The organism is Pseudomonas benzopyrenica, from assembly GCF_036884265.1.
Classification (GTDB): Bacteria; Pseudomonadota; Gammaproteobacteria; order Pseudomonadales; family Pseudomonadaceae; genus Chryseomonas; species Chryseomonas benzopyrenica.
On sequence record NZ_CP145723.1, the window covers coordinates 3,180,122 to 3,236,564 of the forward strand.

Here is a 56,443-nt window from a genome sequence, read left to right on the forward strand (position 1 = left end):
ATTGAAAGACATCCGGAAGCTCATGGGTCAGGGGGGCAATCAATGATCTCCCTCTTACAAACAACGTCTACTCAAGATGATGCCAGTGGCATCACATGGATCCAGGACGCTCGGGGTGATGCCACTGGCATCACGTGGGCCCTGGACGATCGGAGTGATGCCACTGGCATCACTTGCACACTGGAAGGCCAGAGTGATGCCACTGGCATCACTTGCACACTGGAAGGCCAGAGTGATGCCACTGGCATCACTTGCGCACTGGATGGCCGGGCTGATGCCACTGGCATCACTTGCGCCCTGGATGGCCGGGCTGATGCCACTGGCATCACTTGCGCCCTGGATGGCCGGAGTGATGCCACTGGCATCACTCGCACACTGGATGGCCGGGCTGATGCCACTGGCATCACTTGCGTCCTGGATGCTCTTGGTGATGCCAGTGGCATCAACCTCGCTATTGCCGCCGGCACACAACCTCCTCGCACCCAAATACGGTTTTCCGCTGCCCTCCAGCGCCAGTCTCGGCACCCTGCCCGAGCGTCATCTCACAACCCAAGGAATCCTTCTCATGGCTGATACCTTCCAGCTCAACCTGGGCTCGCTCAGATCGAGCGTCAATCTCACCCTGCATACCCATCACGCTTCCCGCCTCTGGTTCGGTCGGCAGCGCTCCGACAACAAGCCCGGCATGATCGGCTTGTCCGGCTTCTCCAACATCATCAACCGCATCTCCGCCGGCGCCGCCAAGGACGATCCCTACTCCGATCTTTTCCTCATCATCATCGAGGACAAGATTGAGGAGTCGGAGCAGCAGCTGACCGCTATAGATGAGCGACTGGACCAGGTCATGGCCATGCTGCCCAAGCAGCTGGACGTGGGGACCAACCTGTCGATCCAGCCCCTCAAGTTGCCGCTGTACCTGAACTCGCCGCTGGCGTTCAAGGGCGTGTACCTGCTCACCCGCTATGACGAGCTGGTGCGCCGGATCCTCCTGGCCGCGCACATCGGCCTGATCGACAACGGCTCCAAGGAAGGCTGGCTGGACGAAGGCGCCGCCGTGCTGCGCCGCCTGTACGGCGTGGGCCAGCGCTACAAGGGCTACAGCGGTGCGTCGCGCGACGACATCGCTGCCAACAACGCCCGAGCGACCAATGCCAAGGAGATGTACGGCTTCCTGGAAATGCCCCAGGACGTGCTTGAGGGCACCCGTCGTAGCAAGTTCGCCCCGGCCATCCAACGTCCAGGCGATGCTCCGGCCAGCTCCAGCAGCGGCGATGACGGCTTCGATGGCGACTCCGCCGACGAGGATGAGCATTTGGGCGGTATGACCAGCTCCCACGCCGCTACCGAGATGAGTGAGGCCTGATTGCCATGGCACTGCAACAGTCCACTCAGGGTGCGAGAACAGCAGGCCTGCAACAGGCTGCCTTCCAGCCCCTACAACAGGAAGTCTTCGCGAACCTGCAACACGCTCCCTTCTACAAAGGGCTTTTAAAACCCTTTAAAGGTAAGGGGGAGCTGGACCAGTTGGCCGAGCAGTGCCGTTCCCTTGAGGCCAATCTGAACACCCTGGCCCAGGAGCGGATCCTCGCTCAGGCCCAGCGCTTCCCCTTCACGCTCTTGCCGATCCGGATGACCCACCAGCACACCTCGGCTGGCCCAGTCTTTCTGCGCTGGCAGCAGAGTGGGACACGGAAGATGGGCGTGGGGCTCTGGGCGGACCTGTGCCGCCACGACCTGGTCACCGAAACACTGCTCCAGGACCTGCACGCCATGGAGCTGCAGCGCATTGCTTTGAATATGCAAATCAGCCTGGTCCATGCCATCGAGCGGCAGGCCAATGAGTGCGCCGAGAAGATGGCCCAGGCCACGGCCGTTTACACCGAACGGCTGCAACAGATCATCCAATCCCGCGGCGAAGACGCCGCATCCCAACAGGAGGCCTGACATGGGCACAGCAGTAGTATGGGAAGGCAACATTGGCTCCGCACCCGAGTACAAGCGGTTCCAGAAGGACAATCAGGATCCGCGGCACCTGCTCCGGCTGAACGTCTATTTCGATAACAGCATCCGCCTGCAGGACGGCTCCTACGAGGATCGCGGCGGCTTCTGGGCCAACGTCGAGCTCTGGCACCGCGACGCGGAAAGCTATAGCCGGCTGTACCAGAAAGGAATGCGCGTGTTGATCGACGGCCGGGCGGTCTTGGATACCTGGAAGGATGGCAACGGCGTAGAGCAAGCGGCAATGAAGGTCCAGGCCAACCGGATTGCGTTCCTGCCGCAGCGGATCGAATCCATCACCTTGGGCCAGGGCACAGGGCAGAGTCAGGCGCGACCGGTCACGAACGCCTCGGCACCTGCTCGCGCGCCGGCCTCGACCGGTGACGACTTCGACGACGAAATCCCCTATTAGGGCCCCCTCGAAAAATTCGGCGCCCTCAGCGTGAAGCTGCCGGAAGACAGGGCTCACTCAGCGTGGGCCTGTCGCCCGGGACGGGCAGCGGCAGAAAAGTCGCGCCACTACGTGAAGCTGCCGGGAGATCTACCGCACCCCTCGTGTCTCCCAGCCACCAGCTCACCCTCATGGTAGTCAGGACTGCAACACGGCGTGGGACTCCCGTGCTATCAACCGCGACCGCCGTCGTTCAGTGAAAAACGCGAAGCCATGGTAATCCGCGCGTGGGACGAACGCGTTAGAACGTCGGCTCCGTGCTACCAGTCAGTCGCTGACAGATGTGTATGTAGCCTTGCTTGTCAGACCTTTGATCCGTGGTTCAACACTGCACGTCGCTTGAAATTGCAACGTTGATGAAATTTTCACGTTTGCGTTGTCAGGGTGAAGCGAAACGTAAAAACGCTCCACGGTCCGCATTTCCGTCCCCGCTTCGTAGCAGTCCTTTTCCTGCTGCGCTAGCTCGAATACCCATAGCTTGGCCCTTATGGCATGACTTTCGGGTGTCAGAGGCGACTGAATAAAACGTATGACTAAATACGTATTGCGATAATTGACAACTGCCTGCGCCGGCTAACGCCTTGCCTTGCCTGTTGAAGCTCTCTATCCAGGTAGCTCTCATGTCCCTCAGCAATTCCTTTAGCAATATAAGCGTGCGCGCCAAGCTTACCCTCGGCTTCTCTTTGCTCATCGGCATGATTTTGCTGGTCGCCTACACAGGCTGGCAGGCCACCGATACCCTACGCGATCGCAGCGAGCGAATCAGCGATATTTCCGGATTCAGCAAAGTTGCCCGGGACATGCGCATCGAACGTTTGGTGTACCTCCTTAAGGGCGATGATGACCAGGCCGGCAAGTGGCTTGCCGCTCTTGAAAAAACTGAAAAACAGTTACAGACGATCGACCCACACTTCCGCTCGCCGGTTAATAGAGCGTTGCTCAATGAAGCCAATATCACGCTCAAGCGCTACCGAGAATTCCTGAACAGTACAGTTGCTGCCACTCGTGATCGCGAGGCGGCACGCAAGGTGGCTACCACATCCGCTGAGGCGGCTAATGCTCAGTTAGTAGCGCTTTCAGAGGCTGCAAACGCTGAAGCCGAGGGTGGCGAAGATCGTAAGAAGGTCACAGCTCTCTTCATTGGTATCCAAAAGATGCGCCTTGCCTTCCGCGGCTATGCAATGCAGCCGAACAAGGACGCCGCAGATACTGCACAAACAGCAATTGGCAGCGCATTAGCCCTAAGCCAGGGTCTTATGGCTAGCAGCCTACCGCGTGACAACGTCCAGAACTTGATCAACGCGGTCTCTGAATACCAGAAGCGCTTGCAGGATCTGATTGACCTGCAAGCGAGGGTTGATGAAGCCCAAGGGGGTATTACAACCTCGATCACAGCGATTCTTTCCATCACAGATAAGCTGACCGACATCCAAACGGAGCTCCAAGCGTCCGACGTCGCCGATGCGCGTCAGAAATTGGTGATATGGCTCGCCGTTGCGATCGCTCTAGCACTGCTGGGCGCCTGGTTGATCACCCGATCCATCGTGGTCCCGCTGAAGGAGACCGTTGCGTTGGCAGAAACCGTCGCCAGCGGCGACTTCACACCTCAACTAAAGGTGACGCGCAAGGATGAACTGGGTGATCTGCAGAACAGCATGCAACGTATGACGACCAACCTTCGCGGCCTAATTGGCGAGATGAGGGATGGTGTCGTACAGGTCGCTAGCGCTGCCGAGGAACTGTCGGCGGTCACGGAGCAAACCAGTGCTGGCGTGCACTCTCAAAAGATTGAGACCGACCAAATCGCCACTGCCATGCAGGAAATGACGGCAACCACGCACGAAGTTGCGCGCAACGCCGGTGAGGCTGCTAAATCTGCACAAGACGCCAGCCAGCAGGCCATTCAAGGGGATGGAGCGGTCAAAAAAGCGGTCGCACAAATCGAACAGCTTGCTAGCGAAATGGGCGCTACTAAAGCGGCCATGACTGCGCTGCGAGCCAACGCCGAGAGCATCGGCGGTGTCCTGGATGTCATCAAAGCCGTTTCCGACCAGACGAATCTGCTCGCGCTCAACGCTGCTATCGAAGCCGCTCGCGCTGGTGAGGCTGGGCGTGGATTTGCTGTTGTCGCCGATGAAGTGCGCGGACTCGCGCAGCGCACGCGCTCCTCGACTGAAGAGATCGCTCAGCTCATCATCGTGTTGAATCAGAGTACTGACCATATGGCAGTCGTGCTCGAGCAGAACATGCAACTGACTGATAGCAGCGTCGTCCTTTCACGCGAAGCGGGTGAGATGCTCAGACGCATTACGCAATCGGTGAAGAACATCGAATCAATGAACGATCAGATTGCCTGTGCAGCCGAGCAGCAGAGCGCTGCGGGTGAAGAAATCAGCCGAAGCGTCACCAACGTCCGCGACATCTCAGATCAGACCGCAGCGGCCAGCGAGGAAACAGCCTCCTCAAGCATGGAGCTTGCACGCATAGGTGTTCGGCTGCAGGAGATGACCACCCGCTTCAAGGTTTAGGTAGTCCACGACGGAAGAGGCAGCGGAGCGCTGCCCCACTTACTGGGAGCAAAAGACTTCCTGTAACGGTACAGGCTTCCAGGCCTGGCCGGTCTTACATGCCCGTCGCCTTACTTCGAGCGATTGCTCAGCAATAGTGATGAAACCCTCCGTCCTCAGATAAGGGTTTCGACTGGCCGCCCGCGGAGCCTGAGCAAACTATCGGCATATCGCTACTGCCAATAGAGCTCTCATGAGTCAGCCGACGCTCCGTAACGCTCCAGGCACCATCCAATTGCTCCAACGTGCCGTTTTTGACGGCTACGACTTCGGTTTGAAGATGCCCTATCTCGAGGGAGCCAACCGTCTGCTGACGAGCCGCGGCGGCACCTTCATTCGCCGCGGTGAGCATCCCCTTTCCGGGTATTGGCGGCTGCCTCAGCGGCGGCTGCTGGAGGACTTGGACGTGCTCTTTCACCAGCTGGGGGAGCTGGCCGATGGTCGCTTTGTGCAGGACTGGTCGGGCTTCAGCCGCAAGATCGCCGACGCCCAGGCCGATGTCCGACGAGACCTCTTCATTTGGGGGATGCGACTGCGGATCGCGCCGCTGTCCAGTGGCGGCGTGGTGCTGTCCGGGGACTATCACCCGGGGTGTGTGGCCGTGGCCAAGCGCATGCAGGGCCTCTTCCTCTCCACCAGTCGCGCCTGGCGGGTGCCAGCTTCGGCAGAGCTGCTACGCAGTAACCTCATCCTGGAGCTGGGGCTGCTCGAGGAGCAGTTCGAAATGCTCGACGTGCTCCAGGAGCTGCTGTCGGATGGCTCGGTCAGCGCCGCCCGTGACGTCACGGCGATGTCGATTGGTGGACCGCCACAAGAGCGAAGCGCGGCGTCCGCCGACGAGGACTGCGCGGCGGACATATACCTGGCCGCAGTGCCCGACATCGCCAAGACCAGCTGGACACTGCAGGCCATCGAGGCCGAGCTCAAGCCGTATTCGCTGATGTCCCACCAGCCCGCGGGGATCAGACACCTGTTGCAGCGGACCAGCGCGCTGCTTGCCGATGACATGGGCCTGGGCAAGAGCCGGCAGGCGGTGATCGCCGCCGGTATCCAGTCTGCTGGCCGCCAGATCCTGGTGGTGGTCCTGGCCAGCCTGGTGATCAACTGGGAGCGGGAGATCCAAGCGGTCTATCCGGACGCGCGAATCGCCCGGCAGCGGTATCAGGCTGATGCCCAATGGGTAATCGTCAATTACGAGCGACTGGGCGACTTCGTCGCGCTCGCCGATCAGTTCGCCGTGATGATCATCGACGAGGCCCACCGGCTGAAGGAGCCCACAGCCGCCTGGACGCGCAACGGCTTCGACATCGCCGCCAAGGTGCCCAATCGCTACCTGCTGACCGGCACGCCGGTGCTCAATCGCGAGTCCGAGCTCCACACGTTGCTGCGCTTGTCCGGTCACCCTATCGGGCAGTTGCCGCTCAAGGACTTCTGCGAGCGTTTCGCTGGCAGCTCCGAATTTCGCCAGGGGCTGCGCGCCGAAATCGGCGACTGGATGCTGCGCCGGCGCAAGGACGTGCTACCCGACCTCAAGGGCAAGCAGCGGCAGACTGTGCCGGTGGTACTCAATGAGGCGCAGCAGGTTGAGTACAACGCTATCCGCAATGCCGACCAGCCGGTGTTCGCGAGGCTGGGCCGGCTTCGCCAGCTCTTGGAGCGCGTGAAGGTGCCGGTGGTGATGGAGCTGCTAGGCGAGCTGGATCCCGAGGACAAGGTGATCCTCTTCTGCGAGTACAAGGAGACGGTCATGACGCTGAAGCAGCTGTGTGAGGCCGCAGGCTCGGGATGCGTCACCCTGGTGGGCACTGACAGCCTCATGAAGCGGCAGAAGGCGATAGATCGCTTCCAGCAGGACGCCGATTGCCGGGTCTTCGTCGGCACGACGTCAGCGGCCGGTACTGGCAACAACCTGACCGCAGCCAACTACGTGTTCTTCTTGGGACTGCCCTGGACGCCGGGGCTGCAGGACCAGGCCGAGGACCGGGCCTACCGTAATGGGCAGCGGCGCCTGGTGGTGGTCAAGATCCCGCTGGTGGAGAACAGCATCGATCTGCAGCTGTGGCAGATGCTGCAGGACAAGCGGCGAATTGCTCAGGACCTGACCGACCCCGACGCCGACGCCGACGCCGACGCCGACGCCGACGCCGTCAGGCAAGCACAGCAGCAGCTTGCTAGGGTCGTAGCAGCCTAAGCATCCGTAAAACTTTGACCCAAGAACTCCATGACCGTCTAGCTACTGAGTGCTAGCGTAAGTGTGTCGCCACCACCGTGGCATCCAGGAGCAATGCGTATAAGCAAGTTTCCCGAGATCGACGCTATCAACAGCAAATACCACTACCAGGACACCCACAAGGGGGGAGCCGGTGATTGGGATAAGGTGTCCTGTGGTCAGCACGGAAACTATAACGAACTCGCGTACATCCTCGAACACCGGCTCCTGCCTGAGGTAGGCGTGGGTAAGAAGGCACAGGCAATAGCGGCGATCGAGAAAACCTGCCGCTTGCGTAATGGCTTTTCTCGTACCGAGTTTTATGCATCACTTGAGAAGGAGCTCAACATCAAATTGCCAGACCCCAAACACCCCGATGATGACGACAAAACTCACCGTTAGGTAATGAACGCTACGTCGCCTTCCCAGGTCTAGTGCCGGGAGTGCTCCAACTTGTCTCTTCAGGTTGGCAAATCTGAAGGCTTCGAACTGAGTTCGCCTCCGCCCCGTGCGAAGGCTTTTTTTTGCCTGCTGCTAACCTCTTTCGCTCTAGATACGGTTATCTCCTGCTTTCAGCTAGGCATGCTGGCGCCTTGAACCCCATCATGAATTGGGGCCACGCCGCACATGACCTGGAAGCTCTCCACCCTCTCTCCGCTGACACTCGCCGCCGCTTTGGCGGGCGGCGTTGCGCACGAATCCGCACCACCAGCCACCGGTCCAGACAGCCGGTGCTGGAATCGCGGACGCTCTCCTCGTCCGAGGCTAATCAGCTGGTGCCGCTCGCTAACCTCCCCAGCTCCAGATACGGTTTCCTACTGCTCTGCGGGCAACGTCCCGGCACCCTAAGCCCATCAGAATCCGGGCTTCACTGCATCCAGCTTGAGATTGGTAGGACCTTCTACCGATCGTGGAGCGAAAGTGCATGGCCCCATTACAGGAGAGGGTCATGCAGTTCCGGGATGAGCATCAAGAAATGATCTGTACACACCGCCACAGCCTCATTCTGAAAGCACTGATGCAGCTTGAGGACCTCCGGCAGCTGTTAACTGCTTCGCTCACCCTAAAGGACATCCTCAAGCCACAAATGCTTGAGGAGCACCTGGTCGACTTGATCAATGATTTTGCTCATAGCGCGATTGAGGAAGGCATCGTAGTGCCCAAGCTCATCCAAGATGCCGTACTGGATGAGCTTGAAATGAATCCCATCACGCTGGATGAAATCGATGCTGTGCTCAGCGCTCCGCTCAGCGCAACGTCCTTAGCCTATGTGCGCCTTCGCCATGCTCAACAGGCGAGCACGCCGCAGACAGGTTCTGAGGAATAGGACTCCATCGAGCGATATGGACTGACGGTAAATCTCCCGATAGACATCAGGCATTTTAGGATCGGGGGTTTCGTTGACTACCATAGTCACCGTTTGCTTTTCGGGCTGCTCCTTGGATATCTCATGGTCGTGAAACGACAGGTACAGTTTGGAGGAGCGACTGGTTGGTACTTCGCCAGTCTTTTTCCTTGAGATGTACTGGCGCACTCCCCTGGACGTCACCTCAAAGTCCTGACACTTCCCTGTGATCGCAGCAGCTAACCCCTGTTGATTCTTCATGATCTCGAAACCGGTCATGGCTTGGGCTTCAGTCAAGTAGGCGAAGGCTAGTGGCAGGTTGTATTTGGTCACACCCGCATACTCAAAGGCCCTATTGGCGCCAAAATCCTTCAGCATGTTTTCCCGCGCGTAATCCGGAAGGGCGAGCCCAATCCGCTTTTCAAGGAAATCGATCACCAGATCCGCGTTCTCCAAAAAGAAGCGCTTCAGATCGGCTGCTACGGCCCCCGGGTGCTTTTTCCCACCTGCTCTATCAAGCCTTTGAGGATTGGCGAGCGGACAGATCTGGTAGCGCTCCTGACTGTACTCAGCCAAGCCAGCAACGCTGAAAGCTACATGGGCCGCATACAACGTCTTGGCCACCGTGTTTTTCACGATCCTATTGCGCAGATGGACAGGATTCTTACAACTGGGGCACAGCGCATAGCACTTGGTTTCCCCATCGCGGATCTGCACATAGGGATGGGCTCGTTGGGTCGCCTTGTGGTAGCTCGACTCACTCAGACTGATGGGGTTATCTGGATCGCTCAGCACGCTGAAAACGTTCATTAAGGTATTCCTAGAGGCAGTACGGCTGACTTAAATCTAACCTCTTTCGGCCTAGATACGGTTATCCCCTGCTTCTCTCGAGCTGTGCTGGCACCGTGAGCCCCACTACAAACTGGGGCCTCACCGCACATGATCTGGAAGCTCACGACCCTCTCGCCGCTCGCCTTCGCCGTCGCATTGGCAGGCTGTGCCCAGCAGGAGCCTGCGCCCAGCGCACCCGGCCCCGACAGCTCGCGCAATCCAGAGCTGCTACAGCCTGATCTCTATCCGAAGGGCGCTGTGTCAGAGCCCCAGGTCCGGTACGGCCGCTACACCTTGGTCAACACCGCGCCGGAGACCGAGCAGCGGGACCTGATGGCCCAGATCATCGACGTAAACATCCCGGCCAACATGAAGCCGACCGTTCGCGACGCGATGCAGTACGTGGTCAATCGCTCCGGTTATAGCCTGTGCGGCCCCGAACAAGGGCACGTAAACATCCTCTTCACCCGGCCACTGCCGGCCGCCCAGTACAAGCTCGGTCCAATGAGCCTGCGCAATACCCTGCAGGTGCTGGCCGGCCCGGCCTGGCAGGTCAAGGTCGACGAGGTTGTGCGGTCGGTGTGCTTTGTACTGCGCCCGGGATACCAGCTGCCGGAGGGCCAGCGCTTCGCTGCTGCGCCAGCAACGGCTCCGTCTACGACCACCGTGATGCCGGCGCCGACCCCGTCCAGCTCGCCGGTCACCGTCGCCACCGTACCAGCCGCTAAGCCGTTGGAGACGCACACCAAGTTGGCTAAGCCGGTACCGAACGCTACGTCCACACAGACAGTCAAACCTATGCCCGCCGGCGCGGCGCTGACATCCGCGCCGGTCAATGCGCCTGGGGAGGCCTTGCCTGTCAGGCAATCTCCGAATGCCTCCTCGGCGAAGGGCGCTCCTGCCAAACCCGCTGTCGCTGCGCTATCGACTGCCAAGCCGACTGCTACCCGCGCCGCTACCGTCGTCACCTCTGCAGCCAAGCCTTCAGCCGCTGCTGTCTCCACCCCTTCCAGCGCGTATGCCCTGCCCTCGGTCCGCCTGACCGAACCGGCCTCGGCCATGACCCAGACCTGGGATGCGCCCATTGGCAGCACCCTCCGGCAGTCCGTCGAGGCCTGGGCCAAGCGTGCAGGCTGGCAGGTGGTCTGGGAACCCGATGACCTGGACTACCCCATCGAGGCCGCCCTGCACTTCCGCGGCACCTTTGCCGAAGCCGTCGCACAGGTCTTCCCGCTCTACGACGGCGCTCGCCGTTCCTTCATCGTGGATGGCAATTCCAGCCAGCGCATCGTGCATGTTTCCGAGAGGAAGAAGTCATGACCCACCCCCTTCGCCTGAGCGCCCTGGCGGCGGCGCTCCTGCTCGCCAGTTGCTCGGTACAACGGGTGGACGAATCGGCCCAGCGCGCCGAGAACGACGCCGCCATGGCCAGCCAATACGCGGCGCTGCTGCGTAACCAGCAGCAACAGCCCAAGCGCGAGACCGTCGTGTTCAGCGACAAGCCCTGGGTCTCCACGCAACCGGTGGTGGCCAAACGTGGCATGCCGTCGGCGCTGGACTGCGAGCTGAGCTATCGGCCGTCCGGTAGCGTCGGCATCACCGAGATTGCCCAGTACATCACCAGCCAGTGCGGTATCGCCGTGTTGGTCTCGCCCGATGCACTCAATCCCAATGCCGCAGCGCCCAGCGCACAACCAGCCAGCACCGCACCGGCGCCGATCGGCAATCCCAGCCCAGATAGCCTGGCAGGCCTGCTGCCTGCAGGTGTGATCACCAACCCGGCGACGATGGGCGCCGCGGCGAGCTCCACTGGCTCAGGGTATCGCGCGTCAGACTTCACCAGCCTGGGCGGCGGGAGCCAGGTCAGCGGCCTCAAGTACAGCGGCAAGGCCTCCGGCCTGCTCGATGAAGTGACGGCGCGCCTGGGCCTGGGCTGGCGATATTCGCCCGTCGAGCGCGCCGTGCGGATCAGCTACTTCGAGACGCGGGTCTTCGACGTCTGGTCCTTTGGCGACAAGCAGGTCATCGCCAGCACCGTGAAATCCGGGATGGCCACCGCCGCCGGTACCAGCGGCAGCAACTCCGGTGGATCCAGTACCAGCTCTGGCGTGTCCGGCGACGCGGGCAGTAACCAAAGCACCACGGTAACGCTGGAGTCCTCGATCCTCCAGGACATCCAGAACAACGTGAAGGCGATGCTCAGCGTCGCCCCAGCCGGGCGGATGTATCTGGCCCCCTCCACCGGAACCCTGACCGTCACGGATCGCCCCGAGGTCATCTCCCGGGTTGAGGCCTATCTCAACAGCACCAACCGCAGCATCACCCAGCAGGTGCTGTTCAACGTAAAGGTGTTCGAAGTCACGCTGACCGACACGGACCAGCTCGGCCTCAACTGGGCGGCGGTCTACAAGTCGCTCAACACCAAGTGGGGCTTATCGCTTTCCAATACCGTCTCCGGCATCAGCACCAGCGCCACCTCGGCTTCTGTCGGCATTGTCGACACCGCCAACTCCGCCTGGGCGGGCTCCAACGCAATCGTCCAGGCGCTGGCTGAGCAAGGCCGCGTCTCCAACGTTCGGTCGCCTTCGGTCACCACCTTGAACCTGCAGCCGGCACCGCTGCAGATCGGCAACGTCCAGGGCTACCTGGCCTCCAGCTCGACGACGACCACCGCATCGGTGGGATCCAGCACTTCGCTGACACCCGGCACCATCACCAGCGGCTTCAACATGACGCTGCTGCCGCGCGTGCTCGATCACGACGAGATGCTGCTCATGGTATCGATCAACATGAGCAGCAAGCCCACCTTCCAGACCTTCACCAGCAACGGCTCCAGTGTCCAGTTGCCTGACTACGACGCCAAGTCGTTGTCCCCAAAGGTCAAGCTGCGCAGCGGCCAGACGCTGATCCTGTCTGGTTTCGAAGAGCTCAACGAGAACGCGACGAAGACAGGGGTCGGTGATCCCGGCTTCTTCGGCCTAGGCGGCAGCCGCACCCGGACTTCGGGTCATAGCGTCCTGGTAGTGCTGATCACGCCGATCGTGACGGGTTGACCCTATGGCCATCGCCAGCACATCACCGGTCGCCCCGGCGCAGACTGCCCAGATCCTGACCTATCACGGCAAGAGCTTTGTTTCGGGCCTGCAGTGGCATCCGTTGGGCAGCCTGACCGGCTACATGAAGGAAGCCCGGGAATACGGACGCCTGCACAAGATGGACATCGTCGCTATCCGTCGCACGCCCAATGTCATCCAGGCTGGCTTTGTCGCGCGAAGCGCCGGGGCCATGAAAGGGATGTACTCGTTGGCCGCAGCGCTCGCCGGGCAGCTGGGTCAATCCTGGCTGGCCGCCTGGCAGGTGCCGGATGATGAGCCTCGCTACGCACTGGTAGCTGTGATCGACGGCGCCGTCATCCCCGGTTACGACCTGGTGGGCTCGGCCACCGAGATTCAGCGCAAGGTCGCCCAGCTTGAAAGCCGCGCGCTGACCTTTGATGAGACCTACCTGCCGCCTGAGTTCGGCCTGGGCGGCAAGCCGCTCGACATCGACGAGCTGTTACAGCCGGGCAATCTGAAACGTGACTACGCCCTCAGGCCGCTTGCCTTCGGGTTGAGCAAGGGCGAGTGGATCCGCGTAGGGGTCCTCGGACTCATCGTGGTGGCCGGGGTTATCGGCTACAGCCAGTGGGAGGCCCATAAGCGTGAGCAAAGGCGATTCGCCGCCGTCGCGGCCGAGGCTGCGCGCCAGGCAGAACTGCAAGCGATCAACGAGCGCTCCAAGCAGCAACAGACCATTCATGCCCTAGAGCACCCGTGGGCGAAGCGCCCGGGCGTGCCGGACTTTCTCCTGACCTGCAACGGCGCCATCGACAGGCTTCCGCTGTCCATCGCCGGCTGGCTGTTTACCTCGGCCCAATGCGACGGCGTGCTGCTGTCCACCAACTACAAGCGCGACGGCAACAGTACGGCTTCGGCGTTTGTCGCGGCCACGCGTGGTCACTTCGCTGATGAGCCGGCCTTCTTCGACGAAGGCAATGGCGCCGCGCTCAAGCTGACGTTCGAGCCCCCGTTGGCGGGCGATGATGAGCTGCTGCAGGCCGCAGCAGCACTGGCTGACCTGACCTCCTGGCTGCATGGGCAAGGCCTGGCACCGATCATCAAGGAAGTCCCGGTGGTCATCCCGACGCCTCAGGCCATGCCTGGCCAGCCGGCGCCACCCGCGCCGCCACCGCCGGACTTCAAGCATTTCGAGCTGACCTTCAATACCGCGCTACCGCCGGACATCGTCCTCAGGGACGTGCCCAGCCAAGGCCTGCGGCTACGCGAGATCAAGACCCTTCTGCAGAGCGATCAGCTGGCCTGGTCGGTGACTGGTGACCTCTATGTCAAATGACCTCTCCCTCGCCGTAGCCGGCGCCCTTATGTTGACCCTGGCCATCCCGGCCTGGGCCGAGACGACCACCAAATCAGCTGACCCCGACGGCATCACCGTCGGCGAACTCTCGCGGGTCCAGAGCGAAACCATCCTCTACAAGGCCCAGGGCGAGCGTGCCAAGGCATTGCGCGAGCTCAACGATGGCGGCACTCAAGCCAAGACGGCGCTTCAACCCAGCTTTCTGCCACAGCCCATCGTGCCGTCCAGCAGCGCAGCGAGCAGCACTCTTGAACATAGAGGCACGGCCGAACAGTTGCCCGTGGTCAAGCTGATCTACGGGACCGGTAAGACCCTGCGCGCGACGCTGCTTTACCCCGGCGGATTCGAGATCGATGCCTCCCTAGCGTCGACCGACCTGCCCGGCGGCTACCGCGTGGCCAACTTGAGCTTGGACAGCGTGGTGCTCAGCCGCGGCGGCAAACGCTATCCACTGGGCTTCTCCAACCGCGCGCCCAGCTATCCGGTAGCCACCGTTGCGACGGGTCAACTCCCTGGGTTGCCAGTGACCGCCGCGCCGATGAATCCGGTCGCGCCAGTGCCGGTGCTCCCTCCGGCCCCCATTGCTCTTCCAGGCTCCGCGCCTACCGCCATTCAACCCTGAGGTGACCTTGATGGGTTCAAGAAATCACGTTGTGTCCGCGGCGGCTGAGCCGGAAGGCGAAGCCAGGGTTATCGGTCAGCGATTGGCGAATGAGCTGGTCAGCGAGCTACTCCCGCTCCAGCCACGCCGTGTTCTCACCGCCGAAGGTGCCCTGTGGGGCTCGGTGAAGCCGGAGTTGCGTCAGCTGGTGGCACTGGTTGATGGCGCACGACCTGGTGACCATGCACAGCTGCTGGTATCAGGACAGCACCTGCGCGATCCCTTCGTCATGGCGTTCATGGGTGAGCTGGATCGTGCGGACCTGGACTATCGCGTCGTTCCCAGCACCCTGAGCGACATCCAAGCGCTGTATCAGGTCGCTACGACCCGCGGCGGCGGCACCACCGGTCTCGACAGTACCTCCCGCCAGCAAGAGGTCATCCGTCTACTTGGCGAAGCCCACAGCCGTGGGGCGTCGGACGTCCATTTCGTGGTCGGTCGTGAAATCACCCACATCCTCTTTCGCATCCATGGCCTGCTGACCGAGTACGGTCAAATCCAGAGTCATATGGGCCGCGAGCTCTGCTCAGCCTTGTACAACTCCATGTGCGACGTGGCTGAGGAGCACTACCAGCCCGAGATCAGCCAAGACGCCCGGGTCAAGCACGCCTTCGTGGCTCAGCTGGGCCTCTTCGGCGCGCGGGTCGCCTCTCGGCCGTTGGTGGAGGGGCCGCTCATGGTCCTGCGACTGCTCTATGACGAGAAAGCCAAGCAGTCCCTGGACGAGCTGGGCTTTCTGGCCGAGCAGATCGCCCTGCTCGACCGACTGCGCGGACTTCCGTACGGCGTCATCCTCATTACCGGTCCAACCGGGTCCGGCAAATCGAAGACCCTGCAGGTCACCCTCAATCAGCTGCACAGCGAGACCGACGGCACCCGCCACATTCTCTCCGTCGAAGACCCGCCCGAGTACCCGATCAAGGCCAACCAATCGCCGCTGGGTCATGCTGAAACCTGGGACGGCGCCATCACCAACACCATGCGTCTGGATCCGGACATCCTCATGTATGGGGAAGTGCGTGATCTCGCCACCGCCCAGGCGGCGTTTCGCGGCGGCATGACCGGTCACCTGGTCTTCTCGACCCTGCACACCAACAACGCGGTAGCGAGCCTGCAGCGGCTCATCGACATGGGCGCCGACCCGAGCCTGGTGACAGACCCTGCACTCATGTCAGGCCTCATCAACCAGTCGCTGTTGCCGGTGCTGTGCGCGCATTGCGCCCAGCCACTGGCCTCTCACCGCGACCAGCTGAACCCGGCCCTCATCGAGCGACTGGAGCGGGTCATGGATACCGCGAAGGTCAGGCTGCAGGGGCCTGGCTGTGCGCATTGCCGCAACATGGGTGTCTCCTCGCGGACGGTCGTCGCCGAGGTTCTGATCCCCAACCATCGCTTCATGCAGATCTTCCGCGACCAGGGTGCCAGTGCGGCGAAAACCTACTGGGTCAGGGAAATGGGCGGGATCACCAAGATCCAGCACACCATTGGCAAGGTCGCTGCTGGCCTGATCGACCCCCGGATGGCCGAGACCATCATCGGGCCGCTGGACCTCGAGCTTTTCGTCCTGGAGCAGCCCAATGCTTAGCCGGGTTCTGGACAGTTGGACGACCTTTGCCGATGCCTGGTACGCCAAGCAGTTCGGTAGCAAGGAGCGCATCCAGTTCTACGAGAGCCTCTGCGCGCTCCTGGAGAACGGTGTCGGCATCGACGATGCCCTGGAAGAGCTACGCGCAATCTTCAGCGATGGCGGAAAAAAGCGCCGGGACCCGACCGCCTTGGCCACCGCAGGCATCAGCCAGGCCGTGCGAAACGGCAAGTCCCTGGGCGATGCCTGTCAGCGCTGGATGCCCTACCAAGAGACCGCAATCATCGCCGCCGGCGAGCGTTCGGGCGCCCTGGTTCAGGCCTTCCTGGACTGCGTGCAGATGATCGAGGCCCGCGGTCGGATCTTGTCTCTGATCCTGTCCGTGACCGTCTACCCCATCATGCTGTGGGCAATGATGGCCTATCTGCTCCACGTCATCGCCTCGCGCATGGTCCCGGCCATGACCCGGGTCTCCAACCCCGAGGGCTGGACCGGCATTCCCTACCTGCTCTACCAGGTCTCCAGCTACGTCAACAACTGGGGCTTGCTGACCCTGATCGTGGTGCTGAGCGCCATTGTCCTGGCCATGGGATCGCTGCCCTACCTGACCGGACCGCTGCGCGTCAGGCTTGACCGTCTGCCGCCCTGGTCGATCTACAAGGCCCTGCACGGCTCCACCTTCCTGCTCAACATCTCGGTGATGCTCAAGGCCAACATCAATCAAATCGAGGCCTTGCAGTCGCTGCAACGCGGCGCTAACCCCTGGTTGCGCGAGCGGTTGATCGCGGCCGTCTACGGCGTCAATCAGGGCAAGAACTTCGGCGAGGCCCTGCGTCTGGCTGGGCACGAGTTTCCCGATAAGACCGCCGTCCAGTTCCTCTGCGTGCTGGCGACCCGCAAGGGCTTTTCCGAAGCCATCCACCGCTTCAGCAATCGCTGGATCGAGCAGACGCTCAAGCAGGTGGAGCGCTACACCAAGGCCTTTCTCACCTTTTCGACCGTCGCCATGGGGCTCTTGATGCTCCTGGTCGTCAGCGGCGCCTTCAGCCTGCAGAGCAACGTTGCCAGCCTCCATCACTAGACCCACCACCCAAGGAATCACCATGAGCCAAGCCTGCACCAGCCTCACTCCCGCGGACGTCGGAACGTCGCACAACACGATCGAGTCCAAGCCATTTCGCCTGCCGCCGCGTCACCGGCAGCGTGGCGTTTTCAGCCTGGAAATGATGTTCGTCCTGATCATCGCCGTGGTCGCCCTGGGCTACATCATCTACAACGGCGGTAGCCTCATGGGCTCCCAGGATGTGACCAACGAGCAGTCCAACATCGGCACCCTCATCGCCAATACCCGCAAGCTCAAGGCCAGTAGCGGCTACGGGACGTCCGGTACCAGCCTGGTTTCCCAACTGGTGGCCAGCAAGGGCCTGCCCAACATGAGCGTCAACGGCAGCAACCTGTACAACGCGTGGGGCGGTTCGGTCACCGTGGTGTCGAGCGGTATGACCTTCACCATCACCGAAAACGCCCTGCCTCAGGATGCCTGCGTCACCCTGGCCACCAAGATCAGCCGTGGCACCAAGGTCACCACCGCTATCAACGGCGGCACCGCCGTCACCGGTGAAGTAGATCCCGGTACCGCCACCAGCGGCTGCAGCAAGGACAGCAATGTCGTGGCCTGGACGGTTTACTGAGTTCGCATGAGCCTGATCACGCAAGCCAACTTCGTCGACCTCTTCCTCGGCCCGGACTTTTCGGACGTGAAGGGCCTCGACGGCTCCGGTAGCCGGCGGGAGTCCGCGCCGGCTGCCTGGAGCACTGAGCTGCAGGCGCTGCGCGAGCAATGCCAGGCAAAGTCGACGGAGTTTGGAGATCCGGAGTTCTCGCTCGTCCAGGACGGCATCGTCCTGCGGGTAACGCAAATCAAAGACGCCTTTTCGGAAGACGTCTTCATCATCCGCAAATCCAATGCCCAGATCCGCCCCTTCCACTTGCTTGGGTTTCCCGAATCGCTGGCCACGGCCATGCTCAGTGACCAGGTGCGCGGCCTGGTGATCTTTTGCGGCGAGATGGGCACCGGCAAGACCAGCAGCGCCGCCTCGCTGATCGCCGCCCGCCTGCAGGCTTGCGGCGGCACGGCGCTGGCCATCGAGGATCCGGCCGAGACCAACCTCAATGGTCTACACGGCGAGGGGCGCTGCATCCAGATGCAGGTATCCCGGCGCACGGGAGGTTACGAGGAAGCGCTGCTGCGCGCCCTGCGCACCGGTGCTGACATGATCCTCATCGGTGAGATCCGCGATATCCCAACTGCTGTTCAAGCGGTACGCGCCGCCATCAATGGTGTCTTCGTGGCCACCACCTTCCACGCCGGCAACCCTACCCAGGCGCTTGAGCGGGTCCTGGCCCTGGCCAGCAATGAGATCAAGAACGCCCGCGAAATCCTGGCTCAGGGTCTGGTAGCGGTGGTAGCTCAAACGCTGGAAACCCGTAATGACCGCCGCATCCTCAAGGTGCGCAGTCTGCTGGTTACCGCAGAAGACGGGCCCAGCATCCGCGAGAAGATCCGCGCCGGACAAATCGCGCAACTGGACCAGGACATCGACAACCAACTCAAACGAGACCTCTGGGGATGAATACCTCACGCCGCTACGCCTCACAGCAGGGCTTCATCGCCCTGGACATGCTTTTTGGGCTGATCGTCCTCGCAGCTGTCATGACCGGAGCTGCGGTCATGATCGCCAACCAGATGGACTCTCAGAACTACCAGATCGCCGCAAACCAGCAAAAGCAGGTCGCAGACGCCGCCGCCAAGTACCTCAAGGACAACTTCGCCACGGTCTACGCCGCGGCCGGCACCACAACACCGGCGCAGATCACGCCGGCAATGCTGCGCAACACCAACTACCTGCCGACGGGCTTCGCCGATGCCAATGCCTTCGGTCAGACCTTCGTCGTGCTGGCCAGACGGGTAGCGAACAACCAACTCGAGTCTATCGTGCTCACCACCGGCGGCCAGGCCATCGACGAGATGGGTACCCGAGAAATCGCCGAAAATCTCGGCGCCCCGGGTGGCTTCGTGCCGGTGGCCAACACCGGCATCATCCAGGGTGTACGCGGAGGCTGGTCGCTGACGCTCAGCAACTACGGTGTGAACCCGGGCGCGGGCCATACCGCCAGTGCCCTGTTCCTCCAGGACGGCACCCTGGCCAACGACTATCTCTACCGCAACGCCATCGCCGGCAAGCCTGAGCTGAACCGGATGAACACTGCGCTCAACATGGGCGGCAACGACCTGAACAATGCGGCCAACGTCACCGCCTCCGGCACGGCCAGCATCAGCGGGGATGTGAACGCTGGCCGCAACGTCAACGCCACGGGCAACGTGAACCTCAACGGCACGGTCACGGCTGGCGGAGACCTTCGGGCTGGGTCGATGTACCTGCAAGGCAATGCGACCATGAACGGTAGTGCCACGGTCGGGGGGAATGTCGCTGTCACCGGAGACACAACTACCGGCTCGATGTATGCGCGTGGCAACGTCCAGGGCGTCACCGCCAGCATGTCTGGGGAGACCTACACCACGGGCTGGTTCAGGACCCGAGGGGACACGGGCTGGTACAGCGAGAAATGGGGCGGCGGCTGGCACATGATCGACAGCGACTGGATCCGGGCCTACGCAGGCAAGAATGTCTACACGCCAGGGCAAATGCGGGGCAACAGCCTGTTCTCGGAAGGTCGCACCTACGTCGGGGAGTATCTACAGCTCAACGGCACCGCAAGCGAGAACGCAGGCTGTAGCCCAAATGGGATGGTCAGTCGCACGGGAGATGGCTTGCTACTTTCTTGCCAATCCGGTGTGTGGCGTCGCAATGGGGGCGGCGCACCGACCTGCACGGCGTACACCATCAATGGTTACGACTCCAATGACGCGACAACCTGGTCGTGTCCTGCTGGCTACACCAAAACAGGCTGGGATACCGGTGGACAGAAGCAGCGTTCGGCTTCTACCGCAGGTCTTGTGGTCGGTCAGAACGACTATGCCACGGTGTTCTGCTGCAAGTTCTAGGGTTACGGCAGGGACACTGCCTCAGGGTTTGTAGCAACCATAAGAGATGCAGGGCTGGCATCCACCGACCGCGATGGAGAACTGATTGTAGGTCTGATATCCAGCCGGACAGCTGCAGGCACCGGTGTAAGGGTTGGCGGTACCGCATCCGCCCGGGGCCCAAGACGCGGCGAAGAAAGTGCCGCCCCAGTGGGTATCCGCCGCCTGCCGCTTCCACACACCGGATTGGCAAAGCAGCATCTACCTCTCGTGGAGCTAGCCTGCCTGATATCTCTGCGTAAAAAGGTGTCAGGCAGCCGGAGGGTTGGCTTGCAACGACTCGACATCAAAGCTTGGCAGCATCACCACCTTGGCCGTTACAGGCAGAGCCGTTAGGTATTCGTCGGGCTGTGGAATGACGAGGCCCTGCACGAACAGGTGAAGAAGGTGCTTCAGTAACAGCGCTTGCGCTGCCTCAAGCGCCTGATCGAGTGTTGGGGCTTCGGCACACATGCCCTCAAAGTCAGGCACGACTACGCGGTACCCATGGAGAACCGGTATCCAGGCCGCCGGATAGGGGACGAGCAGGTCCAACACGGCTTGCCGGCCCCGATTGCGATGCCCTTCCAGCTTTCGGACCAGCCGCGTCGCCCGCAGATGGGTGTAACGCTTGAGCATGCTGAGTGACTTGTGCCCGCTGATGGCCGCCACCTCCATGAGATCGAGAGTGCCCAGCTCGAATAGTCGCGAAATCGACTCATGCCGCAGGTCATGAAAATGCAGATCGGCGATACCAAGCTTTTGTAGCATGAAGCGCCATGTGCTCTTGAGACCGTTGGCGGTGTACCCAAATACCGCTCCCGAGGTTTGGGGCTCCAGACGCATCAACACATTCCGAGCCTTGACGCTCAAAGGTACGTCGCGCTTCGTCCCATTCTTCGTGTCATCTAGGTGGATGATCCGACTACGCAAATTGACGCGCTCCCATCGCAACCCCAGCAACTCGCCTTGCCGCATGGCGGTCTCCAAGGCGAGGCTGACCAGTGCGGCCAGATCCTTATTGGGATGGGCATGGGCGTATCGCATGATCAGCCGTTCTTCCCGCGGCAGGAGCCGACGGTCTCGCCCAGCCGGGGGTTTAGGTTTGCGCACCTGGACGACCGGGTTCTGCTCGCAGGCGCCCCACTCGATCCTCGCAATGTCGAACAGGTTGGATAGCAAGGCCAATTCGAGCCGAACGGTTGAAGTGGATAGCACCTGACCGGTCACCGGATTTCGGTGCAGAAGACGAGCATCGCGGTAGGTGGCAATATCAACCGATGTGATCTCTCGAAGTGCCGTCTTCGCCATCGGGACACGACGCAGTTGCTCGATCCGATAGCTCTCCTGCACATACCCCTTCTTCAAGATCGAGACCTGACTGCGATAGCGCTCAAGCGCTTCATCCAGGGTCATCTCCACTCCCTTGCCTCTGCTGCCGTCAAACAGGCGCGCGAGTCTAGAGGGGAATACTAGGATCGTCAGCTCTGGAGCAACCCTCAGAGGTTTGATTACGGTTGCTGCTGGCGTGTTGGGAGAGACTTGAAGCCTGATAGGCGCTCATGCTTAGGAGCTTCTCTCTATGCCAATTCTTTGGGTAATCCTGACAGTAATGATCGCCACCACCGGACTGCTTGCAGACGGTGAACGACTGTCTAGCAATAGGACAGCGGCTGTGGATGTCGAAGCCTTAGCCTACAACCTGCTGATCTACCGAAACGCGCTAGCGGAGTACGCCTACAACAACCCGGGGGTCGCTGGTGCACCGGCAGACTCCGCGCTGGCCCTGCCGACCTGGTGGGCCCACTCCGCAGGAGTGAGCGGCTATGTGCAGGGGGGATCCAGCTATGCCTACTACGCGGCCCCGCCCAATGGCTTGGTCACGACACTGGCGGAGCTCACAGAATCGGCCGCGGTGGGCTACGCCAACGGTGGCCAGTTGGTCAGCCCTAGCTCAGGGGCGACTGGGGTAGTCCTTCCTGCAGCGATACCCGCCGGCGCGGCTGTGGCCTACCGCTAAGCACCTTTTTTCAGCCAATAGGACAGCGCCACAGAACGGAAAGGCTCCAGCCGTTTGCGGGACAGCTGTGTCCCAGGGCAACCATATCGGGAGCAGATTCGGTTAAGCGCTGCCCTTGTATGACACACCTGCCACCGTTCGCCTTGTAGGCCAGATGGCCATCGACAGGGGAATCCCATGCGTGTGTTTTTGTGCGAGAAGCCCAGCCAGGGTAAGGACATTGCCCGGGTGCTCGGCGCCACTGGGCGCGGTGAGGGCTGCATTCGCGGCCAGGGCGTGGTCGTCACCTGGGGGATCGGCCATCTCCTCGAGCAGGCCCCACCCGAGGCCTACGATCCGCAGCTGAAGTCGTGGTCGTTGGATGCATTGCCGATCCTCCCGGCAAGCTGGAAGGTCGAGGTCAAGGCCAAGACCAGCAGCCAGTTCAAGGTGGTCAAGGCGCTGCTCAGGGAGGCGACCGAATTGGTCATCGCGACAGACTCCGATCGCGAGGGCGAGATGATCGCCCGCGAACTGCTGGAGCACTGCAGCTACCGCGGGCCCATCCAGCGGCTATGGCTCTCAGCGCTCAACGACGCCTCGATCCGCCAGGCCCTGGCCAGCCTCAAACCGGGGGCGGAGACCTTTTCCATGTATCACTCGGCGCTGGCTCGCTCCCGGGCAGACTGGCTGATCGGCATGAACTTCACACGGCTGTTCACCCTCCTCGGCCGCCAGGCTGGCTACAGCGGGGTGCTGTCGGTAGGACGGGTGCAGACGCCTACCTTGCGCCTGGTGGTCGACCGCGATCGGGAGATCGCCCACTTCGTCCCGGTGCCGTTCTGGAGCTTGGACGTGCTGCTGGCCGCCAACGGCCAGACCTTCACTGCCCAGTGGCGACCTGCTCGCGACATCACCGATGACGAGGGGCGCTGCCTTGACCAGCGCCATGCCCAGGCTGCGCAAGCGCGCGTCACTGCGGGATCTACCGCCATTGCGGTGTCGGTCGAGACCGAGCGGGTCAAGGAGGTAGCGCCTCTGCCCTTCGACCTGGGCACGCTGCAGGAGATCTGCTCGAAGAAGCTCGGCCTCGGGGCCCAGGAGACCCTGAACGTCGCCCAGGCGCTGTATGAGACGCACAAGGCGACGACCTACCCTCGGACCGACTGCGGCTACCTGCCCACCAGCATGCTGCCGGAGGTGCCGGCCGTGCTCGAGGCGATCCGTCGCATGGATCCGTCCATTGCCCCGGTGCTGGCCAGCCTCGATCCGGCGCAGCGCTCGCGGGCCTGGAACGACGCCAAGATCACCGCGCACCACGGCATCATCCCAACCCTGGAGCCCGCCAGCCTGGCGGCCATGAGCGACAAGGAACGGGCGGTCTACAGCCTGATCCGCGCGCACTACCTCGCCCAGTTCATGCCCCACCACGAGTTCGACCGGACGGTGGCTGCTTTCGACTGCAACCAGGTGGCGTTGCGGGCGGTGGGCAAGCGCATCGTCGTGCCTGGCTGGAAGACACTGTTCCTGGCCGCGCCTGCTGCTGAGGATGATGAGGACAGCAAGGAGAAGGACCGCTCGCAGATCCTGCCGCCGCTGCAGAACGCCTCCCGTGCCCAGGTGCAACAGGCCCAGCTCAAGGCGCAGCAGACACAACCTCCCAAGCCCTACACCGAAGGCGATCTCATCAAGGCGATGAAGACCGTGGCCAAGCTGGTGACCGACCCGCGGCTGGCCGCCAAGCTGAAGGAAACCACCGGCATCGGCACCGAGGCCACTCGGGCCAGCATCATCCAGGGCCTGATCGATCGTGGGTTCCTGCTCAAAAAGGGAAAAGCGGTGCGGGCATCCGACGCCGGCGTCTCGCTGATCGCCGCGGTGCCGCCGGCCGTGGCCGACCCGGGCACTACCGCCATCTGGGAGCAGGCCCTGGACATGATCGAGGCTGGCACCATGCAGTTGGATGATTTCATCGCCAAGCAAGGCGCCTGGATCGGCAAGCTGGTCGCCCAGTACCGCCAGACCACGCTCAGCATCAAGGTCCCGGAGGGTCCGTCGTGCCCGCTCTGCCAGGGCAAAATGGCTCAGCGAAAGGGCAAGAGCGGCGACTTCTGGTCGTGCCTACGCTACCCCGACTGCAAGGGCCTGGTGAACATTGAAACGTCAAAAGTGAAAGGCAAGGGCGGCCCAGGGAAAGCCAGGCGAAGCGGCGCTTCCGCGTAGGATCGGGGCCCTCGGGAGCTTTCTTGCCTTTGTCACGGTCAGAGCCCCATAATGCAAGCGCTCCACCCCGCTCGCGCACTGGCGGTCATCAGTGGCAACCCCGGAGTTTCTCGACCTGGTCTTGAAGCTCCACCCCCAAGAGCACGCTAAGCATCGGGTAGGGCGTGTAGATCTTTGCGTGATGCTCTCCCTGTGTCTCCCTGCTCCGCAGCTGACACGCAGCCGTCTAACTTCGTGATAAGCGGGTTTACAGGCACATAGGGCTCACAGAAGGTTCGGTGCACACTGTACTTCGGGCCAACCTGGTGTGTTGGCCCACACTGTTCCTCCCCTTCAGCTGCGTTCGAAGGGTAGCCTGGTCCTCTCGGCATCGCCTGGTGGACGAGGCTACCCCTCGGGTAGCCTTCCTCTCTGCCGGTGCCCGCCGGCGCAAAAATGGGATCCCTTTGTGCGCGGATGCGTGCCTTGCGATTACTGGCCCTAGCCACGATAACGGGTCGGGTGAATGCGACGATCATCAGGACGGTAGGTCAATGCCCAGGGACCACCAGTGCCGGTGCTCACGCTCACAGGTGGCATCTTTCTCTTTAGCTCCACTAAGCCTCACCCTCGCCGAGGCGCCTTGCTGCTAGACCCAGCGCTGCGCCTGGCGCGCTTCTCCATTGCGATAAAAAACGCCGGCCTACAAATTTCAAAGATAAAACGGCACCATCCCTCTCGATGGAAATCCCTGCTCGCCTATCTAATGCTTTCGCCGGATCTGAACTCAAAGAACTCACGCGGAGCACGCTTATTGCTCTGACCTAAAGTCAGCCGCATCCAGACTATAGCGGCGCAATTTCACATAGAGCCCAGCGCGGGAAATTCCTAGACGCTTAGCGGTTTGCCGTAAATTACCGCCGGTTTGTTTGAGAGTCGCGCAGATCAGGTCGCGCTGGCTCAGCTCTATTGGCGTCAGGGCGTCACCTATCACGCCCTCGGACGCAGTTCGACCCGGCAGGCTAAACGGTAAGTCCATCGGCTGGATGAGCGCGCCTTGGGCTAGATTCATCGCACGCTCGATGACATTCTCAAGTTCCCTCACGTTGCCGGGCCAGCCGTGCGCAATCAGTATTGCCAGAGCATCGTCGGCGACGGCCAGCGGCGGCCGCTCCAAGGTCCGGCCCAAGCTCTGAAGGAGCGTCGCCACCAGCATCGGGATATCTTCGCGGCGCTCACGCAGCGGTGGAACCCGCAGGGTAAGGACATTAAGGCGATAGAAGACGTCTTCGCGAAAGCTGCCACCCGCCACCGCCTGAGCCAGGTCTCGATGAGTCGCGGCGATAATCCGGACGTCCACCGCCTGGGCCTTCTTGGCACCGACCCGGGTCACTTCGCCCTCCTGGAGCACCCGCAGCAGGCTCACTTGGGCCTCCAGGGGCATGTCGCCGATCTCGTCGAGAAACAGCGTGCCGCCATCAGCCAGCTCGAACTTCCCTGCCGCACCGCCACGAGCAGCTCCAGTGAAGGCGCCCTCGACATGGCCGAACAGCTCGCTCTGCACCAGGTCGCGTGGGATGGCGCCGCAATTCACCGCGACGAAGGGCCCATGCCGCCGGACGCTAGCGTTGTGGATCGCCTGGGCGAAAAGCTCCTTGCCGACCCCACTCTCCCCCAGCACTAGCACGGTGGCTTCGCTGCGGCTGGCCGCCTGCGCAAGACGCAGGCTATCCTGCAAGGCCAGCGAACGCCCCTGGATATCGTTAAAACTGTAGCGCGCTCGGGTGCCCAGCAGCTGACGAGTGATCTCGCGGATGCGGCGATTCTCCCGTAGCGACAGTACCCAGCCACCCTGGGCGATGGGCGCGACGGAGGCCAGGCACGGCAAACCGCTGCCGTCTGGTAGCAACAAGGTGAGGTCGCGGTCCTGGCGTTCCCAGCGACGATCCAGCCAGAGGTCGAGGTCGGTGTCCTGGGTGATGAGGTTGGCAAAGGGGCGCCCCCGCTGTCGGTCGTCGAGCTGCAGCAGGCGTCGCGCATAGCCGTTCAGGCTACGGATGCAGCGGTCTTCGTCGAGCAGGATGACGCCTTCGTTGAGGACCTCAAGCACTCGCTGCTGCTCGTCCAGCAGCGCGGTGAGCGCCAACTGGCGGGAGATCGCATCGGCCGCGGCCTGGACCGTGCCCAAGGTATGGCAGTGGAAGTTGCCCACCGCCGCGGTGAGGGTCAGGGCGCCAAGCAGCCGTCCCTGGGTATCGCGCACCGGCGCCGAAGCGCAGTGCATCCGCCGCTCGCGCAGCTCGCGCTTGAAATTCTCGCCCGCCAGGACGAATACCAGCCGCTGCTCGCGCAGGGCCAGGCCGGTGCAGTTGGTGCCCTGCACCGACTCAAGCAGACGACTGCCCAGCGGTGTGAGATCCAGCCCGCAGGCGGCCAGGGTCACGCCCTCGGCATCTGCCAGGTTGAGGTGCCCGTCCGGGTTGTAGCGCAACAGCTCGGCCATGACCGGCGCGGCGATGTCCAGGAGCTCGCGCTGCCGCTGCAGCCGGCGGGTCAGCTCCTGCGACTCGACAAACTCGTAGTGGAATTCCTCCGCGACGATGCCCGCCGCGCGGCTGCGCAGCCAGGACGCCCGGATCACCGGCCGCACCCGGACCAGTTCAGTGGCCCCCGCAAGGCAGTCCATCCAGGCGGCATCCAGCTCGCGCTGGACACCTTCGGCGGCCGACGGCCACTGCAGCTCGCTGACGAATCGCAATTCCTGCGTCAGCTCGCTCGGGGGGACCTGCTCCTGCATCTTCGGCTCCTCGTCCAGTCTTTGGACATGTCCAGCTGGACATGTCTTTTTTATAGACATAAACGCCTACTGGCAAGGCCTGCAGCCCGGTACCTGGCTGTCTTTCCTGCCCTGGCATGGCGGTTGCTCTCTCACTGTCGGGCGCATCGCCCACGCCTATAACAACCACAAGAGAACGCCTCATGCCCAAGACGAAGACTCCCCTCTCCCTCGGCCTCATCGGTACCGGCCGCATGGGCACCTTCCATGCCACCGCCCTCGCTCGGCACCTCCATGGCGCGCGGCTAGTCGCCCTGGCCGATCCGGCGCCCGGCGCCGCTGCCCGGCTTGGTGAGACCCTGGATGTCGCCCATATCCACACCGATCCCCAAGCGTTGATCGAGGACCCCGTCGTTGAGGCTGTGGTAATCGTCGCCCCCGCCCGCAGCCATGCCGAGCTGGTGGTGGCCGCCGCCCGCGCCGGCAAGCCGGTGTTCTGCGAAAAGCCCATGGCCGTGACCCTCGAGGAGGCCGACAAGGCCATCGCCGCTTGCGCTGAAGCAGGTGTCGCCCTGCAGGTGGGCTTCAATCGGCGATTCGCCACTAGCTTCCGAACCGCACGTGAGCTGATCACCCAGGGACGCATCGGGCCCCCCCAGCTGCTGCGCTCGCTCACCCGAGATCCGGCGCTGCATAACCCGGCGGCGGTGAAGCCCTGGACCATTTTCCTGGAAACCCTGATTCACGATTTCGACACCCTCAACTTCTTCAACCCAGGTGCCCGGGCGAAACAGGTGTACGCGGTAGCTGACGCCCTGGTGCGTCCGGACTTCCGCGACCAGGGGCTGCTGGATACCGCCGTCGTCACCGTCCGCTATGATAACGGCGCCATTGCCACCGCCGAGGCCAATTTTCAGGCGGTATATGGCTACGACGTCCGCGGCGAGGTTTTCGGCAGTGCAGGCATGCTGACGGCAGGAGACGCACGTACCAGCGAGCTGGTCTGCTACGGAGCCGAAGGTATCAGCCAGACCACCCAGCGCTCCGACGCGGAATTGCTGCGCGACGCCTATCTGGCCGAATTGCGAGCTTTCGTCGACGCCGTGCGCCAGGGCACGCCGGTACCAGTAGGTGGCGCCGATGCCCGGGCAGCGCTGGCTATTGCCCTGGCCGCCATTGAATCGGTGAAAACCGGCCAACCGGTCGCCGTCGCGGAGTGATGCCATGAGCTCGTCACCCTTCATCCTCGCTGTCAGCGCCGAAATGGTTTTTCTCGACCTGCCCTTCGTCGAGCGCGTCCGCCGCCTGCATGCCTTGGGCTTCGCCGTCGAGATCTGGGATTGGACCCGCCATGACATCGACGCCCTGGCAGCTACCGGCGCGCGCTTCACCTCCATGACCGGCTACGTCTCCGGCGATCTGGTCAGCACCGAGGGCCGCGCTGCTCTGCTCGCCAGCGCTCGGGAGTCCCTGGCCGTGGCCGAGCGCCTCGGCTGTCCCTCGCTCAACCTGCACGGCACCGGCCTGGACAATCGCGGCCTGCCGGCCAATCCCCTGACATCGGTCAGCGGCGGCCAATGGCTGGCAGCCGCTACCACCCTGGCGGACATCGCACGTCTGGGCGCGAGCGCCGGCAAGGTCTTCCTGCTGGAAAACCTCAACACGGCCGTGGATCACCCGGGCGTTCCCTTCGCCCGTGCCGAAGAAACCCTTGCCCTGATCGAGGCCGTTGCCAGCCCTCACCTGCGCCTGAATCTGGATCTCTACCATGCCCAGATCGGCGAAGGAAATTTGATCGAGCTGATTCGTCGTGCAGGGCCGGCCATAGGCGAGATTCAGGTAGCCGATGTCCCCGGGCGCTGCGAACCAGGGACCGGCGAAATCCACTACCCGGCGATCGCCCGAGCACTCGCCACCCTCGGCTATCGCGGTGTGGTCGGCCTCGAAGGCTGGGCCTCGGAAGGTGATACCGAGCGCGCCTTGGAACGTTTCCGAACGGCCTTCTCGCTGTAGTCCCGGCTCACCACTGCAACATCAATAACAACAAGAGGAAACCGCCATGATGCTTCGCAAATTACTCTGCGCTACCTTTGCCTTCGCTCTGATGCCTTTCGCCCTGGCCGATTACCGCATTGGCGTCAGCATCGCCAAGGTCGACGATAACTTCATGACCTATGTGCGTCGTAATCTGGAAGAGGCCGGTAAGGCCGAAAAGATCAGCATGCAATTCGAGGACGCCCAGGGAGACGTCGTGCGTCAGTTGAACCAAGTGCAGACCTTTCTGGCGCAGAACGTGGATGCGGTGATCGTCCTACCGGTGGATACCGCCGCCACTGTCAACATCACCCGCGCCGCCACAACGGCCAAAATTCCACTGGTGTACGTCAACCGGCGCCCAGACGATCCCAAGCTGCCCGCCGAGGTGGTCGCCGTGGCATCAGACGACCTGCAGGCCGGGCAGTTGCAGGGGCAGTTCATCGCCAAGCAACTGAACGGCAAGGGCAGCATCGCCCTAATCATGGGCGAGCTCACCCAGAACGCCACCCGCGGCCGGTCCGAGGGCGTCAAGGAAGCGCTCAAGGCTTATCCAGACATCAAGGTGGTCGTCCAGCAGAACGCCGACTGGGACCGCAGCAAAGGGATGGACCTGACCAGCAACTGGTTAACCGCCGGGACCCACTTCGATGCCATCGTTGCCAACAACGACGAAATGGCCATAGGCGCCGCCATGGCGCTGCAACAGGCCGGAATGGGCAAGGGTCAGGTTCCGGTAGTGGGGGTGGATGGCCTACCCGACGGCCAGGCGGCGATCAAGCGCGGACTGCTGGCCGCCTCGGTGTTCCAGGACCCACGCGGCCAGGCCGTGCAGGCGGTGCAATCCGCGCTCAGGATGATCCGCAAGGAACCGGTCCAGGCGGATGTCTGGGTGCCGTACGAGCTGATCACAGCGGATAATCTGGCGGGCTACGCGGCACGCTTCAAATAGATCGCGACCCCCTCGCTGCCTGAATCTTGGCTGACTGGCCCAACGGAGCCGCCAGCTTGGCCAGGATCGGCGCCGACTGCAGGGGTGACCATTCGGCAGGCGATTTGCGCTTCGCTGGCAGGTACCCAAAGTGGGATTGGCAATGCCGCGCGCCCTGACCTCCCCTCCTCGCGCCAGCGACTTCAGCCTGCGCTCGGGGCGGTTTGCAAGCGCTGCCGCAGTTCGTCGATGAGCAGGCGCACGCGCGTGGGCACGTTTCTGGACGAAGGCATGAGTGCCCAGATCGGTAGGTTCTGGGCTTCGGCATCCGCAAGGGATAGAGGTAGCAAGCGCCCCGTTGCCACTTCCGCCTCGACGTCCCAGTAACTCAACATCGCCAGCCCCATCCCGTGCAGACAGGCCTCCTTCACTCCTTCCGCGCTGCTACAGGCGAAGCGTCCAGGTATGGGGAACAGGCGTAGATCGTCCCCGACCATAAAGGGCCAGGACGTCATGGCCAGAGAGCGCAGGCCCTGGTGCTGGGAGAGGTCGCCAAGCGCGCCGGGTGCCCCGTGCCGCTCCAGGTAGACGGGTGCCGCGTACAGAGCGCGGGGATTGTCCGAAAGCTTTCGCCCCACCAGGCGCGAATCCTTGGGATGCGCCAGGCGAATCGCGACGTCGATTCCCTGCTCGACGATGTCGATTAGATCGTCGCTGAGGATGAGTTCCACCTGCAAAGACGGCTGTCGGCGCTGCAATTCGCCGAGCAGCGGCACCAGCACGGCACGACCGAGGAGATGGGGACAGGTCACCTTCAGGGTTCCAGAGGCGATCTCCGGGTCGCTGGTGACGCTGCTCCGGGCGGCCTCGCCTAGATCCAGCAAGGCACGGGCATGGCCGAGAAAGGCCTCCCCTTCCGGCGTCAGTGAAATCGAACGCGTCGTGCGGTGCATCAGGCGAACGCCCAATTCGGTTTCCAGAGCGGCCAGGGATCGTGAAATCGCCATGGCGCTGACGCCCAGGCGCCGCCCAGCCCCGGCCAGGCTGCCTACCGCGACAACGCTGACGAACACATCCAGGTCTTTGAGATTCATTCTAACGAAATTCGTTATACAGCCAGTCATTCAGGTCCGATAGTGCCCGCAATCCAGCGGATTTACCATTCGATTCGTTATTACTGGATCAGCCACCATGTCCAACGTATCTATCTCGCACTCAGACACCAGGCAGCCTGCCCGCTGGGCGATCTTCGCGCTGACACTGGCCGCCTTCGTGATCGTCACTACCGAGTTCATCATCGTGGGCCTGCTGCCCGCGCTGTCGAGGGACCTCGGTATCTCGGTGGCCATGGCTGGCCAGTTGGTCACGCTTTTCGCCTTCACGATTGCCCTCGCCGGCCCGTTCATGACCGCTTGGTTGTCACGCTACGAGCGCCGCCGGCTGTTCGTCGTCATGGCGATGGCCTTCGCCCTGTGCAACGCCGCCGCCGCTATGGCACCTAGCTACTGGGCCCTCGTGGTGGCACGGGTGATCCCGGCAGCGCTCGTGCCAGTCTTCTGGGGCATCGGCAGCGAAGCCGCCGGACAGCTCTCATCCCGGGAAACTGCCGGCAAGGCCGTGGCCCACGTCTACTTCGGTGTGACCGCAGCGTTGCTCTTCGGCATTCCCCTGGGCACGGTCCTGGGGAATGCCATCGGCTGGCGTGGCGCCTTCTGGGTCCTGGCAGCACTGTCCCTGGGCATGATTCCCCTGCTCCTCCTCGCCCTGCCGCGGATCCCGGCGGGTGCGCGTCAGAACCTGGGCTCCCAGGTATCCCTGTTCAAAAGCGCCTTCTTCCTGGCCAATCTGGGCCTGTCGCTGGCGATCTTCACGGCCATGTTCGCGGCCTACACCTATCTCGCCGACCTGCTCGAGCGTTCCGGAGGCGTTCCGGCCGCCCACGTCGGCTGGTGGTTGATGGGCTTCGGTACCGTCGGCCTGGTCGGCAACTACCTCGCCGGTCGCCTGGTGGACAAGCACGAACAGAAAGCGAGCGTGCTGTTTTGCACGCTGCTGGCAGTCGGTGTGGTGTCGGCATCCTTTGTCGCGGAGCAGTCGCTCCCCTTCGTCGCGGCCCTGGCCGTCTGGGGCATCGCCCATACGGCGCTGTTCCCGCTGTCGCAGATTCGCGTCATGAACGCGGCAACTACCGGCAAGGCGCTGGCCGGAACGCTCAACATTTCGGCAGCCAATGCCGGTATTGGCCTGGGTGCGCTTCTGGGTGGCTGGGCTATCGGCCACGGCGGCATCACCCTGGCGTGCCTGGGAGCGGGCGTTCTGATCGGAGCCTGTGCGATCGCAACCCCGCTTGTGGAAAGCAGGCGGCCGACCCGCTCGCCTCGCTGACGATCATCTTTCGACCTAACAGGAGTACTTATGGATCTGCAATTGAAAGGCAAGACCGCCGTTGTCACCGGAGCGAGCCAAGGTCTGGGCCGCGCAATCGCCTTGGAGCTCGCCCGGGAAGGCGTCAGGGTGTTTGCCACTGCGCGCAGTGAAGAGCGGCTGGCCAACCTGGTCCGGGACGCTGCAGCCGAAGGTTTGGCACCGATCGTCACCTTCATCCAGGATTTCCTGGATGTCGATGCCGCCAGGAACATCGCCGCTCAGGCGCTCGAAGAAAGGGGACACGTCGACATCCTCATCAACAATGCCGGTGGCAGTCGGCCGATCGACATGATCGGCGAGGATTCGGTGTGGGAAGAAACGATGACGCTCAACTTCGATCGCCACCGCCAACTGACCCAGCACCTGATCCCACAATTCGTCGAGCGCAAGCAAGGCGCGATCTTGAATATCACCGGCACCTATGAAGCCCCCGTCGTCAACGCCGGATCGGTCGCGAAGGCGGCCATGGCCGTCTGGTCCAAGGGTCTGTCCAACCAATTGGGGAGGTACGGCGTCACCGTGAATGCCCTCCAACCGGGCCTACTCGATACCGCGCAAATCCGTCGCCTGTTCCCCGGTGACGCTCGCAAGGAGTACGCCCAGGCGCATATCTCGCTTGGTGACTTCGGCGAACCCCAGGACGTGGCCAACATGGCGGCCTTCTTGGTATCCCCGCGGGCGCGCTACGTGACCGGCTCGGTGACCACCGTGGACGGCGGCATGCGCTACTACTCGTTCTAGGGGCTTTCGGTGCCCCTGAACGGCCGCCCGGGTGGATGAGGATGCCGGACAGGCGTCGAGCGGGCGACGTAGCAGAGGATGACCCGCCTAAGGCCGCCACGGGCTCCTGCTCATCCGTGTCCGGCCACCCGCTTTGGGATAAAAAAAGGGAAGAGAAAGGGCTCTTCCCAGTGGGCTCAATCCGTATCCGAAACAGGCGCAGGGAAACGCCGTTCCTACCGCTGCGTCGAGCCCGAGACTGCGCGAGGGCCTATGCCCCGGCCCAGCGCTTGAACACCACGCTGGCGTTGACCCCACCGAAGCCGAATCCATTCGACAGCGCGTATTCGATGGGTAGCTGCCGTGCCTGCAGGGCAACGAGGTTCAAGCCTTCGGCAGCCGGATCCGGGTGGTGCAGGTTCAGTGTCGGCGGCACGAACTGATCCCGCAGGGCGAGCACGGTAAAGATGGCCTCGATGCCGCCCGCGGCGCCCAACAGATGCCCGGTGCTCGACTTGGTCGAGGTGATGGCCACCGGGGACGCGTCGCCAAACACCGCACGGATGGCCGCCAGCTCGCCCTTGTCGCCCACCTGGGTGGAGGTGGCGTGGGCGTTGATGTGCTGGACCTGGGTCGCGTCGATACCGGCCTGGCGCAGCGCCTGCGTCATGGCGCGGCGGGCGCCGCTGCCATCTTCCGGGCCGGCGGTGAGATGGTAGGCATCGGAGCTGGTGCCATTACCCACCAACTCGGCCAGGGGCGTGGCGTCCCTTGTTGCGCGACCATCAATAGTTCTACGTTAGGGGTTTGGGCGAGGGCTTCTCGGCCAGGCAGTGCTCAGTGTTTTTCTCCTGTGTCGCTACGCGAGACCGCTTCGTCCGCTCGAATCTCTTCACAGGCCCAATTGACAACTACGGTGCAGCTGAACATTCTTGCCCCATGTTCCGCTGACGTCGTCAGCAACATGCCCAGGCAGCTCTGGATCTCAAGACTGCAAAGTGGTCACCCACGTCGATCCGAACCCATAGTTCGCCAAGCTTCCGGAGGCGCGAACGGTTGACCGGTTCTACCGGTTGATGGAGGCACCTCATACATCTGCTCTACCTACCCAGCGGGGACACACTCCCCCGCCCGGGATCAGTGTTTCTCCGCATTACTCACCTGCAGGAGAAACACCATGACCACCCCTACCCTGAGCTATCGCTTTGGCGAATCCGTCGGTACTGCCCTGCGTGAAATCATTCGCTCCGTGCGTAATGCTCAAGCGCAGGCACGTGCTGCGCGTCCGTCCATAGCACCGGCTGAACGCCGTGTAGTCGAGTTTCCGCAACCGATCGTATCGGCTGCTGTGCTCGAGGAGATGGATCACGTGCCGGCGTTCGTTCGCCGCAACGCGATCGACCTCAACACCTGGTTCAAGCAAAACACCCAGGAAGCCCAGCCTGAAAAGCCCAAGCGCGAGCGCAAGCCGCGCAAACCCAAGGCTGCCGCCTCTGTCACTGAGCCCGTCCAGGCGCCAGCGCCCCGCGTGCTGCGTCCGGGCTCCTTGGATCAGTTGATCGCCCCGTTCGACCCTGAGGTCGCGCTGGCTAGCTGATTCACACCTTACCCACCCCTGTCGGGAAACCTCCCGTCAGGGCGGTTTTCCTGACGTCATCTGAACGAAGGAGAGCTGATGGCTATCAAAAAACAAACCGCTGTGGCAGAGGATCTGCGAAAGGTTGGTACCACCTCGGTGGCCGCCGGCATCGTAGGTGTCTTCCTCAGCGATCACCGACTGTTGACGGCTTGTGCCCTCGCAGTAGGTGTTCTAATCTGGTTCATAGGTATCGTCCTTACCGTGGAGGAATGACATGAGTCAGACCGCCTTCGGCATCCTCATGCTGACCTTTCTTTTGCTCGTCTGCTCTGGCATGGCGATTTGGGTCACCTGGCCCAACTTCAAACTGAAAGCGCAGAAGCTGCTGCGATCTCACTGAATGATCCACACCCCTAAAGCCCTCTTCGGAGGGCTTTTTCATTTCTGGGGTATTGACAAGCGATACGGCCCTGAACATTCTGAGGATGTATGGCGCTGACGTTGTCAGCAACATGCCCCAGGCAGTCTCGGATCTCACGACTGCAATGCGTCCCAAGCGCATCGATCCAAACCCAAGTTCGCTAAGCATTCGGTAGCGCGAACGATTGACCGGCACCCCCGGTTGATGAATGCACCTTCCACCCACCCTCGACGGGACTACCCGTCAGGGCCGGTCTCCGTCAAACCCTGGAGACCTTCCATGAAAAGCGGTCTTGCGTTGTACCAGGCATTGCGCTCCATCGATGTCCCTGATGACAAAGCAACTGCTGTTGTCGATGCTCTGGAGTCCGATATGCAAACTCACCTTGCTACCAAGGCTGATCTCGCACAGCTCGAACTCAAGCTCACTATCCGCATGGGCGTCATGATTTCTACTGCTGTCGGCGTTCTGCTGGCCGCGATGAAATTCATGCACTGACCTGGCACTACCCTTTCTGGCTACACCCACCCACGCGGGGAATACTCTTCCCCTCCCGGGCAAGGTGTTCTCCGTTTTCACCTATTGAAACTGGAGAGTCACCATGAGCAACCAAGCCAACGAAAGCCAATACTTCGACCTGCACACCACCGGTATCGGTTACCTCAACCGCATCCGCGAAGTGAAACCCAAAGGCAGAGGCGTCAAGCCGTTTTTGGCTGTCACCGTAGCAGCCCTGTGCGGCAGCAAAGAAGCGGTGGAATACCGCTACATCGACTGTAATGTCGTCGGCGCCGAAGCTGAAAAGCTGGTTCGCCGTTGCATTGACGCCGTCAACGCTGAGAAGAAGGTTCTCGTGTCCTTCCGCATCGGCGATTGCTGGGCTGATCCCTTCACCTACTCTTCCGGACCGAAGCAGGGACAACACGGCGCAAGCCTGAAAGGTCGTCTCCTGTACATCGGCTGGATCAAAGTGGAAGGTGAGTTCGTCTACGAAGCCAAACCGCGCGACGCAGCCTCGGCTGAGCAGCAAGGTACGGATCAAGGGAACGAAGGCGACCAATCGGCCGCTTGAGTCACCCTGCTCTTCCAGGCGCCCACCGGGCGTCCCTGCTCTACCCAGGCTTTGCCACCTTTCTCTTCGCACACCCATCCGGGGGCACCATCCCCGGACCGGGGCATGGTGATCTCCATTAGCTGAATTTTGGAGCCCATCATGCAAGTCATCGCCACCATCAAGTCCGAGCTGCCCGCCCTGCCCATCGTTGCCGAAGTCTCCTATGACGACGTCACCGAAGAGCTGCTGAGCAGCGACCTGTTCTGCGACAACGCCTGGTTTCTGTTCGAGATGAACGACACCAGCACTGACCGCGTCCAGGCCTGACTGACCACACCCTATAGGCGCCCTCGGGCGCCTTTGTCTTTTGGAGGCCCCATGGCTACCGATACCCTTGCAGGCTTCGGCCGGCTCGCCTTCGAATCCGGAGGCAAACACTTTCCCCTTCAAGTACTGCGCAGCAACGCGGGCTATTACATCGGCACTGTCGATGAGGTTGGCTTTCCGCTGAGTCGCGAGTCGAAGGAGTACTTCCGCAAGCAGGCCGAGGCTGACCAAGCCCTGGCAGAAGGCACCTGGACCCAGCACGGTTTGTCGTCGCTTGTTCCTGCCTTGCTTGGCTTCTAACCCGCTTCGTCTACCCTTAAGGGATTCATCATGCCTTGAGGGCATGATGAATCTCAGGACGTTGGAGGCATCATGGATTTGATTATTCAACACTTCGAAGGCCAGGCCTTTGTCAGCAACCCGTACGTTCCTGGTACGTCCCTTCGCCAAGACCTCTTCGAGCGGCAGTTCACCATCACCCTGCACGGGTCGATGGAGCGCTTTGAAGACTCCGGTCGTGGCACCTTCCACATCGATGGCTACGTCCAGCTTGGCCAGTGCGGCCTGCTCGATGACATCCTGCCCATTGCCTTGGAGGCAGTCCGACAAGACCGCTATCCGACACCTGCAGCAGCGCTCGACTTCTACCCGAAACGGATCTCCGTTTCCGATCGCCATGGCCACCTGGTCATGGTGGGCAAGGTGGATCGTGAGAGCCGCCGCATCGACTGGATTGACCCCTGCCGTACAGCCGAGGAAGAGAAGGCGGTGCTGGCCCAGATCCAGCTGTTGCGTTCGCGCTCCGCGTTCCAACACGGCTGGGACAACTTCAGCACCTCACGACTGCTAGACACCGACGCTGACCTACTCAAGGGCCGGCTCATTCACAAAGCCTGGCGGCCGCACGTTCGTGCCCTGCTGAGCGCCTGATCTCACCCACACCCATCAGGGGACACCGTCCCCTGGGGGCGGTTGTCCGCCAACGCTTTGGAGACAACCATGACCAACGTCCATACGCTCGACAGCACCTCGGCCATACGCGCTCGCGAAGAAGCCATCATCGCCGAGGCCAAGGCCATCTTGGACCAGCGGCTCTTCACCCGCGGAAGGGGCCTCAATAGCCCGGATGATGTCCGCAGCTACCTGAAGCTCAAGCTCGCTCCTGAGCCCAACGAAGTCTTCGCCGTCATTTTCATGGATACCCCTTTTCGTGTGATCACGTTCGAGATCCTGCAGTACGGCACCATCGACAAGGCCTTGATCAGTCCTCGACACGTTGCCCAACGCTGCCTGCATCACAACGCGGCTGCGGTCATCGTGGCGCACAATCACCCCTCCGGTAGTCCCGAGCCTAGCGAGGACGATTACAGCCTCACTGAACGTCTGCGAGACGCGCTAGCGCTGCTGGATATCCAGCTGCTGGATCACTTCATCGTGGGCAAAGGCCAACCTCTCTCGATGGCGGAAGCCGGACGTTTCACCTTCGCCACCTCGAGCTGATACAGCCCCTGGTACTACACCTTCCATTCACCTACCCAGAGGGGCTGACCCTCTGGGCAGCTCCTCGCCCGAGGAGTCATCAATGAACAATTCGTCCACCTCCACCGCCCAGTCAGTAACCGAACACAGCGGCCTGGTAGCTGTCCTGACCGATCTACAACGCCAAGGGTGGCGCGCCTCTGAACTGTGGGATGGCGAGGCGTGGGGGCCTATCCACGCAAGCTGGTCCGCTGATGAGATCGCTAAGCACGCGGCAGAAACGGACTTAGCCAAGCTGCGCTTCCTATCGGAAAGCCCCGCCGGCCACGAAGGTGTGATGCTGCTGGTATGGGGCAATAGCCCTATCGAGCTGATCGCCGACATCACCATGGCGAACGGCTTCAGTGAGGCCGTCGAACTGGCCCAGCGAAGCGTTTGGCCGAACTACCCGGAGGAGGAATAGCCATGTGCTGGACCTGCCCGCAGTGCGGCTCTGCTGACGTCTCAGCCGAGGGGGGAGTGACACCACCTCGACCCGACATCGATGCGCCCGAAGATGCTGAGTCCGACTGGGACGACACCTGCGAGATGACCTGCAACGCCTGCCAACACCAGGATCTCTCGTTGTTCTTCGCGAAGGACCTGGAACAACCCTAACCCTAGCTCTGCTGAGCTCCATCAACCACCACACCACCCAGAGGGGCCGACCCTCCGGGTGGCTCCTCTTCCTGAGGAGAGCCCCATGACCACCCCCAACCCTTTCATTCGCGGCTACCAGGACCTGTTTATCCGCCGCGAGCTGCTGATTACGTACGACGAGCACTTCGAGCCTTGCTACCGACAGATAACGGCCGAGCAGCAGAATGCAGCCGACGACCAACTGGTAGGCCACTACAGCGTCTTCAACGAAACTCATGCCCTGGCTATCGAGCCGGAGGAAGTCACTGCTGACCAGCACACGCTCTACCCGTCCACTGGACAGGTACGGGCGGTGGTCTATGCGCTTCGTGCCATTGAGAATGGCGAGGAGATTCACCTCGGTGACACTGAGACGCTGGCTAGGGCCCAAGGCCTGCTCAAGCGGATCCAGTTCGAAACCGGCTTCTACAGTCGAGCGTTCGAGATCACCTCGTCCCATCTGCCCGATGACGAATGGGATGACCTGCAGGACCTGGTGCAGCACGCTGACACCCAGCAACTGATGTTCGAGTGCTTCACCCTGCCAGACAGCGACGCCGTCGGCTTCAAGCTGCACGGTACGCCCTGGACGGACGAGCACCTGAACGATCTGGAAGGGTTTGGGCTGTCGGTCCTGCAGGCCAAGCACCACGAAGAAGGCTTCATGCCGGAAACCATACGGGTGCTCAGCCTGGCAGGCCAGGCCGACGTCAGGATCCTGATCCTTGATCCCAATGGCTGCCTCCTCGAAGGGTTGCCACTGTTCTAAACTCTTACCAAAAGGCGCCTTACGGCGCCTTTTTCCGTAAAACAGCCCGATAAATTGCTCACTCACATCGATGGAGATAGATTTGTAATCGATGAGCTTGAATTCAGCGTTAAAGTTGGAGGCTCAGATAATCCCGCTCTTGACCGAAGTAAGATTGGAGTCTGAACAATGCCCATCAAAACTGACTTTTCTGGAATCAAGCAACTCCAGCAAAACCTCTCCGAAATCGCTTCAACCACGCAGGTACCTTTTCTCGACCTAATGAGCCCTAGCTTTATTTCAGCTCATAGCCGGTTTGATAACTTTGATTCGTTTGCTCGAGCAGCAGGGTATGAGGTTTCCACTCAGGAAGATTTACTGGCCATCCCAGATGAACCGTGGGATGAGTTCGTAAGACAAGAAACGTCTTTCGCCGACTGGAACGAAATGCAACACAGGGCTCTTGGGCAGTATCTGCAAGCCAAGCTGCACCAAGGCCTGTAGATCTACGTCTTGGTGTTAAACGGGAGTGCGCCGGCTATTGACCCCCAGCCGGTGTGCTTTCAAAATCGCCTCTACATGCAGCTGACGTTGTCAGCCTTGCCCAGGTGGTCAGGATCTCAAGACCACGGCGCCCTGCGCTGATCCAACCCCAAGCTTGCCGAGCATCCGGTAGCGCAAGCGGTCGGCTCCGCCGATGGATGCACCTCTCACCGTTTTCTCCCACAGGGTACCCATCCCCTGCTGGGCATGGCGTGCCCCTATTCACGAGGACCGCCATGATCAAGATCTCCGGCCATCTGGCCATCCGCACCATCCAGGGACGCAACGGCGCTTTCAACGTCGGTCGGCTCTCTACCTCTATCGGCGAATTCGTCATCAAGGACGCTGTGCTCGAGCAACACGTCGAGGGCAAGTACCGCGGCGAATTCGTCATCACCGAGATCCGTGCATCGTCCTACAGCACTGGTGGCCGCCTGGTCATCGAGATTCGCGCGCGCCTGGACAGCATGGTACTGGAGGACCTCGACGCCCTGACGGCCTACGACAACGCGCAGATCGATACGCAGTCGCCGGATCCGCTCGATGAAGAGCAACCTGTCCCGACACCGCCGCGAAAGGCTCGACCACAACCTGTTCGTCCCGCCAGGCCTGCTAGTTCCCCAGCATCGCCTGCAGACGACAACGCACCATTCGGGATGCCGGTATCACCAGCAGCTGCTCCGGTAACGCCTGCGCCTGACGTCGATGAGGCTGACCAGGAGCTCTTCGGTACCGTCTGGCCACTCGGCGAGACAGTGCGACTGGACTCCACGGTCGACCGGCAACGCCTCAGGCAGCAATGCCAACGGCTGAGCGAGCTGGGCTACGCCATGGACTTCAAGTCGCAGGCCTGGAACCGCGCGGCCTGACCTCACCTTCACAACCACACCCGGCTGGGACCTCTCCTAGCGGGAAGGCCTGGTCATCACCTAAAGGACCTTCCCCATGGGCTGGCTGTTTTCTCACCCCACGCGCGATGCGCTGATCTCTGAACTGACCGCCAACGGCGAAACCGACAACTGCACCCGCACGGTCATCGATCATCACCTGGTCGACAACGTGCTGTGGCAGATCGTGATGCTGGTACCCAAACGCGATGGCGTCGTTCGTGGCGTCGCCGCCGGCGAAACCTGCACCTTGATCGGTTGCGACCTGCTGGATGTTCACGGAGGCCGCTGGGGCCACAAGTCACTGGATGAAAGCTCGGGCCCCTTCTACTGGAGTTGCCCGCTGCACTTCCTGCCCAGGGCCACGCACGGCATCAACCTCGAATGGCGCGAAGGCGTCCGGCGATACCACGCGGCGCGCTGAGCGTCTTCCCTCACCCACCTCGGGGCAACCGCCCCTGGGTGCGTTGCCTCCACAAGGAGCTGACGATGCCCCTCTACCCTATCGATGAGTGCCCCGATCTGCTGGTGGACGCCTGCGTCTGCGATGAAGAAAGGCGGCTGATCTTTCTCTCGGCCTGGGGCCGCGACACCGCTGTCCAGGAATTCCTGGCCAGGCTCACCTTGGGACGCAGCGAAGGCGGCCTCGAGCAATTCCACCTGGTCCAGAGCGGTCGCAGCCTGCCGGTCTTTCCGGACGCTGAGCGAATGGAGAAACGAACGACCCGCCAGCTGCGCGGCACCCTGTTTGGCAGCCTGCTTCACGTCTGGCTGTTCGACGGGCGCTGCGCGGTACCGGATCGCGCCAATCACCTCGCCTACGCCCTGGTGCGCGACAACATCGACCCCCTGGCCAGCCTCTGGCCGCTGGTAGTCGACACCTGCCCACTCCCGCTCCTACCGCACTGGCAGGAACTGGTCATGGAGCTGCTCCTGCAGGAGCAGATGCTCGAGCGCCTACCTGGCGCCTTGGGCGACCTGGCCGGCTGGCGACTCCGACTCAAGCTCGACGAGCTGCAGTACCACCTTGGCCAGCGTATCCGCGCCGGTCAGCTCACCACCTCCTGATCGGGCCGCCTGCGGCCCCTCTCCTTCACTTTCCCAACACTGGAGCTCCGACCATGGCCCTGATGTTTCCGCGCCTGGCGCGCAACTTTGCCAAGAACGGCTATTACCCCACCGACGAGGTCACGCTCGAACGTACCTTGCAGGCCCTGACCCCTGCCTCCACTGGCTCCATGCGGATCCTCGATCCGTGCGCCGGCGAAGGTGTGGCTCTGGCGGAAGCTGCTCATACGCTCGGGCGTGAGCGCGTCCAAGCCTGCGCCGTGGAGTACGACCGGGAGCGTGCCGAGCACGCCCGTGGCCTGCTCGATCGCGTCCTGCAGGGCGACCTGATGGACACCATCGTCACGCGGCAGGCCTTTGGGCTGCTGTGGCTCAACCCACCCTATGGCGACCTGGTCGCCGACCACAGCGGCGCCACCCAGTATCAGGGCAGCGGCCGCCGGCGACTGGAAAAGTTGTTCTATCAACGCTCGCTACCGCTGCTGCAATACGGCGGGACCTTGGTGCTGATCGTGCCGCACTACGTCCTGGACGATGAGCTGTGTGGCTGGCTCTGCAATCACTTCACCGGCCTGCGGGTCCATGCGGCTGCGGATCCGACCTTCAAACAGGTGGTGATCTTCGGCATCCGCATTCGCCGGCAGGATCTGGCAAGACCTGCCGACGTCAAGGCAACCAGGGAGCGTTTCCGTGCGATCGGCAGCAGCGAGGCCTCGGCCGAACCGCTACCGGAGGTATGGCTCGGGGAGCCCTATGGGGTGCCAGCCGCCGTCACGGAGCTGGACCACTTCTACCGCGTCACCCTGGAGCCTGAGCAGCTCGCCCTGGAAACAGGTCGGCTGGGCGGACTCTGGAGCGACTTCACCCTGCACTTTGGCCAGGCTGGCCAAGTACCACGACCACCGGTCAAGGCACTATCGCAATGGCACCTGGCCCTGGCTCTCGCAGCCGGGGCCATCTCGGGCGTTGTCACCTCTCCCAATGGGCGCGTCCTGGTACTCAAGGGCGACACCTACAAGGAAAAGGTCAGCCGCACCGAGTTCACCGAGGATGAGGACGGCAACGTCCTGGAGTCGCGGATCCTGACCGACCGTTTCGTGCCCGTCATCCGGGCATGGGACATGACACCGGGATCTCAGACGCTGGGACAGGTCCTGACCATCACCTCGGCGCCGGCAGCGGCCGAGCCACCACCCCCTGCAGCACCTGAACCGCTCCGGCTACCGGCTGGACGCTTCGACCCTGGTCGGATCGTCATGACGGCAGCGGTGAGCGAGCTGGTGGAGCGCGGTGAGCTCAACCCCGTGACCTACCTGCGGCGTCACCTGCAGGCGGATTGGGGCGAGCTTGACCAAGAGGACAAGCGCAGCAACGACCAGGCCCTGCGCCTGGGCAATCGGCTGTTCTCCAACTACGAGACCCCGATGTCCGATGAGCCCCGGCTCTGGATCATCACCGAAGCCGATCGCAGCGTGACCACGCTGCTGTTGCCCTCGGACTACTGACCTACCCCGCCTACGGCGGTACTGCTGCATTACCTCAACCCCCTGGGTACGCCGATACCCATCCGGGGTCGGCCGTGCCCGTTTCTCATCTCAGGAGAGCCTCATGACCGACCTCAACGCTGGCCAACCGGTCCTGCTCACCACCGTCAGCCTGACCGACTTCATCGCCGAGTTCGGCGAGGGTCTGCTCGACTCCCTCAACCGCTCCAACCCACCGGTCTATGCCGGCGCTGCTCACACCGGGCGCCAGGCCGTGATGGCGGGTCTCAACCGCACACCCTTCCCGGCGCAAGCCGATGTCGTCCAGGCGATCGCCGCGCTGCTGCTCGACCGCGGCGAACAGGCCGGCATCATCAACGCCGAGATGGGGACCGGGAAAACCATGATGGCCATTGCCGTGGCAGCGGTACTACACGCCGAAGGCTACCGCCGCACCCTGGTCGTCTCGCCGCCCCACCTGGTCTACAAGTGGCGGCGCGAGATCCTCGAAACCGTCCCAGGCGCGCGCGTCTGGGTGCTCAACGGGCCGGACACCCTGGTGAAGTTGCTCAAGCTCCGCCAGGCCCTAGGCGAGCCGTACGATGGTCGTCAGGAGTTCTTCATCCTGGGCCGTGTGCGGATGCGGATGGGCTTTCACTGGCGGCTGGCGTGCGGTGCGCGCCGCGCCGCCGGTGGACGGCGACTGGCCTGCTGCACGGACTGTGGCCGCGTGCTCGAGGACGAGGAAGGCAACTACCTCACCCTGGAGGACTTCCAGCGCGATGAGCGACGCCGGCAGTGCCCGAAGTGCAAGGCGCCCCTCTGGACGCTGATGCGTCCGGGCAAGGCCGCAGGCGGTGACAGGCGCAGCGTGATCCTCAAGTCAATGTGCCGCATACCGACCATTGGCCCCATCCGGGCCGAGAAGTTGGTGGCGGATTTCGGCGAAGAGTTTCTCGCCACGATGCTGGCTGACAACGTCCACGAGTTCATCAATCTGATGGACGCCAAGGGCAACTTCGTCTTCAGCGACCGTCAGGCCAAGCGCATGGAGCGGGCGATGGCCAACCTGGAATTCGGCTTCGGCGAGGGCGGGTACCAACCGACCGAGTTCATCAAGCGCTACCTGCCGGACGGCTACTTCGACCTACTGGTGGTGGACGAGGGACACGAGTACAAGAACAGCGGTTCGGCCCAGGGCCAGGCCATGGGAGTGCTGGCAGCGAAGGCGCGCAAGACGCTGCTGCTGACGGGCACGCTCATGGGCGGCTACGCCGACGACCTGTTCTACCTCCTGTTCCGGATCCTCTCCCGGCGCATGATCGAGGACGGCTACCGACCGAACGCGCGCGGCAGCATGGCCCCTGCGGCCATGTCGTTCATGCGCGACCACGGCGTGCTCAAGGACATCTACACCGAGCGCGACAGCCAATCGCACAAGACGGCCCGGGGCAAGAAGCTCTCGGTACGGACAGTGAAGGCCCCAGGCTTCGGTCCCAAAGGCATCCATCGCTTCGTGCTGCCCTTCACCGTGTTCCTAAAGCTCAAGGACATCGGCGGCAATGTGCTGCCGGCGTACCAAGAGGAGTTCGTCGACATCCCGATGGAGGCGCACCAAGACGCGGCCTATCGGCAGCTGGCCAGCAAACTGACCGCGGAGCTCCGCCAGGCTCTGGCACGGCGAGACACCACGCTACTTGGGGTAGTGCTCAATGTGCTGCTGGCCTGGCCGGACTGCTGTTTCCGGCCGGAGGTGGTGAAACACCCCCGGACCCGGGACACCTTGGCCAGGGTCGACGCGATCTTCGACGAAGACCAGGCCAGCCCCAAGGAGGAGGCGCTGATCGAGCTGTGCCGTCAGGAGAAGGCGCTGGGACGCAAGGTGCTGGCCTACACCGTCTACAGCGGCACCCGGGACACGACCAGTCGGCTCAAGCGCTTGCTCGAGCAGGCCGGTCTGAAGGTGGCGGTACTGCGTTCTTCGGTGGATACGGCCCGACGCGAAGATTGGATCCTCGACCAGGTCGACCGCGGCGTCGACGTGCTGATCACCAACCCGGAGCTGGTGAAGACCGGTCTGGATCTGTTGGACTTCCCCACCATCGTCTTCCTGCAGACGGGCTACAACGTCTACACCCTGCAGCAGGCAGCGCGCCGGTCGTGGCGGATCGGTCAGAAGCAGGCGGTACGGGTACTGTTCTTCGCCTATGCCGGCAGCTCGCAGATCACCTGCCTGCAGCTGATGGCCAAGAAGATCGCGGTGGCTCAGAGTACGTCGGGAGACGTTCCAGAGTCAGGGCTCGATGCGTTGAACCAGGATGGCGATTCGGTCGAGATGGCGCTGGCAAGACAGCTGGTAAGCGGATGAAATTTGGCTCCTCTTCGGAGGAGCCCCTCTTCCGCTGGCCTAGCCGAGCACTCAAATGCTCTCTCATACACCTCAGACCGACGCCTACTTTTCCGTATTTTCTTACGCATAATTTTGTGTATCATGAGCTTGCGCGTGCCATACCTATGACCAAGCTAACTACTTTGATCGCACCGACACGACTACCGAATTGACTCAGACGATCACACTTACCTAACGCTAATTGATGAATTGAGGCCACAGCGCATGAGTGCACTCTTAGACCGGGCTGAACAGGCAGTGTCCGCTACAGCAATGGTTCGAGGCTTTAGCGCGAAATTGAAAGAGGTCACCAGTGGTGAGGTCACTCACCTGGTGATTTTCAAGGACAACGAGCCGGCTGCAGTGCTGGTAGGCGTAGAGGCCTACCAAGCTCTGCAGGATGAACTCGAAGACCTCCGTGCTGAGCGCCTCGCCATCGAGCGCCTTTCCACCTTGGACAAACAGAACACAGTGAGCCTCGAGGACATGGAGGCTCGCTTCGAATAGGCGAAGGCCGATGAAATGGAGCGTTCGGTTTCACCCTGATGTCGAACACGATCTCGTCCAGCTAGGCAAAGCTGAGGCGAAAAGGGTACTGAAGGTGATCCGGGAGCGGATCGCTGAAGGTGAACCTGAAAAAATTGGCAAGCCACTCCGCGGCGCCCTCGCAGGGCATCGCAGGATCAGGACCGGCGATGTACGCATCGTTTACAGGATTGAAGGCACGGAAATCATACTGGTCCTTTGCGTAGGGGCCAGACGTGATGACGAGGTTTACGAGGCTGCCAATAGAAGAGTCTGACGAGATCCCCCGCTTCGGCGGGGTTTCTTTTGTCTATAGCTCAACGACTACGCGTTTCCTGTAATACTAAACGGCTGTGAGCGGCTAAAAATTGCCGTCAATTCCTAGTCAAGGACTCGGATGGCCAGTAAAAAAAGCCCATGGACACGCTGCTACCGACTTTGTAATCTCTCTGCACACGGTGTCGCCTTTTCTTCTCGCCACCTGTTGCGTCCCCACCACGCCCTGCGTACTGTTGAAAGAGTTACCCATGGATAAGGAACGTTATCAGATATAAGTGGCGATCCCGCCGATATCTTATACCTGGAGATGGGCATAAACCTCTTTGCTCATTCAGGACGTCCGTAAGGGGCCACTCGCTAGCCATATATTCATTTGAAAGGAATAAAAATTAAACATGGATGTCCTTACCTTCACATCTACAACAATCAAGTCACTAGCTTGGCCTACAGTAGTAATATTCCTTGTGCTAATGCTTAAGAAGCCGATCACAGAGATAGTCCCCCTACTTCGGAAGCTCAAGTACAAAGAACTAGAAATTGAGTTTTCCGATGCAGTAGCCGAATTAAAGGCAGAGGCAAGCACGTCAATACTAGATGCAGGGACCCCAACTACGCCCGAGACCCAGCCTCAAAACAGATTATTGCAGCTCGTTAACTTGTCAACACGGGCTGCAATCTTGGAAGCCTGGCTAGAGGTTGAAACTGCCGCAGCAGCAGTCGCAAGCTCATTTTGGAATAAGCCTCGGATGGACACCTTCAGAAATTATGCAAAACTTGGAGATTATCTACTTCAATGTAAAGTTATCGACACAAAGCAATTAGAAATTTTCAATAGACTTAAAGAGCTCCGCAACAAAGCAGCGCATGCCGAAGAGCTAAACTTAAGCAAAAATGATGCAAGATCTTATGTAGAGCTAGCCTCTGCGCTGGCCGCCCACATAAAAGCTGCGTAAGCAACCAATATCACCTACATTTAACAGGCTTAGTCAATATTCACGACAAAGGGGCCACTTCGAGCTGCGCAATACCCGTCTTTTACGATAAAGCACTCAATCGTATGTGAGCCTTTGTAATAAGCTCCTTCGATTCTGAATAAGTTACCGCCCGAGGCTGTCCCCTCTAAGAAGCCACCTCTTAAATTATTCGCCCTCATGGCTGCGGGTCCAGTATTCACAACCTGCCAAAAAACCTTATATGGCCAAACAAGATTGGTTTTCGCCTCGAAGCGTAGCGAACTCCCGATCGGTACTGCTGCCCCATTGTTAGCTACAGCAGTTGGTCGGAAACCAGCCCTGCTCATCACGCTGGAGAGGCTCACACTTCCCTGAGGTACCGTCGGCCATGCGACAGGTTTGCGATGCGGAGCATCGAACACGCGTTGTATCGCCCCATAAAGTCGACGTGTAGCAACTGACTTAGCGACAGCGGCAGGGCTATGCTGAGTGGCAGCCTTCTCCAACAGCTCGCGACCGAGTCGAGGAGAAAGCAAATCGATCATTTGAGCAAGATCTTCAGTCTCTCCGGCTCGCTCAAAGTCCTTGCGCGCTGTATCGAGCCAGTCATCAAATGCCAGCTTTCGCTCCGGCTCTGCTTCCCACGCGTCAGCAAAATTCTCTCTGGGATCAGAAGGATTGGCGATCCAATATGTTTGCCCAATAATTTTAATATGCTGGTCCATCGAAGCGAGAATACTGAAGAGCGCCCCGGTGACTGTAGCCTCTTGCTGATACGCATGAGCGGCAAGTGTCGATATGATTATGGATGAAGGTCGACCATCCGGCCGCTCAGAAAAGCACACATCTCGATGCCGCTTCAGAATCTGTATTGCCGACTGCAAGGGGGTTTTGACCCGAAATGCGGGAATGTCTGCGACGTCGGCTTTCGCTTCGTAGAGCGCCATGGCGCGGCGCCGTTTATTAAATGCGACCTCCATCCGATCCATGAACCAATCAGCGTATCCGTTGGGATTACTAGACGGCCAGTCGTCGGTATACTGCTGATATTTAGGGTGATTTCTATCAGTAATTGAAATGGACTTTTCCACATATTCAAGAGACAAATTTCTCTCTTCTCGCAGTGTGCGTTGCCGCTGACCGTCTGGAATAGATGGCAGAAGATCAATATGAAATTGAGCAGCATCAGCGTAGTTCAACGTCCAGCAACGATCCCAACCAGATGGAGATTCCATCGAATATCGTGCCGCGTACAACTTAAGCTCATGACCCAAATCATCGAAAAGTTGCTTCTGAGTGCGCGAAACCTTGCTGGCCCCGAACTCGCAGACGACATCTAGATCGTAATGCTCCTCGCCATTCAAGGGGCGAATCACCGTGCCAAGTCGGAAAGATCCTTGGGTGTAGGCGTTTATATAAACCCGCGAAAAACGGGATTCTGGCCGTTCCAACCAGTCGCAAATCGAACGATAGCTTCGGTCGGCGGACGCGTAGCGTTCGTCAGGAATGTCGAGTGTGGAGGCAAGCTGATTAATGAACCGATCGGCAGAGGAAGTGACCTTCGTCATGAAATTTTCCCACTACGCAGCGATGCCGGCAGGAAGCAGTCGATTTCTTCGTCAGAAAACGTGAACTCTTCGTTCAGCTTTAGCGCTTTCTGAGCATCTGCATAGGCCTTCGCATTCGTCTGCGGTGCCCCCTTATAGATGATAGAAAGCTGTTCTTGTAGTTCATCACGACGCTCCGCCGCTTGGTCGTAGTTAATCGCTCCGGCCTTCAAATCAGTAAGTAATGATAGGTAAGACTCTCGAATTGGCCAGATCCGGGCAGCTGCATCACGGTGCTTTTGTGCAGTCCCGCCGGGATCAAAACCCTTCATGTACCCAGACAGCAGTAAAGCAAGTAGAGAAAGAACAGCGGTGGCAATTTTCGCCCAGTCGGGGCCTAAAATCGCTACAGTTAGAGCCCCTGAGGCTGTCAGTGCGGAGATCACTATCTGCAAAACCTTCAGGCATTGCAGGCGAGCTGCACAACGATCTGCCATTTTTTCATGAGTCTTGTGGGTGTATACGACCCGACCTAAGCATTCGCGAATCTGCCCTTCCATATGCGAAAAGTCTCTCATACCTGTCCTACCTGAATTCCGCATCGGGCGTTCAGTGTGCCACTACCCGGCATCGTAGTCGCGCCTCGCCGATAGTTCTCAAAGCTGACTACACCTTGTCGCGGAGACAGTCCCCCAACGAAGGTCAACGGGACGCAGGTACTGTCGGAAGCCGACCGTCCTCTTCTGGCCGAAAGACGTTTCACGTATTTCCAATTTGCAAACGATTTAGCCGTATGCTTTTACCTGTACCTCATGCGCTACACCTATCAGCACGGCTAAAGGCGTGGCGAAAAGTAGTCCAGCGGACCCAAACGACTACGGCTACATTTCGAGACGCCAAACGACTACACCGGAGCCTGTCATGTGCGTCGCACCTACTCTCGAGCCTCGACGGATGATCAGGACGCCACCCGTGCGCGGGAGACACTACGCATTTTCGCCAGCAAGCATGGCACTCGGATCGCGGCGACCTATGTTGAGAAAGCGTCGGGCACGCTGCTGGACCGTCGTGAACTGCTGCGACTGTTGGCCGATGCCGAGCGTGGAGATGTATTGCTGGTGGAAGCGATCGACCGACTGTCCCGGCTCGACCGTGCGACCCTGCGACCAGTTGCGCGACCGGATCGCCCAGGCGGGCCTGCAGGTGGTTTCTCTCGATCTACCACTGACCCATTCATTGATCCGGCCGGCTACGGTCGGCGACGACGGTCTCCAAGAGTGGATGACGCGGGCGCTATCCCAGATGTTCTTAGAATTCAAGGGGGCGTTTGCTCGGAAGGACTCCGAAACGCGACGTGCCCGCGCGGCCCAGGGCATCGCCAAGGTGAAGGCGGCACGAGTCTACAAAGGGCGGCCCAGGGTGAGCAGCTGCATGCGCGAATCCGCGAATGCCAGGCCAGGGGGATGTCGGTGCGGGGGACGGCGCGGGTACTAGAGTGCTCCACCAGCACCGTGAACCGGTGCCGATCGCAGACTATCGCCGCCCAAAAATAGGAATGAGACAGCTGCTTAACCAGTGAAGGGGAAAGGGAATTTCTACGCGCAACTATCGCGGAGCCTCTCTAGCAAACGCTAATCGTCTTCGCCTCTGAGTGGCTGGCAATGCCCAGATAGTAGTTGTGCCATGTACCAGCTTTTTGGTGAGGATGGAGGGGTAGCTGTGCTTGTACAGCACGAATTACCTCCCGAAGTGGGCGGACTTTTTTCGTTGCCGATTTAACCGTACTGAATCAGCACTCAACGTATCATCACATGGGATATAGCATCTTGCAAGTAGAAAGGCTATAAAGGCAACCACCGCTTAATCCAGAGGAAATCATGATGTCTCTAATTCAAGAATACCGTCAGACTGAAGCGACTATTGAAGAACTGAAGCAGCGCTTGGAACAGCTAAACAGCGACGGGCGCCTGCAGAAAGAGCTTGAGTTCGAAAAGCATCTGCGTGCTTTGCTGAGCGAACACAACAAGTCGCTCCGTGACGTCATCGCTATTCTGGACACGAACGCCACTGCCACAAAGAGCGTCACCCGTAAGAGCAATTCCGCGCCGGCGGCACAACAGCGCCGGCCCCGCTCGTTGAAACGCTATGAGCACCCCGAAACCGGTGAGGTCATTGAAACTAAGGGCGGTAACCACAAGATACTGAAAGCCTGGAAAGCTAAGCACGGTGCCGACGTGGTTGAGGGCTGGCTTCAGGGCAATTAATCGTCCGCATGCCGCGCAAAGCAGCGATCCATAATAGTGTTGAGTCGCTGCGCTTCTAGTTAGGTGAGGCCCCACTGCATCAGTGATGCCTTGTTTCGCCTCCACTATTCGTTGCCGCCAAGTTTGCCGGGACCCCTTTCGCTACTTTTTGTCTATCCATACAGCATCCTGAAAGGAGGTCCACTCCCATCTCCATTTCGCGCCCCATCCCTCGTCTCTGCCACGGTTGTCTCGGTCGTTCTGTCGACTATCAGAAGATCGAGGCTTCAGGGATTGAGCAGGCTGGCTGCTATGGACATGCTCGGTGATGAGCAGGACAGCTTCGAACAGCAGCAGTCTCTCTTCCGCCCTACGGAGCTGATGTACTGCCGTAACCTAGTCGATTTGCTAGCCGAAGAGCTCGACTAAGTGCGTCAGTGCCTAGGGCAAGCCCGAGACGCCAATCGCCTGTTTGTAGTTTAGTACGACAACTAATTGCAGAAGGCGCTACCCTCAAGAAGAAGGTGCAGCGTCATCGGCTGCGCTACGTCCAGTTCGTATAGGAAGAGAATCAGCGTCACGTGCCCCGCAGGGTACGACTCCTCCCAGACGACCGCGACGCCCCTCTCTCACGGGCCCGGCGTCATATCCTCCGGCTGGAGTCGATGAACTCTGTCCTGCATGCAGATCTCTTCAAGGTGCGCGCGCAACTGCAGGTCCTGCTCACCGAACACGGCAGCACGCCGTCGGCCCCGACGCGCATGCAGCATGGATAAGGTGGCCACCAATGTCGTTGCGCTCGACTCCCGCTCGATAGCCGCCGCGTGTGGCGCGGGCAAAGTCCCCATGTCGACGACGCCAGCACCCAGCCAATCGGCCACGCCGCGCTCGATGCTAACTGCCCTCGACGGTTGGCCTGATGCGGCCCTGACCGAAATCTTCAGCGCCCGGCCAGGCCTTGGTGAGCTGGCCCTCGTCTGGCCGACACTTGCGCGTCCCACCGCAGTCGGCGAGCGGGTTGCACTCATCGCCCCTATCTGAACTACCCACATGGGTGGCTGCAGGCCGGCGTCGATCTTGGTCGGTTGATTATCATCCAGGTCCATGGCAAGGACGCGCTGTGTGCAGCAGAACAGTGCCTGCGCTTCGGTATCAGCGGCGCAGTGCTCTGCTGGCCCAGCCATAAGGGCGATCGCAAGATACGCTGGCTGCAGGTAGTCCCTGAAATCGGGCAGACCTAGACCAGCGCTAAATGATTATCAGCCTTTGTGGGCATCGCCAAGGTGCGCTACCGCCCACTGCTCTGCAGTGGTCGTTGCAATTGCGTGCCTATCATTGAAGGTTGTGTCCTTGGGCCATGCAACACCCCGACCCTGAGCGAAGACTGCACGATACTTCTTAATGTGTTTGAGTCCTTCGTCACTCTCCTTTTCCATCTCGTCCATCAGGAAGGAAACCGGCCAGACGTTGGACTTGAAGGGGCGCTTCAGTACTCGCTCGAGCAGGGCAGGCACTTCACCATAGGCCAGGGTATCCCCCGCGAGATAGACGATTTCATTACGGAAGCGCGGCTCGAAGAACACGATGTCCGCTGTCAGCTTGCCGATGTCGTCCGGGGTGGTAAGAGTGACCTCGGTATCCAGACTGCCCAGCGCATTGACCGTATCTGTGTCGAAATCAACCACGCCAAACACGGGCTCGAACAGGAAGCTGGTGAACATCCCGGTGGAGATGATCACCCATTCGGTTTGACTTTGCGCGCGCAGCAACTCACGCACATCGAGCTGTGCATCGAAAAGGTCCTGAGGGCTGCCACGACCAATTACCTCGAAATCCACGCCGAATTGCCAAGGAAAGTATCGCTTGACGCCGGACTGGAGAGCAGCACGAGCAAGCTTCATCGGCGTTTCACGGCCAGCCACCATGCCTGCGCACCCAATGACAGTGTCGTACTGCGAGAAGACCGCGGCCAGTTGGTCGATAGAGTCATTGACCAAGTCGGCAGCCACCATATTGACGCCCAAACTGCGCAGCTCATCTATCTCTTTTTTCTTACCAGGCGTCTGGCTGTTAATCGTGGACTCGCGCAGGAGAACGCTTACCTTGGAGCCTGGTTTTTGCTTGGAAATCCGCGCGAGGTTACGCAACACTGGTAAGCCAAGTTCACCGGCGCCCAGTACGAGAATGGATTGAGTAGCGGTAGGGAAATTGGAAGTCATGATCAGTCCTGTAGTCAGGTGTAGTATGGCCAATGCTGGCAGACAACAGCGGCGCTTAGTAGAAGGCACACGCGTGATACCGGAGGAAAAATTGACCGAACTGGAGATTCTTAGACAGTCGGAAGCCATCTGCCAGACACTCAGGCGGGACGTCGATGGAGTACGCCGTGAGGTGCTGGCTCATGCAGGCAGTCGATGGTCCTTGGGTATCCTCCATGCACTAGGCGTCTACGGCGTCATGCGTCACGCAGAACTCGCACGACAATTGTCAGGGATCACCCAGAGGATGCTGACAAAGACCCTCCGCTCGCTCGAACGTGACGGCCTTCTTGTCAGACACGACTACGATGAGTTACCGCCCAGGGTCGAATATGAACTGACAGCTCTTGGCATGAGCCTATTGGTTCGGATGACGCCCATCTGGACCTGGGTGGTCGAGAACGTTGAAGAGTTCCGGACAGCACGCCACGCCTTCGACGACAGAGGGAGTAAAAGACCTGCATGGCAGGATCCAAAGCCCATACCGGGCGATTGAAATAGGAATGACCCTAGAGGCTGGCTGTTAGCGACAGCTTTCACTCATATTATTAATACGCCTCAATCGCCTATTACAGCGTCCATGGCTGGAAGCGGCAACTTCACGTTTAGCCATGTCAAACCATGACCATGCTCTATCTTCCCTCGGCGCTTAGGAAGCTTCGGTCAAGTAAGCTCCGTGTCCGTTGCCATTCCGGTGATGAAGAGCCCAGAAAGAACTTTATGCTGTCGGGCATGCTCGAGATGCCGGCGCATCCGATCAGCGGCAGCCAAGCGATCTCCTGCCTCGAGTAGCGCCAGAATTTCCAGATGCTCCTCCGCGTGCTCTTTTCGCGGCGTACGCTGACTGGCCTGCTGGTACTCAACCAAACGACGCAGACCATCGAGCCGACGCACCGTCTGCAGATGAAACCTGTTGCCTGAAAACGTCGCCAGCGTCTCATGGAATTGGGCGTTGGCCTCGAACAACTCACGCGGGGTCATGGTTAAGTAGCCACCCCGGGCAATGTACTCCTGCTGCCGGCGGCATCTGCTCAATGCTTCGGCATCGACCATGAAGGTAGGTGCGAGCAAGGCTGCAGGCTCGATGATTGCCCTGAAGGTGTAGCTTTCTTCGTAGGCCTGTACCGAATCAATTATGGGCAGGAACTGCCAGCCCTGCCCCGCCCGCTGCTCGATCCAACCTTCCTGCTGGATACGCATCAGCACCACCCGCAACGTTGCCCGTGTCACATCGAACAGCCGCATCAGATCAGTTTCCGCGAACTGCTCGGGCAGCTTGCGCTGGAGCCGCATGGACGCGATCTGTAGATACAGCGGATCCTCAGCTTCCTCGAACAAGGATTGAGCAAAGCCGGCCATGTCCTTGGCACTCAGCGCTAGGAAGAAGCCTCGGTTACGGTCGTAGGTAAGCATGCCCTGCTCTGCCAGGAACTGCATGGCGATCTTGACCGGGCTTCGCGAGGTGTTGAGGACTTTGGCCAGCCCTAACTCCGTCAGGTGATGCCCTTCTTCAAATTGTTCCTGCCGAACATAGGCAACGATGTCACGTGCTACCCGAGTTTGTAGGGCCGAGAGATTCATAGAACGGTAAAGCACCTTAAGCCGATCGCCCATCTGACAGGACAGGCAGGATAGCCCGCAGTCTACCACCCACTCAGCCACTGGCATGTCTGAGCAGGCGGCAATCGAAGGGGCTCTAACACCGCCGCTTATTTGGTCAAGAGAATCGGCGCTGGAACCTTGGTTTCGTTCGCAACCGGCAGCATCGGCTTGCGCGTCATCGTCAGCGCGATCACCGCTCCCACAAGCAACAGGCTGCCGGCAATGATGAAGGCCGCGTTATAGCCGCCCGAAGCCTGGATCACATAGCCCGTCACAACGGGTGCGAGCATCCCAAAAAGGTTGCCGCCCATCACTACGAATGCTACAGCGCGACCCACGTCACCCGCACTGGGCAGCATGTCATTGAGCAGCGAGAAATTAAGCGAGGTCGTAGAGGCGATACCCGCGAGCGTAAGCGAGGAAATTGCCACCAGCCCGAATGTCGAGTCAGCGAAGGGAATCAGCAGGATGCAGCTGGCGATCAGCATAGACAGCGCAATGACGTTACGGCGTTTGCCCGAACTTACGCCACCACCCTTCTTAAGGTACAGGTCGCTGAGCTTGCCTAAACCGATGCATAGCACCACGGCCATGGCATAGGGAATGGCCGTCACGACGCCGCTCTTGGCCAAGGTTAAGTGGCGAGCCTCCTGCAGGTAGCTGGGAAGCCAGGTCAAGAACAGGTACTGGGTGTAGACGTTGCACCCCTGGGTCAGGGCGAGCCCCCACAGCGTGGGCGTTTTCAGTAATTTCTTCAGGCCGTAGCCTTTACCGGTCGCGGCACCTTTCTCGCCGTCGCGATGCTGAAGAATGTGGGCACGCTCCTGCTCACTCAGCCACCTGACGTCTTCGGGCTTGCCATAGAAGCAATACCAGGCAAGCAACCAAACAGCCCCAATGCCACCCGCGATCACGAACGACCATCGCCAACCGAGACTGGCAACCAATGCCGCCAACACGATCGAGCATATGGCCGGGCCAGCATAGGAGCCGCTATTGAACACAGCGGTCGTGGTACCGCGCTCAGTAGCGGGAATCCACTCGCGGATCACTTTGCCGCCAACTGGATTGCTGACTGCCTCACCCGCCCCCATCACCAGGCGTGCAGCCATGAGTGTCACGAAGCTGGAGGCCGCGCCGGTCAGT

At 60.9% G+C, this 56,443-nt stretch carries 56 protein-coding genes and 2 pseudogenes (2 of these 58 cut by a window edge); 48 read left to right on the forward strand and 10 right to left on the reverse strand.

All coding sequences use genetic code 11. The features are described 5' to 3' along the window. The 8 genes from V6W80_RS14945 to V6W80_RS14980 form a co-directional block, all read left to right on the forward strand. A protein-coding gene (locus V6W80_RS14945; RefSeq protein ID WP_338544675.1) for an STY4528 family pathogenicity island replication protein crosses the window boundary here: on the forward strand, positions 1-46 show its final stretch. The gene continues 1,250 nt to the left of window position 1, outside the view; the window shows 46 of its 1,296 coding nt (coding positions 1,251-1,296); its start codon lies beyond the left edge, outside the window; it ends in the stop codon at positions 44-46. 519 nt (positions 47-565) lie between these two features. Further along, on the forward strand, positions 566-1,363 hold the full coding sequence (locus V6W80_RS14950; protein ID WP_338544676.1) for a PFL_4669 family integrating conjugative element protein: 798 nt from the start codon (positions 566-568) through the stop codon (positions 1,361-1,363). Between the two features lie 5 nt (positions 1,364-1,368). After that, positions 1,369-1,944 carry a DUF3158 family protein gene (locus V6W80_RS14955; protein ID WP_338544677.1) on the forward strand — a complete coding sequence of 192 codons (576 nt, stop codon included), beginning with the start codon at positions 1,369-1,371 and terminating at the stop codon, positions 1,942-1,944. Position 1,945: 1 nt separating this feature from the next. After that, entirely contained in the window at positions 1,946-2,410 is a 465-nt protein-coding gene (locus tag V6W80_RS14960) for a single-stranded DNA-binding protein (RefSeq protein ID WP_338544678.1), read from the forward strand. 659 nt (positions 2,411-3,069) lie between these two features. Then, complete coding sequence (locus V6W80_RS14965) at positions 3,070-4,977, forward strand: HAMP domain-containing methyl-accepting chemotaxis protein (RefSeq protein ID WP_338544679.1); 1,908 nt, start codon at positions 3,070-3,072, stop codon at positions 4,975-4,977. Between the two features lie 232 nt (positions 4,978-5,209). Beyond that, a complete protein-coding gene (locus V6W80_RS14970; protein ID WP_338544680.1) occupies positions 5,210-7,207 on the forward strand; it encodes a DEAD/DEAH box helicase in 1,998 nt (665 codons plus the stop codon). A gap of 93 nt (positions 7,208-7,300) precedes the next feature. Continuing rightward, a complete protein-coding gene (locus tag V6W80_RS14975; protein WP_338544681.1) occupies positions 7,301-7,627 on the forward strand; it encodes a hypothetical protein in 327 nt (108 codons plus the stop codon). A gap of 547 nt (positions 7,628-8,174) precedes the next feature. Next, on the forward strand, positions 8,175-8,552 hold the full coding sequence (locus V6W80_RS14980) for a hypothetical protein (protein WP_338544682.1): 378 nt from the start codon (positions 8,175-8,177) through the stop codon (positions 8,550-8,552). Here V6W80_RS14980 and V6W80_RS14985 read toward each other — a convergent pair. After that, positions 8,487-9,380, reverse strand: a complete 894-nt coding sequence (locus V6W80_RS14985; protein WP_338544683.1) for a hypothetical protein — start codon at positions 9,378-9,380, stop codon at positions 8,487-8,489. The genes V6W80_RS14980 and V6W80_RS14985 overlap by 66 nt on opposite strands. Positions 9,381-9,509: 129 nt before the next feature. Here V6W80_RS14985 and V6W80_RS14990 point away from each other — a divergent pair, with 129 nt between their 5' ends. The 9 genes from V6W80_RS14990 to pilV all read left to right on the forward strand — a co-directional run bounded on the left by V6W80_RS14990 (position 9,510) and on the right by pilV (position 20,126). After that, positions 9,510-10,721, forward strand: coding sequence for a TcpQ domain-containing protein (locus V6W80_RS14990; RefSeq protein ID WP_338544684.1), 1,212 nt, complete (start codon positions 9,510-9,512; stop codon positions 10,719-10,721). Continuing rightward, on the forward strand, positions 10,718-12,454 hold the full coding sequence (locus V6W80_RS14995) for a PilN family type IVB pilus formation outer membrane protein (protein WP_338544685.1): 1,737 nt from the start codon (positions 10,718-10,720) through the stop codon (positions 12,452-12,454). Before V6W80_RS14990 ends, V6W80_RS14995 begins: the two co-directional genes overlap by 4 nt. 4 nt (positions 12,455-12,458) lie before the next feature. Next, the gene (pilO2, locus tag V6W80_RS15000) at positions 12,459-13,793 is read left to right on the forward strand and encodes a type 4b pilus protein PilO2 (RefSeq protein ID WP_338544686.1); all 1,335 of its coding nucleotides are present in this window, start codon (positions 12,459-12,461) and stop codon (positions 13,791-13,793) included. Positions 13,794-13,821: 28 nt separating this feature from the next. Beyond that, positions 13,822-14,436 (forward strand): type IV pilus biogenesis protein PilP, encoded by a 615-nt coding sequence (pilP, locus tag V6W80_RS15005; RefSeq protein WP_338544687.1) that lies wholly within the window; start codon positions 13,822-13,824, stop codon positions 14,434-14,436. A 10-nt stretch (positions 14,437-14,446) separates the two neighbouring features. After that, positions 14,447-16,060: a GspE/PulE family protein gene (locus V6W80_RS15010; protein WP_338544688.1), complete on the forward strand. Its 1,614-nt coding sequence runs from the start codon at positions 14,447-14,449 to the stop codon at positions 16,058-16,060. After that, positions 16,053-17,141 (forward strand): type II secretion system F family protein, encoded by a 1,089-nt coding sequence (locus V6W80_RS15015; RefSeq protein ID WP_338544689.1) that lies wholly within the window; start codon positions 16,053-16,055, stop codon positions 17,139-17,141. The genes V6W80_RS15010 and V6W80_RS15015 overlap by 8 nt, the downstream gene beginning before the upstream one ends. A 142-nt stretch (positions 17,142-17,283) precedes the next feature. Next, entirely contained in the window at positions 17,284-17,751 is a 468-nt protein-coding gene (locus tag V6W80_RS15020; protein WP_177323760.1) for a type 4 pilus major pilin, read from the forward strand. Positions 17,752-17,757: 6 nt separating this feature from the next. Beyond that, on the forward strand, positions 17,758-18,693 hold the full coding sequence (locus tag V6W80_RS15025; RefSeq protein ID WP_338544690.1) for an ATPase, T2SS/T4P/T4SS family: 936 nt from the start codon (positions 17,758-17,760) through the stop codon (positions 18,691-18,693). Continuing rightward, a complete protein-coding gene (gene pilV, locus V6W80_RS15030; RefSeq protein WP_338544691.1) occupies positions 18,690-20,126 on the forward strand; it encodes a shufflon system plasmid conjugative transfer pilus tip adhesin PilV in 1,437 nt (478 codons plus the stop codon). The genes V6W80_RS15025 and pilV overlap by 4 nt, the downstream gene beginning before the upstream one ends. 288 nt (positions 20,127-20,414) lie before the next feature. Here the strand turns inward: pilV and V6W80_RS15035 are convergent, their stop codons facing one another. Then, positions 20,415-21,560 (reverse strand): site-specific integrase, encoded by a 1,146-nt coding sequence (locus V6W80_RS15035; protein ID WP_338544692.1) that lies wholly within the window; start codon positions 21,558-21,560, stop codon positions 20,415-20,417. Between the two features lie 196 nt (positions 21,561-21,756). Here V6W80_RS15035 and pilM point away from each other — a divergent pair, with 196 nt between their 5' ends. Together pilM and V6W80_RS15045 are read left to right on the forward strand one after the other, a co-directional pair. Beyond that, complete coding sequence (gene pilM / locus V6W80_RS15040) at positions 21,757-22,164, forward strand: type IV pilus biogenesis protein PilM (protein ID WP_338547445.1); 408 nt, start codon at positions 21,757-21,759, stop codon at positions 22,162-22,164. A 177-nt stretch (positions 22,165-22,341) separates the two neighbouring features. Then, positions 22,342-24,366, forward strand: a complete 2,025-nt coding sequence (locus V6W80_RS15045) for a DNA topoisomerase III (protein WP_338544693.1) — start codon at positions 22,342-22,344, stop codon at positions 24,364-24,366. Between the two features lie 790 nt (positions 24,367-25,156). On the opposite strand, the gene V6W80_RS15050 is transcribed toward V6W80_RS15045, so the two are convergent. Then, a complete protein-coding gene (locus tag V6W80_RS15050) occupies positions 25,157-27,142 on the reverse strand; it encodes a sigma-54-dependent Fis family transcriptional regulator (protein WP_338544694.1) in 1,986 nt (661 codons plus the stop codon). Positions 27,143-27,324: 182 nt separating this feature from the next. On the opposite strand from V6W80_RS15050, the gene V6W80_RS15055 reads away from it, so the two are divergent. Genes V6W80_RS15055 through V6W80_RS15065 form a run of 3 tightly spaced genes read left to right on the forward strand, consistent with a single transcriptional unit; the run spans position 27,325 to position 30,107 of the window. After that, complete coding sequence (locus tag V6W80_RS15055) at positions 27,325-28,341, forward strand: Gfo/Idh/MocA family oxidoreductase (protein WP_338544695.1); 1,017 nt, start codon at positions 27,325-27,327, stop codon at positions 28,339-28,341. A gap of 4 nt (positions 28,342-28,345) precedes the next feature. Beyond that, the gene (locus V6W80_RS15060) at positions 28,346-29,134 is read left to right on the forward strand and encodes a TIM barrel protein (RefSeq protein ID WP_027601785.1); all 789 of its coding nucleotides are present in this window, start codon (positions 28,346-28,348) and stop codon (positions 29,132-29,134) included. Positions 29,135-29,180: 46 nt separating this feature from the next. After that, positions 29,181-30,107, forward strand: a complete 927-nt coding sequence (locus tag V6W80_RS15065; protein ID WP_338544696.1) for a sugar ABC transporter substrate-binding protein — start codon at positions 29,181-29,183, stop codon at positions 30,105-30,107. Positions 30,108-30,289: 182 nt separating this feature from the next. On the opposite strand, the gene V6W80_RS15070 is transcribed toward V6W80_RS15065, so the two are convergent. Continuing rightward, positions 30,290-31,180, reverse strand: coding sequence for a LysR family transcriptional regulator (locus tag V6W80_RS15070; RefSeq protein ID WP_338544697.1), 891 nt, complete (start codon positions 31,178-31,180; stop codon positions 30,290-30,292). 97 nt (positions 31,181-31,277) lie between these two features. Here V6W80_RS15070 and V6W80_RS15075 point away from each other — a divergent pair, with 97 nt between their 5' ends. Further along, positions 31,278-32,471 carry an MFS transporter gene (locus tag V6W80_RS15075; RefSeq protein WP_338544698.1) on the forward strand — a complete coding sequence of 398 codons (1,194 nt, stop codon included), beginning with the start codon at positions 31,278-31,280 and terminating at the stop codon, positions 32,469-32,471. 30 nt (positions 32,472-32,501) lie between these two features. Further along, the gene (locus V6W80_RS15080) at positions 32,502-33,254 is read left to right on the forward strand and encodes an SDR family NAD(P)-dependent oxidoreductase (protein WP_027601781.1); all 753 of its coding nucleotides are present in this window, start codon (positions 32,502-32,504) and stop codon (positions 33,252-33,254) included. 250 nt (positions 33,255-33,504) lie between these two features. On the opposite strand, the pseudogene V6W80_RS15085 reads toward V6W80_RS15080, so the two are convergent. After that, positions 33,505-34,005: pseudogene (locus tag V6W80_RS15085) on the reverse strand (beta-ketoacyl-ACP synthase II); the annotation flags it as partial. 405 nt (positions 34,006-34,410) lie between these two features. Here V6W80_RS15085 and V6W80_RS15090 point away from each other — a divergent pair. The 20 genes from V6W80_RS15090 to V6W80_RS15185 all read left to right on the forward strand — a co-directional run bounded on the left by V6W80_RS15090 (position 34,411) and on the right by V6W80_RS15185 (position 47,647). Then, positions 34,411-34,830 (forward strand): hypothetical protein, encoded by a 420-nt coding sequence (locus V6W80_RS15090; protein ID WP_338544699.1) that lies wholly within the window; start codon positions 34,411-34,413, stop codon positions 34,828-34,830. Between the two features lie 78 nt (positions 34,831-34,908). Next, positions 34,909-35,085: a hypothetical protein gene (locus V6W80_RS15095; RefSeq protein ID WP_280309237.1), complete on the forward strand. Its 177-nt coding sequence runs from the start codon at positions 34,909-34,911 to the stop codon at positions 35,083-35,085. A gap of 1 nt (position 35,086) precedes the next feature. Continuing rightward, on the forward strand, positions 35,087-35,212 hold the full coding sequence (locus V6W80_RS15100; protein ID WP_280309235.1) for a hypothetical protein: 126 nt from the start codon (positions 35,087-35,089) through the stop codon (positions 35,210-35,212). Between the two features lie 300 nt (positions 35,213-35,512). Then, positions 35,513-35,731, forward strand: a complete 219-nt coding sequence (locus V6W80_RS15105) for a hypothetical protein (RefSeq protein ID WP_042133154.1) — start codon at positions 35,513-35,515, stop codon at positions 35,729-35,731. Between the two features lie 103 nt (positions 35,732-35,834). Continuing rightward, positions 35,835-36,305 (forward strand): STY4534 family ICE replication protein, encoded by a 471-nt coding sequence (locus tag V6W80_RS15110; RefSeq protein WP_338544700.1) that lies wholly within the window; start codon positions 35,835-35,837, stop codon positions 36,303-36,305. 141 nt (positions 36,306-36,446) lie between these two features. Next, positions 36,447-36,614, forward strand: coding sequence for a hypothetical protein (locus V6W80_RS15115; protein WP_338544701.1), 168 nt, complete (start codon positions 36,447-36,449; stop codon positions 36,612-36,614). A gap of 51 nt (positions 36,615-36,665) precedes the next feature. Next, complete coding sequence (locus tag V6W80_RS15120) at positions 36,666-36,914, forward strand: hypothetical protein (RefSeq protein WP_338544702.1); 249 nt, start codon at positions 36,666-36,668, stop codon at positions 36,912-36,914. Positions 36,915-36,986: 72 nt separating this feature from the next. Next, positions 36,987-37,544, forward strand: coding sequence for a hypothetical protein (locus V6W80_RS15125; RefSeq protein ID WP_338544703.1), 558 nt, complete (start codon positions 36,987-36,989; stop codon positions 37,542-37,544). A gap of 57 nt (positions 37,545-37,601) precedes the next feature. Further along, the gene (locus tag V6W80_RS15130; RefSeq protein WP_430707813.1) at positions 37,602-38,114 is read left to right on the forward strand and encodes a JAB domain-containing protein; all 513 of its coding nucleotides are present in this window, start codon (positions 37,602-37,604) and stop codon (positions 38,112-38,114) included. A gap of 82 nt (positions 38,115-38,196) precedes the next feature. Beyond that, entirely contained in the window at positions 38,197-38,556 is a 360-nt protein-coding gene (locus tag V6W80_RS15135; protein WP_338544705.1) for a hypothetical protein, read from the forward strand. A gap of 279 nt (positions 38,557-38,835) precedes the next feature. Continuing rightward, positions 38,836-39,540 carry an ABC transporter substrate-binding protein gene (locus V6W80_RS15140; RefSeq protein ID WP_338544706.1) on the forward strand — a complete coding sequence of 235 codons (705 nt, stop codon included), beginning with the start codon at positions 38,836-38,838 and terminating at the stop codon, positions 39,538-39,540. Positions 39,541-39,708: 168 nt separating this feature from the next. After that, positions 39,709-40,023 carry a hypothetical protein gene (locus tag V6W80_RS15145; RefSeq protein WP_338544707.1) on the forward strand — a complete coding sequence of 105 codons (315 nt, stop codon included), beginning with the start codon at positions 39,709-39,711 and terminating at the stop codon, positions 40,021-40,023. Positions 40,024-40,298: 275 nt separating this feature from the next. Beyond that, positions 40,299-40,931: a DUF3275 family protein gene (locus tag V6W80_RS15150; RefSeq protein ID WP_338544708.1), complete on the forward strand. Its 633-nt coding sequence runs from the start codon at positions 40,299-40,301 to the stop codon at positions 40,929-40,931. Between the two features lie 76 nt (positions 40,932-41,007). Then, positions 41,008-41,373, forward strand: coding sequence for a hypothetical protein (locus tag V6W80_RS15155; RefSeq protein WP_338544709.1), 366 nt, complete (start codon positions 41,008-41,010; stop codon positions 41,371-41,373). A gap of 65 nt (positions 41,374-41,438) precedes the next feature. Continuing rightward, positions 41,439-42,017 carry a hypothetical protein gene (locus tag V6W80_RS15160; protein WP_338544710.1) on the forward strand — a complete coding sequence of 193 codons (579 nt, stop codon included), beginning with the start codon at positions 41,439-41,441 and terminating at the stop codon, positions 42,015-42,017. 53 nt (positions 42,018-42,070) lie between these two features. Next, entirely contained in the window at positions 42,071-43,522 is a 1,452-nt protein-coding gene (locus V6W80_RS15165; RefSeq protein ID WP_338544711.1) for a DUF6094 domain-containing protein, read from the forward strand. Positions 43,523-43,625: 103 nt separating this feature from the next. Beyond that, the gene (locus tag V6W80_RS15170; RefSeq protein ID WP_338544712.1) at positions 43,626-45,869 is read left to right on the forward strand and encodes a DEAD/DEAH box helicase; all 2,244 of its coding nucleotides are present in this window, start codon (positions 43,626-43,628) and stop codon (positions 45,867-45,869) included. Between the two features lie 294 nt (positions 45,870-46,163). Beyond that, a complete protein-coding gene (locus tag V6W80_RS15175) occupies positions 46,164-46,397 on the forward strand; it encodes a Phd-YefM (protein WP_027601766.1) in 234 nt (77 codons plus the stop codon). A gap of 10 nt (positions 46,398-46,407) precedes the next feature. After that, the gene (locus tag V6W80_RS15180) at positions 46,408-46,692 is read left to right on the forward strand and encodes a type II toxin-antitoxin system RelE family toxin (RefSeq protein ID WP_338544713.1); all 285 of its coding nucleotides are present in this window, start codon (positions 46,408-46,410) and stop codon (positions 46,690-46,692) included. Between the two features lie 397 nt (positions 46,693-47,089). After that, a complete protein-coding gene (locus V6W80_RS15185; RefSeq protein WP_338544714.1) occupies positions 47,090-47,647 on the forward strand; it encodes a hypothetical protein in 558 nt (185 codons plus the stop codon). Between the two features lie 29 nt (positions 47,648-47,676). Here the strand turns inward: V6W80_RS15185 and V6W80_RS15190 are convergent, their stop codons facing one another. Together V6W80_RS15190 and V6W80_RS15195 are read right to left on the reverse strand one after the other, a co-directional pair. Beyond that, entirely contained in the window at positions 47,677-49,215 is a 1,539-nt protein-coding gene (locus V6W80_RS15190; protein ID WP_338544715.1) for a nucleotidyltransferase, read from the reverse strand. Further along, positions 49,212-49,772: an SLATT domain-containing protein gene (locus tag V6W80_RS15195; protein ID WP_338544716.1), complete on the reverse strand. Its 561-nt coding sequence runs from the start codon at positions 49,770-49,772 to the stop codon at positions 49,212-49,214. Before V6W80_RS15195 ends, V6W80_RS15190 begins: the two co-directional genes overlap by 4 nt. 345 nt (positions 49,773-50,117) lie before the next feature. Here V6W80_RS15195 and V6W80_RS15200 point away from each other — a divergent pair, with 345 nt between their 5' ends. The 3 genes and pseudogenes from V6W80_RS15200 to V6W80_RS15210 form a co-directional block, all read left to right on the forward strand. Continuing rightward, entirely contained in the window at positions 50,118-50,747 is a 630-nt protein-coding gene (locus V6W80_RS15200; RefSeq protein ID WP_338544717.1) for a recombinase family protein, read from the forward strand. A 327-nt stretch (positions 50,748-51,074) separates the two neighbouring features. Beyond that, entirely contained in the window at positions 51,075-51,458 is a 384-nt protein-coding gene (locus V6W80_RS15205; RefSeq protein ID WP_338547447.1) for a histone-like nucleoid-structuring protein, MvaT/MvaU family, read from the forward strand. 747 nt (positions 51,459-52,205) lie between these two features. Beyond that, positions 52,206-52,675 (forward strand): annotated as a pseudogene (locus V6W80_RS15210) (translesion DNA synthesis-associated protein ImuA); the annotation flags it as partial. A gap of 21 nt (positions 52,676-52,696) precedes the next feature. Here the strand turns inward: V6W80_RS15210 and V6W80_RS15215 are convergent. Next, the gene (locus V6W80_RS15215; RefSeq protein WP_338544718.1) at positions 52,697-53,656 is read right to left on the reverse strand and encodes an aromatic alcohol reductase; all 960 of its coding nucleotides are present in this window, start codon (positions 53,654-53,656) and stop codon (positions 52,697-52,699) included. Between the two features lie 91 nt (positions 53,657-53,747). Between V6W80_RS15215 and V6W80_RS15220 the strand changes: the two genes are divergently transcribed. Then, the gene (locus V6W80_RS15220) at positions 53,748-54,191 is read left to right on the forward strand and encodes a winged helix-turn-helix transcriptional regulator (protein WP_081737512.1); all 444 of its coding nucleotides are present in this window, start codon (positions 53,748-53,750) and stop codon (positions 54,189-54,191) included. A 167-nt stretch (positions 54,192-54,358) separates the two neighbouring features. Here V6W80_RS15220 and V6W80_RS15225 read toward each other — a convergent pair whose 3' ends face one another. Beyond that, the gene (locus V6W80_RS15225; protein ID WP_338544719.1) at positions 54,359-55,276 is read right to left on the reverse strand and encodes a GntR family transcriptional regulator; all 918 of its coding nucleotides are present in this window, start codon (positions 55,274-55,276) and stop codon (positions 54,359-54,361) included. 128 nt (positions 55,277-55,404) lie between these two features. Then, on the reverse strand, positions 55,405-56,443 hold the 3' portion of the coding sequence (locus tag V6W80_RS15230) for an MFS transporter (protein WP_338544720.1). 260 nt of this gene lie beyond the right edge of the window; the window shows 1,039 of its 1,299 coding nt (coding positions 261-1,299); its start codon lies beyond the right edge, outside the window; the stop codon is at positions 55,405-55,407.

Coding starts and splice junctions, on each gene's coding strand:
- V6W80_RS14950 (WP_338544676.1), top strand. CDS start 566: ATGGCTGATACCTTCCAGCTCAACCTGGGCTCGCTCAGATCGAGCGTC.
- V6W80_RS14955 (WP_338544677.1), top strand. CDS start 1,369: ATGGCACTGCAACAGTCCACTCAGGGTGCGAGAACAGCAGGCCTGCAA.
- V6W80_RS14960 (WP_338544678.1), top strand. CDS start 1,946: ATGGGCACAGCAGTAGTATGGGAAGGCAACATTGGCTCCGCACCCGAG.
- V6W80_RS14965 (WP_338544679.1), top strand. CDS start 3,070: ATGTCCCTCAGCAATTCCTTTAGCAATATAAGCGTGCGCGCCAAGCTT.
- V6W80_RS14970 (WP_338544680.1), top strand. CDS start 5,210: ATGAGTCAGCCGACGCTCCGTAACGCTCCAGGCACCATCCAATTGCTC.
- V6W80_RS14975 (WP_338544681.1), top strand. CDS start 7,301: ATGCGTATAAGCAAGTTTCCCGAGATCGACGCTATCAACAGCAAATAC.
- V6W80_RS14980 (WP_338544682.1), top strand. CDS start 8,175: ATGCAGTTCCGGGATGAGCATCAAGAAATGATCTGTACACACCGCCAC.
- V6W80_RS14985 (WP_338544683.1), bottom strand. CDS start 9,380: ATGAACGTTTTCAGCGTGCTGAGCGATCCAGATAACCCCATCAGTCTG.
- V6W80_RS14990 (WP_338544684.1), top strand. CDS start 9,510: ATGATCTGGAAGCTCACGACCCTCTCGCCGCTCGCCTTCGCCGTCGCA.
- V6W80_RS14995 (WP_338544685.1), top strand. CDS start 10,718: ATGACCCACCCCCTTCGCCTGAGCGCCCTGGCGGCGGCGCTCCTGCTC.
- pilO2 (WP_338544686.1), top strand. CDS start 12,459: ATGGCCATCGCCAGCACATCACCGGTCGCCCCGGCGCAGACTGCCCAG.
- pilP (WP_338544687.1), top strand. CDS start 13,822: ATGTTGACCCTGGCCATCCCGGCCTGGGCCGAGACGACCACCAAATCA.
- V6W80_RS15010 (WP_338544688.1), top strand. CDS start 14,447: ATGGGTTCAAGAAATCACGTTGTGTCCGCGGCGGCTGAGCCGGAAGGC.
- V6W80_RS15015 (WP_338544689.1), top strand. CDS start 16,053: ATGCTTAGCCGGGTTCTGGACAGTTGGACGACCTTTGCCGATGCCTGG.
- V6W80_RS15020 (WP_177323760.1), top strand. CDS start 17,284: ATGATGTTCGTCCTGATCATCGCCGTGGTCGCCCTGGGCTACATCATC.
- V6W80_RS15025 (WP_338544690.1), top strand. CDS start 17,758: ATGAGCCTGATCACGCAAGCCAACTTCGTCGACCTCTTCCTCGGCCCG.
- pilV (WP_338544691.1), top strand. CDS start 18,690: ATGAATACCTCACGCCGCTACGCCTCACAGCAGGGCTTCATCGCCCTG.
- V6W80_RS15035 (WP_338544692.1), bottom strand. CDS start 21,560: ATGACCCTGGATGAAGCGCTTGAGCGCTATCGCAGTCAGGTCTCGATC.
- pilM (WP_338547445.1), top strand. CDS start 21,757: ATGATCGCCACCACCGGACTGCTTGCAGACGGTGAACGACTGTCTAGC.
- V6W80_RS15045 (WP_338544693.1), top strand. CDS start 22,342: ATGCGTGTGTTTTTGTGCGAGAAGCCCAGCCAGGGTAAGGACATTGCC.
- V6W80_RS15050 (WP_338544694.1), bottom strand. CDS start 27,142: ATGCAGGAGCAGGTCCCCCCGAGCGAGCTGACGCAGGAATTGCGATTC.
- V6W80_RS15055 (WP_338544695.1), top strand. CDS start 27,325: ATGCCCAAGACGAAGACTCCCCTCTCCCTCGGCCTCATCGGTACCGGC.
- V6W80_RS15060 (WP_027601785.1), top strand. CDS start 28,346: ATGAGCTCGTCACCCTTCATCCTCGCTGTCAGCGCCGAAATGGTTTTT.
- V6W80_RS15065 (WP_338544696.1), top strand. CDS start 29,181: ATGATGCTTCGCAAATTACTCTGCGCTACCTTTGCCTTCGCTCTGATG.
- V6W80_RS15070 (WP_338544697.1), bottom strand. CDS start 31,180: ATGAATCTCAAAGACCTGGATGTGTTCGTCAGCGTTGTCGCGGTAGGC.
- V6W80_RS15075 (WP_338544698.1), top strand. CDS start 31,278: ATGTCCAACGTATCTATCTCGCACTCAGACACCAGGCAGCCTGCCCGC.
- V6W80_RS15080 (WP_027601781.1), top strand. CDS start 32,502: ATGGATCTGCAATTGAAAGGCAAGACCGCCGTTGTCACCGGAGCGAGC.
- V6W80_RS15090 (WP_338544699.1), top strand. CDS start 34,411: ATGACCACCCCTACCCTGAGCTATCGCTTTGGCGAATCCGTCGGTACT.
- V6W80_RS15095 (WP_280309237.1), top strand. CDS start 34,909: ATGGCTATCAAAAAACAAACCGCTGTGGCAGAGGATCTGCGAAAGGTT.
- V6W80_RS15100 (WP_280309235.1), top strand. CDS start 35,087: ATGAGTCAGACCGCCTTCGGCATCCTCATGCTGACCTTTCTTTTGCTC.
- V6W80_RS15105 (WP_042133154.1), top strand. CDS start 35,513: ATGAAAAGCGGTCTTGCGTTGTACCAGGCATTGCGCTCCATCGATGTC.
- V6W80_RS15110 (WP_338544700.1), top strand. CDS start 35,835: ATGAGCAACCAAGCCAACGAAAGCCAATACTTCGACCTGCACACCACC.
- V6W80_RS15115 (WP_338544701.1), top strand. CDS start 36,447: ATGCAAGTCATCGCCACCATCAAGTCCGAGCTGCCCGCCCTGCCCATC.
- V6W80_RS15120 (WP_338544702.1), top strand. CDS start 36,666: ATGGCTACCGATACCCTTGCAGGCTTCGGCCGGCTCGCCTTCGAATCC.
- V6W80_RS15125 (WP_338544703.1), top strand. CDS start 36,987: ATGGATTTGATTATTCAACACTTCGAAGGCCAGGCCTTTGTCAGCAAC.
- V6W80_RS15135 (WP_338544705.1), top strand. CDS start 38,197: ATGAACAATTCGTCCACCTCCACCGCCCAGTCAGTAACCGAACACAGC.
- V6W80_RS15140 (WP_338544706.1), top strand. CDS start 38,836: ATGACCACCCCCAACCCTTTCATTCGCGGCTACCAGGACCTGTTTATC.
- V6W80_RS15145 (WP_338544707.1), top strand. CDS start 39,709: ATGCCCATCAAAACTGACTTTTCTGGAATCAAGCAACTCCAGCAAAAC.
- V6W80_RS15150 (WP_338544708.1), top strand. CDS start 40,299: ATGATCAAGATCTCCGGCCATCTGGCCATCCGCACCATCCAGGGACGC.
- V6W80_RS15155 (WP_338544709.1), top strand. CDS start 41,008: ATGGGCTGGCTGTTTTCTCACCCCACGCGCGATGCGCTGATCTCTGAA.
- V6W80_RS15160 (WP_338544710.1), top strand. CDS start 41,439: ATGCCCCTCTACCCTATCGATGAGTGCCCCGATCTGCTGGTGGACGCC.
- V6W80_RS15165 (WP_338544711.1), top strand. CDS start 42,071: ATGGCCCTGATGTTTCCGCGCCTGGCGCGCAACTTTGCCAAGAACGGC.
- V6W80_RS15170 (WP_338544712.1), top strand. CDS start 43,626: ATGACCGACCTCAACGCTGGCCAACCGGTCCTGCTCACCACCGTCAGC.
- V6W80_RS15175 (WP_027601766.1), top strand. CDS start 46,164: ATGGTTCGAGGCTTTAGCGCGAAATTGAAAGAGGTCACCAGTGGTGAG.
- V6W80_RS15180 (WP_338544713.1), top strand. CDS start 46,408: ATGAAATGGAGCGTTCGGTTTCACCCTGATGTCGAACACGATCTCGTC.
- V6W80_RS15185 (WP_338544714.1), top strand. CDS start 47,090: ATGGATGTCCTTACCTTCACATCTACAACAATCAAGTCACTAGCTTGG.
- V6W80_RS15190 (WP_338544715.1), bottom strand. CDS start 49,215: ATGACGAAGGTCACTTCCTCTGCCGATCGGTTCATTAATCAGCTTGCC.
- V6W80_RS15195 (WP_338544716.1), bottom strand. CDS start 49,772: ATGAGAGACTTTTCGCATATGGAAGGGCAGATTCGCGAATGCTTAGGT.
- V6W80_RS15205 (WP_338547447.1), top strand. CDS start 51,075: ATGTCTCTAATTCAAGAATACCGTCAGACTGAAGCGACTATTGAAGAA.
- V6W80_RS15215 (WP_338544718.1), bottom strand. CDS start 53,656: ATGACTTCCAATTTCCCTACCGCTACTCAATCCATTCTCGTACTGGGC.
- V6W80_RS15225 (WP_338544719.1), bottom strand. CDS start 55,276: ATGAATCTCTCGGCCCTACAAACTCGGGTAGCACGTGACATCGTTGCC.